The 43,650-nt window shown below is 42.5% G+C and carries 34 protein-coding genes, 2 tRNA genes and 1 rRNA gene; 8 read left to right on the top strand and 29 right to left on the bottom strand.

From position 1 onward, the window contains the following. Window positions 1-479, bottom strand: a 23S ribosomal RNA gene (locus tag D0T57_RS11480); the annotation flags it as partial. A gap of 636 nt (window positions 480-1,115) precedes the next feature. On the opposite strand from D0T57_RS11480, the gene D0T57_RS11475 reads away from it, so the two are divergent. From D0T57_RS11475 to D0T57_RS11465, 3 genes are all read left to right on the top strand, one after another. After that, on the top strand, window positions 1,116-1,673 hold the full coding sequence (locus D0T57_RS11475) for a hypothetical protein (RefSeq protein WP_163273634.1): 558 nt from the start codon (window positions 1,116-1,118) through the stop codon (window positions 1,671-1,673). 126 nt (window positions 1,674-1,799) lie between these two features. After that, the gene (gene queG, locus D0T57_RS11470) at window positions 1,800-2,762 is read left to right on the top strand and encodes a tRNA epoxyqueuosine(34) reductase QueG (RefSeq protein WP_163273633.1); all 963 of its coding nucleotides are present in this window, start codon (window positions 1,800-1,802) and stop codon (window positions 2,760-2,762) included. Window positions 2,763-2,766: 4 nt separating this feature from the next. Then, entirely contained in the window at window positions 2,767-3,300 is a 534-nt protein-coding gene (locus D0T57_RS11465; RefSeq protein ID WP_163273632.1) for a hypothetical protein, read from the top strand. Between the two features lie 377 nt (window positions 3,301-3,677). On the opposite strand, the gene D0T57_RS11460 is transcribed toward D0T57_RS11465, so the two are convergent. The 4 genes from D0T57_RS11460 to D0T57_RS11445 form a co-directional block, all read right to left on the bottom strand. After that, on the bottom strand, window positions 3,678-5,723 hold the full coding sequence (locus D0T57_RS11460) for a hypothetical protein (RefSeq protein WP_163273631.1): 2,046 nt from the start codon (window positions 5,721-5,723) through the stop codon (window positions 3,678-3,680). A gap of 181 nt (window positions 5,724-5,904) precedes the next feature. Further along, a complete protein-coding gene (locus D0T57_RS11455) occupies window positions 5,905-6,897 on the bottom strand; it encodes a leucine-rich repeat domain-containing protein (RefSeq protein WP_163273630.1) in 993 nt (330 codons plus the stop codon). A 345-nt stretch (window positions 6,898-7,242) separates the two neighbouring features. Continuing rightward, a complete protein-coding gene (locus D0T57_RS11450; protein ID WP_163273629.1) occupies window positions 7,243-8,766 on the bottom strand; it encodes a leucine-rich repeat domain-containing protein in 1,524 nt (507 codons plus the stop codon). An 826-nt stretch (window positions 8,767-9,592) separates the two neighbouring features. Continuing rightward, window positions 9,593-10,123 carry an amidohydrolase family protein gene (locus D0T57_RS11445; protein WP_255490580.1) on the bottom strand — a complete coding sequence of 177 codons (531 nt, stop codon included), beginning with the start codon at window positions 10,121-10,123 and terminating at the stop codon, window positions 9,593-9,595. A 407-nt stretch (window positions 10,124-10,530) separates the two neighbouring features. On the opposite strand from D0T57_RS11445, the gene D0T57_RS11440 reads away from it, so the two are divergent. Next, window positions 10,531-10,603 (top strand) — tRNA-Gly (locus D0T57_RS11440). 136 nt (window positions 10,604-10,739) lie between these two features. On the opposite strand, the gene D0T57_RS11435 is transcribed toward D0T57_RS11440, so the two are convergent. The 9 genes from D0T57_RS11435 to pyrH all read right to left on the bottom strand — a co-directional run bounded on the left by D0T57_RS11435 (window position 10,740) and on the right by pyrH (window position 19,829). Further along, a complete protein-coding gene (locus D0T57_RS11435; protein ID WP_163273628.1) occupies window positions 10,740-11,897 on the bottom strand; it encodes an OmpA family protein in 1,158 nt (385 codons plus the stop codon). Between the two features lie 39 nt (window positions 11,898-11,936). Then, window positions 11,937-13,034, bottom strand: a complete 1,098-nt coding sequence (locus D0T57_RS11430) for a GDP-L-fucose synthase family protein (RefSeq protein WP_368666924.1) — start codon at window positions 13,032-13,034, stop codon at window positions 11,937-11,939. Between the two features lie 21 nt (window positions 13,035-13,055). Continuing rightward, window positions 13,056-14,210 carry a GDP-mannose 4,6-dehydratase gene (gmd, locus tag D0T57_RS11425; RefSeq protein ID WP_163273626.1) on the bottom strand — a complete coding sequence of 385 codons (1,155 nt, stop codon included), beginning with the start codon at window positions 14,208-14,210 and terminating at the stop codon, window positions 13,056-13,058. A 159-nt stretch (window positions 14,211-14,369) separates the two neighbouring features. Next, the gene (locus tag D0T57_RS11420; RefSeq protein WP_163273625.1) at window positions 14,370-15,566 is read right to left on the bottom strand and encodes a peroxiredoxin; all 1,197 of its coding nucleotides are present in this window, start codon (window positions 15,564-15,566) and stop codon (window positions 14,370-14,372) included. Window positions 15,567-15,587: 21 nt separating this feature from the next. Further along, window positions 15,588-17,012, bottom strand: coding sequence for a cardiolipin synthase (gene cls / locus D0T57_RS11415; protein WP_163273624.1), 1,425 nt, complete (start codon window positions 17,010-17,012; stop codon window positions 15,588-15,590). Window positions 17,013-17,129: 117 nt separating this feature from the next. After that, a complete protein-coding gene (locus tag D0T57_RS11410) occupies window positions 17,130-17,525 on the bottom strand; it encodes a DUF2809 domain-containing protein (protein WP_163273623.1) in 396 nt (131 codons plus the stop codon). Beyond that, complete coding sequence (rsgA, locus tag D0T57_RS11405) at window positions 17,506-18,432, bottom strand: ribosome small subunit-dependent GTPase A (protein ID WP_163273622.1); 927 nt, start codon at window positions 18,430-18,432, stop codon at window positions 17,506-17,508. The genes D0T57_RS11410 and rsgA overlap by 20 nt, the downstream gene beginning before the upstream one ends. 85 nt (window positions 18,433-18,517) lie before the next feature. Beyond that, entirely contained in the window at window positions 18,518-19,081 is a 564-nt protein-coding gene (gene frr, locus D0T57_RS11400) for a ribosome recycling factor (RefSeq protein ID WP_163273621.1), read from the bottom strand. Between the two features lie 40 nt (window positions 19,082-19,121). Continuing rightward, a complete protein-coding gene (pyrH, locus tag D0T57_RS11395; RefSeq protein ID WP_163273620.1) occupies window positions 19,122-19,829 on the bottom strand; it encodes a UMP kinase in 708 nt (235 codons plus the stop codon). Window positions 19,830-20,080: 251 nt separating this feature from the next. Here pyrH and D0T57_RS11390 point away from each other — a divergent pair, with 251 nt between their 5' ends. Then, the gene (locus tag D0T57_RS11390; RefSeq protein WP_163273636.1) at window positions 20,081-21,925 is read left to right on the top strand and encodes an SLC13 family permease; all 1,845 of its coding nucleotides are present in this window, start codon (window positions 20,081-20,083) and stop codon (window positions 21,923-21,925) included. Window positions 21,926-22,027: 102 nt separating this feature from the next. Here D0T57_RS11390 and D0T57_RS11385 read toward each other — a convergent pair whose 3' ends face one another. The 13 genes from D0T57_RS11385 to D0T57_RS11325 all read right to left on the bottom strand — a co-directional run bounded on the left by D0T57_RS11385 (window position 22,028) and on the right by D0T57_RS11325 (window position 36,900). Beyond that, window positions 22,028-22,282, bottom strand: coding sequence for a DUF4834 family protein (locus D0T57_RS11385; RefSeq protein WP_163273619.1), 255 nt, complete (start codon window positions 22,280-22,282; stop codon window positions 22,028-22,030). Window positions 22,283-22,398: 116 nt separating this feature from the next. Then, window positions 22,399-22,980, bottom strand: a complete 582-nt coding sequence (locus tag D0T57_RS11380; protein ID WP_163273618.1) for a manganese efflux pump MntP family protein — start codon at window positions 22,978-22,980, stop codon at window positions 22,399-22,401. Further along, the gene (locus D0T57_RS11375; RefSeq protein WP_163273617.1) at window positions 22,971-23,489 is read right to left on the bottom strand and encodes a nitroreductase family protein; all 519 of its coding nucleotides are present in this window, start codon (window positions 23,487-23,489) and stop codon (window positions 22,971-22,973) included. Before D0T57_RS11375 ends, D0T57_RS11380 begins: the two co-directional genes overlap by 10 nt. A 56-nt stretch (window positions 23,490-23,545) precedes the next feature. After that, the gene (locus D0T57_RS11370; RefSeq protein ID WP_163273616.1) at window positions 23,546-24,493 is read right to left on the bottom strand and encodes a glycosyltransferase family 2 protein; all 948 of its coding nucleotides are present in this window, start codon (window positions 24,491-24,493) and stop codon (window positions 23,546-23,548) included. 15 nt (window positions 24,494-24,508) lie between these two features. Next, window positions 24,509-25,063, bottom strand: a complete 555-nt coding sequence (locus tag D0T57_RS11365) for a DUF4199 domain-containing protein (RefSeq protein ID WP_163273615.1) — start codon at window positions 25,061-25,063, stop codon at window positions 24,509-24,511. Window positions 25,064-25,243: 180 nt separating this feature from the next. After that, on the bottom strand, window positions 25,244-27,520 hold the full coding sequence (locus D0T57_RS11360; protein WP_163273614.1) for an NADP-dependent malic enzyme: 2,277 nt from the start codon (window positions 27,518-27,520) through the stop codon (window positions 25,244-25,246). A 373-nt stretch (window positions 27,521-27,893) separates the two neighbouring features. Then, the gene (locus D0T57_RS11355; RefSeq protein WP_163273613.1) at window positions 27,894-28,793 is read right to left on the bottom strand and encodes a hypothetical protein; all 900 of its coding nucleotides are present in this window, start codon (window positions 28,791-28,793) and stop codon (window positions 27,894-27,896) included. Between the two features lie 106 nt (window positions 28,794-28,899). Continuing rightward, window positions 28,900-30,120 carry a hypothetical protein gene (locus D0T57_RS11350; protein WP_185154673.1) on the bottom strand — a complete coding sequence of 407 codons (1,221 nt, stop codon included), beginning with the start codon at window positions 30,118-30,120 and terminating at the stop codon, window positions 28,900-28,902. Between the two features lie 28 nt (window positions 30,121-30,148). Further along, a complete protein-coding gene (locus D0T57_RS11345) occupies window positions 30,149-31,663 on the bottom strand; it encodes a M14 family zinc carboxypeptidase (protein ID WP_163273612.1) in 1,515 nt (504 codons plus the stop codon). Between the two features lie 12 nt (window positions 31,664-31,675). After that, window positions 31,676-32,977, bottom strand: a complete 1,302-nt coding sequence (locus D0T57_RS11340; RefSeq protein WP_163273611.1) for a porin — start codon at window positions 32,975-32,977, stop codon at window positions 31,676-31,678. A gap of 13 nt (window positions 32,978-32,990) precedes the next feature. Continuing rightward, window positions 32,991-34,136, bottom strand: a complete 1,146-nt coding sequence (gene iadA / locus D0T57_RS11335) for a beta-aspartyl-peptidase (RefSeq protein ID WP_163273610.1) — start codon at window positions 34,134-34,136, stop codon at window positions 32,991-32,993. Between the two features lie 131 nt (window positions 34,137-34,267). Next, window positions 34,268-35,638, bottom strand: coding sequence for a C4-dicarboxylate transporter DcuC (gene dcuC, locus D0T57_RS11330; RefSeq protein ID WP_163273609.1), 1,371 nt, complete (start codon window positions 35,636-35,638; stop codon window positions 34,268-34,270). A 17-nt stretch (window positions 35,639-35,655) separates the two neighbouring features. Beyond that, window positions 35,656-36,900 carry a hypothetical protein gene (locus D0T57_RS11325; RefSeq protein WP_163273608.1) on the bottom strand — a complete coding sequence of 415 codons (1,245 nt, stop codon included), beginning with the start codon at window positions 36,898-36,900 and terminating at the stop codon, window positions 35,656-35,658. A 189-nt stretch (window positions 36,901-37,089) separates the two neighbouring features. Here D0T57_RS11325 and D0T57_RS11320 point away from each other — a divergent pair, with 189 nt between their 5' ends. Continuing rightward, complete coding sequence (locus D0T57_RS11320) at window positions 37,090-38,592, top strand: hypothetical protein (protein WP_163273607.1); 1,503 nt, start codon at window positions 37,090-37,092, stop codon at window positions 38,590-38,592. 8 nt (window positions 38,593-38,600) lie between these two features. On the opposite strand, the gene D0T57_RS11315 is transcribed toward D0T57_RS11320, so the two are convergent. Together D0T57_RS11315 and lon are read right to left on the bottom strand one after the other, a co-directional pair. Continuing rightward, complete coding sequence (locus D0T57_RS11315; protein ID WP_163273606.1) at window positions 38,601-39,788, bottom strand: MFS transporter; 1,188 nt, start codon at window positions 39,786-39,788, stop codon at window positions 38,601-38,603. A 92-nt stretch (window positions 39,789-39,880) separates the two neighbouring features. Beyond that, complete coding sequence (lon, locus tag D0T57_RS11310; protein ID WP_163273635.1) at window positions 39,881-42,346, bottom strand: endopeptidase La; 2,466 nt, start codon at window positions 42,344-42,346, stop codon at window positions 39,881-39,883. Between the two features lie 160 nt (window positions 42,347-42,506). Here lon and D0T57_RS11305 point away from each other — a divergent pair, with 160 nt between their 5' ends. Then, entirely contained in the window at window positions 42,507-43,220 is a 714-nt protein-coding gene (locus D0T57_RS11305) for a tRNA1(Val) (adenine(37)-N6)-methyltransferase (protein ID WP_163273605.1), read from the top strand. A gap of 101 nt (window positions 43,221-43,321) precedes the next feature. After that, window positions 43,322-43,395, top strand: a tRNA-Arg gene (locus D0T57_RS11300). Window positions 43,396-43,650 lie beyond the last annotated feature (255 nt).

The following is a 43,650-nucleotide window of genomic DNA, read 5'->3' as shown; positions in this document are numbered from 1 at the left end:
CTATCGGTCTCTCAGGAGTATTTAGCCTTACGGGATGGTCCCCGTGGATTCAAACAGGATTTCTCGTGTCCCGCTCTACTCAGGAGTCTGCTAGGCTTCTATAAAGAGTCGTATACGGGATTATCACCCTCTCTGATTGTTTGTTCCAAAACATTCTACTTCCTTATCTTCTTGCCACAACGCAGTCCTACAACCCCAGCATTGCCTAAACAATGATGGTTTGGGCTAGTCCCGGTTCGCTCGCCACTACTTCGGGAATCACTTTTGTTTTCTTTTCCTCAGGGTACTTAGATGTTTCAGTTCCCCTGGTTAGCTTCATGCATTGCATGATGATAGAATCTTCTTCTACCGGGTTGCCCCATTCGGAGATTTAGGGATCAAGGGATATTTGCTCCTCCCCCTAACTTTTCGCAGCTTATCACGTCCTTCATAGCCTCTGAGAGCCTAGGCATCCCCCATGTGCCCTTATTTACTTTCTTTTTTCTTTCATAGCGTTTTGCGACAGTTTACACCATCAAACGCTAGTGGGTTTGAAAAGTTTTTACCTTTTCTTTACTTGCTCTTTTGTTTACATCATGTCAAAGATCTTTTGTAAATGAAAAATTAAAAATGAAAAATTAAAAATGCTTTTATTGTTCGTTTTTAATCTCTTTTTTACTTTTGTGGAGAATAACGGATTCGAACCGTTTTTGATAACACCAGGTATTAAAAAAACCTCTGTTGCTCCTTTAATATTTTCTTTATAAATCACCGAATCTCTTTTCGAATGCGGATGCAAAGGTAACGCTTTTTATTTATTCTCCAAATTTTCCCCCACGATATTTTGAACTTATTTCGTACTTAATTGTTTTATAGAGTTTTAAAAATATCAATTATTACACAAATAGAGGGCAGTAGGCCGAAACAAGAACTTAATATAGCGATCTTCGATACCAACTTCTACTATTTCTTTACTCCATTATTTCGGGATAAACATAATTTTCATTAGTCTGCCTATCCCATTTCTCGACCACATACTTTCGCTTTTTCATAAAAGCCTACCTTAAATTTGAATAAATCAAATCCATTAAAGACTTTTTTCAGAATTTAGATGTTATTTTTGTGGAAATCATCATATGAAGAAAAAGATCTGTATAGCAATAATATTACTTTTTATTGCAGGCTTTGTTTTCAGGGCTGGCTTATACTATAATATAGTCGAGTATAAAGACATGGCCGACCGGAAATCTTATGTTATAACTAACGGAAAACTAACCGGCCACATCGAGGACTTCATAGCCAAAGAAAATCTGACAAGCCCGGATGCCGACGACATTATAAATCTATCGCTCGACATTACATCTGGTTGTTTAGAATTTTCGACAAAGCACAAAGACTACGAGCCATATAGTGTATTTGAAAATGGAGGAACTAACTGTATTGGGTATGCAGCTTTCAACGCGGCCGTGGCAAATTATTTGTTTAAGAAATACAAACTCGACGATAAGTGGATAGCCAAACCGAAGAAAGGCCAATTATATATATTAGGACACAATATACATACCTACATAGAAAACGGCTGGCTAAAAGACCACGACTTTGTAGCCTACAGGAACAAGGAGACAGGGCTAGAGGTTTATGCCGATCCTTCCGTTTACGACTATATAGGAACAAAGAGAGTAAAACAATATTAAAGAGCTTGCTTAAATTTTAATGGAATTTTTTTCTTATTGGCTCTAAGCAGTTTTTTTATGCTCATTTTTGCGCCTTATCTTATATAAAAGTGGCTGCTATAAAAATTTAGACAGACTATAAAAAGTATGCAGACAGATATAATTACATCAGCACAGATAAAAAAACTGGCTCTGGAAACGGGTTTTGATGTTTGCGGCATCGGCAAAGCAGAAACTGTAGACGAAACAAACAGTAGACGCTATACCGAATGGCTTGCCAACTCGTATCATGCAGACATGGATTATATGGCACGCAACGAAGAAAAACGCCTCGCCCCTACCCTGCTGGTGGATGGTTGTCGGTCGGTAGTTTGCGTTGCCCTTAATTATTACCCTAAAATAAAACAGGATAGCAACCATCCTCAATTTGCATATTATGCTTACGGTAAAGACTACCACGATGTAATGAATGAGATGCTGTATTCATTACTCAACAAACTGAAATCTATTGATGGTACGATTGAAGGCCGCGCTTTTGTAGATACAGCCCCACTGCTGGAGCGATATTGGGCAAAGAAGTCGGGCATTGGCTTTATAGGAAAAAACTCTATGCTGATAATACCGAAAAGAGGCTCATTCTACTTTCTTGGCGAATTGCTTATAAACAAAGAACTGGAATACGATTCTCCTATAAGATTGTCGTGCGGCAATTGTACGCGCTGTATAGACAGATGCCCAACAAGGGCAATCGTTTCGCCCGGAGTAATAGACGCTAATAGATGTATATCGTATCAAACAATAGAAAACAAAGGGGTAATAGATGAAAAGGTTGCCGGGAAATTAGTCAATTGTGTATATGGGTGCGATATATGCCAATTGGCTTGCCCATGGAATAGATATGCACGCCCTAACAGCACCGAAGCTTTTACGCCTGCTACTCCCTTCTTCGATTTATCGTTGGAGAGGATGGAGGAAATGACGGAAGACGAATATAGAGCAATCTTTAAAGGTTCGGCCGTAAAAAGAGCGAAATATAGTGGATTGAAAAGGAATTTGGAAACTTTAAAACAGTACAGAAATAATAATACTGGCAATAACAACGTTCTATAATATTATGAAAAGATCTCTCAAATATATAATAGCGGCTGCTATATTACTGGTATCGTGTGGCAAAGAGGAGTCTAAACACAATATCCCCGACGCTCCTGTCAACTTTATTATCAACCCTGCAACCGGTCTTGATACTCACCTCAATTCGGGAGGGAATATAGGTATATATATCAAATCGAAAGATAAGGAAGCATATGATAAACTAATAAGAGGAGTAACCGTTGCGAAGTCATACATTGCCGAACGTACAGCTTCTTCGCTCGTTGGTTATTCGGGTTTATTGGTTGTAAATATAGGTATATTAGGGGATAAGCCTTTTGCAGCATTCGACCTGTGTTGCCCCAACGAAGCCCGCCAAAACATCAGGATAGTGCCAACGAACGAAGTATCGGGGCGTTGTCCGGAATGTGGTTCTACCTTTTCGCTGCTCGACGGCACGGGAAGGCCTTTGAGCGGCCCTGCGGAAAAAGATGCGAAATTCTTGAAACCATATTATGTAGAGAGGCTGAATGAAAACGAATATCGCATATTTTATTAGTAAAAGCTACTAAGTTGAGCAAACCTCTGAGCGTTGTTCAGACCACCTTTCCATTTTACGTTTTGCTTTGACCGCGAGGGTTGTTTCTTTTTGCCAGGTCTGGGGGGGAGATATTTTTTAAGCATCTTCTTCTATTGTCGTATCTAACATCCAGTCTACAAAGGCGCGGAGAAAGTTGCCCTTGCCGAACTGGAGTATTTTAACGGGTAGATTTTTTTTCTCTACAGAACTTACATACGGTTTTCCCAAACGGTAGTGCAAATCATAAAACAAACAGTGATAAACAGCACTTTGTCCTCTTTTTTAACAAAAAACAAAGAGAGAGTTGACCCACAGGCCAACCCTCTCCCCTATATATAACCAATCTTATTCTTCGTTTAAGGGCATATATAATCACCCCACCTTATTGTAATCGTTTCGGAGGCTTCAGCTAGACCCTCGTCATTTATTACTCTGAGGGTGATTGTAGAAGATCCCATCCTGTTCTTTCCGGTAAACTCAGGTGCTTTGCCACTTATGGTTACACTGGTTGTACCATCACCAGCCACAGTTATACTTTTGAAGTTAGCTCCTGTTATACCATCTTCGTGCCAATTCTCTCTTTCTACCGCTATCTTATACTTGGTAGAAGTGAGCGTTACCGGAACCATCGAAGCCCCCGGACAGAGCTCCTGAGTTTTGGCACCTCCTGTGGTCTCTATATTATCAAAAACATGGACAATGAAATCTATAGGTCTTGCGCACTCCTCGCATACAGAGGTAAAATGGAAGCGCGCTTTCCCCGGCTGGGTAGGTATAAAACCGGGGAAATATAATGCACCTTCTTTAGGCGATACCGGCATATTGCCAAGATCGTCGCCACTGACTGTCCATATCCAGCTTCTATCTATATTGACAAGGCTGATATCAGTCAATTCAATACCAATCGAGGGCTCATCCTGAGGGTAGTATTTACGAGTCGATTGATTAACTCTTCCGACTGAAGATTTAGTATAAATTGGCTGTTTGTCATGCGGTATTTTAAGATGCGTTAACTCAAATTTCACCCTGCCGGCACTACTACATCCTGAGGAGGAGGTTACCGGCTCTGCATAGAAAGTAGTGACTCTACCGTTCTCAACCACAGTACTAATCAGATTATTATCATCTGTGAAAGAGCTCTCGCGTGTAAAAAAGAGTTTCCGGCTACTTTTGTTGGTCTCCGAATTGTATCCACTTAGATCTCCGACAGTACAGTTCTTTGGTACGGGGGTACCATCGGCATAAAACCAATTTAGCACCTTGCCGTCCAGATCCGTATCCGGAAGATAATAATATGGATTAAAGAACTCAACATAAGTTCCCAGAGGCGCTATATGACAATCGCGCAGAATAATACGGGGCGCATAACCTTGATCCACATCCACCGACACTCTATTCGATTCGGTTACATTACAAGCCCTCTTATCCTCCAGCCGGACAAAGTATTTGGCCGAGGTAGCCACCACCGAGGCTAGGTCTGTTTCCCAGCCTTTCATCTCGCTTGTCCAGCGGGTTATCTCATCTCCGGTTTTGCTGAATGTTGTTACATCGGGGATGAACTCTTCCGGGGCGTTGCCGGCTATCTGCCTGTACCAAATGAGGCTATAGTTATTGTCAGTATCAGCGGCAAGATCGGGTAAGACCCCGGTAACCGTGAATGTTACCACTTCTCCATTCCTGCAGATTTTACTTTTATCGGCGGTCACTGTAATAGCATCGTACGGATTGTTGCGGTAGGCATGGATATAAACCGGCTGGCGAAGCGATTCGCAGCCTTCTGTTTCGCTGTATGCCGATACGTAAAGGATCAGGTCGTCTGTTATTTCCTGACCAGCGTTGTAAGTAAAACGACTGACATAGCCTTTTGTAGTATGGAGCGGGGTATCGCTGTATTCGTTTTCGTACCAGTAGATATAGTCTGCACCCAGCGTTGTTGCCGTCATAGATACCTCTGTGGCTCCACAGATGGAAGGGGGAGCTGTGACATTGAGTATGGTAGCCGGACAGACATATTCGCAAGGCTCCTGCAAGCGCAGCCACGATCCCTTGGTCCAGGTATATACGCCACCGCAAAGATTTTTTGCAGGGTTTTCGGTTATGTTGAATACTGTGAAGCCGTTGTGTGCCTCGCCACTGCCGGTCGAAAACATCTCCTGAGAACTGTTATCACCCGCGCCGGCAATATAGACTTCTGAAGTAGCCCGCGATACCAGCCTCACACGCGGAAGAAGTAGCCCGCGGTAGGCATTCGATCCTTCGCTTTCGTTCTCCTTCAGTTGTAGCAGGGCGCCGGATAAAGGCCGGGCACCACTGCCTATGGTTACCTGTGCCTGTAGGGCGTCACTGCCGAAGAGGGCAATGAGTATAAGGCCAAGGATATAGGTTAGTTGTTTGTGGTTCATTATTGTTGTTGTTTAGTTACGAGTAAGTTAGTTATGCTCATTGCAGGGGATTTGTAATCTCCTGCGGTTTCCTATAAGGATTTAGCTACACTGCGTTTCGCTGACCGTCGGTTGTAATCCGTTTTTTTCGGATTGAAAAATCCTTATAAGATTTTCTTCGGGATTACAAAACACAAAGAACTCAGGGTGTACAAGTTGGCTTACTGGTACCACCTCCTATATTCTGAGGGATCAGCACGAAACTGGCACTGGCATAAGCGCCACAGCGATTCTGCGCTTTCACATCGTCTCTTATTCTGTCGAGCGCATCCTGACTCAGGTTGTTATTCGAAACATCAAAGCTTGTCAACAGGTCGTTTTTCGATATATTTATCGATTTCAACTTGTTAGTATTCAGGTTTAGTGTAGTTAGCTTTGTATTGTTCATCAGATAGATGCTGCCGATCTGGTTGCCGCTCAGGTTTAGCTTCTCCAAGGCTTTCAGTCGCTCTGTTTTCACTTCCGTAAGCCAGTTGTTACTCAGGTCGATTTCTTTCAGGCTGGTCAGCTTATCAAGCCCGGCAAAAGAAGTAATGTCTTTGCCGGAAAGAACTATTTTTACCAGACGCTTCACTTTCGTACCTGCAAAACAGGGGTCATCTTCCTCTTCCCACCATTCGTCGAGGATTTCGTTCTCTGCCAGCATCTTATTGGCGGCTAAAAACTCTTTTATGGCTGTTTTGTCGTCGTTTTCGGCTCCATCGTATGCCTCAGGCTTCAGAGGAAACCATTCGGTCCCCGTCCATACATATACCGGCGCTATGGTATTGGCATCGCCTCTTACACAGTCGCCGGCATCGCCGGTATTTTTTAGCTCCGTAGCATTCAGGTTGTAGACCATCAGGCCGATGTACTGGTCTTTGTTCCAGACATCGGAGCCGGAGGTGCCATCGATGGTTGTTGCCAGATTGTTACTTGCGCCCTGGATAGTCATAGATTTTATACTCACACGGGGCAGCCCCAATGCTCCGCGGGCTGTTTCGCCATTGCTATATGCGTCGCCGTCTTTGAGCTGGAGCAATGCGCCTTGCTCGGGTGGCAGGTCGCTACCTATCGTCACCTGCCCTTGCAGGCCAACCGACAGGGATATGCCTGCAAGAAACAATAAGACGCCTTTGGTTATTTTGTTGTTCATATGCTTAATTATTTAATTACTATCTAGTTATACATATTAAGGATTGTCAAAAGTAATTCTCACTTTCTTTTTGTCATCCCGAACGGAGTGAAGGATCTCTTTTAGGGAGAGTCGAGATCCTTCGTTACACTCAGGATGACAAAGAGGGTAATATATTGATAGTGCTTTTGACTTATGACACACCCTCGATATTAGTTTTTACTTTCGGGCGAATCTCTATTCGCCTCTACGGCAGACAAAATTGCTCATATCTTTGATGCGTTTGCCCTAATTGGTAATCCGTTTATCTTTTTCGGAGTGAAGATCCTTATAAGATTTTCTTCGGGATTACAAAACACAAAGAACTCAGGGTGTACAAGTTGGCTTACTGAGGGTGCTGCCATTTTGCTTAATTATGTTGTTTGTGGTAAACCCATTCCAACGATCACACTGACCAGCATCTTTAAACTCCTTACACAGGTTATTTATCACAATCTGTGTAAGTTTGTTATAGTTTATATTCAGATCTGTTATAGTTTGAGCCTGCGCTCCAAGAGACAGTGTAGAAAGGTTACAATACGACGCAGTGAATGTTTTAATGGAAGGTATTGTTGAAACTGTTATACTTGTTAGAGAAGCATTGTCCCTACAAATAAGAGAACTCAACTTTGGGCAACCTGATACATCTATCGAAGATAACGACTGTCTTGATAGATCAAGATCTTTCAACTCAGGGTTATTGCTCAAAGGAAAAACAAATCCTGTAAACGGCCCCACAGAAGTAGAAGAAGTATAATTCATATTCAAAATTTCTAATTTAGTATTTTTTGAGAGATCCAAGTGGGCAATAGGTTGATTGATTAAAGTTAATGTAGCCAAGGCTGGACAACCCGATACATCTATTGTAGACAGCTCTCCTTTTGCAAGTATATTTTGATATGTCCCCTGATATACAACCTGGGCTGGGTCGCCAGCGTGATCAATATCAACAGGATCGAAACCATAATCTTTTTCACCGTTACCACTTATTCTTATAGTTTCCAACTTCGGAAGATTTCCCAAAGTAAGGGTTTTCAACTTATAGCATCCGTAGAGGTTGATAGATTCTAAATCTTTAAGGGTTGAAACATCCAGATCCGTAAGTGGGTTAGCAGGTAGAGCTAACACTTGTAATGCATACATGTTTTTTATCTGGCTTGTTTTTGTAATCAGCTTGTGGCTAACCCTCAGCCCTGTCAATCGCCACTCGCCACATATCACTGTCCATTTTTCTTCAATTGTTATAAGCTCCGGCATACTACCACTACCGGCATAAGTAGAATATCGTGTCCGGCTTCTTCTTTCACCCTCTTTTCCGTCGGCCTCCCATTCGGCCTGCGAGACAGGTTTGGTACCTCTTTTCACTTCGTATAATGATGGCGTTGAGTTATTATTAGTTGTCCAATTTGGCCATATACTTCCAAGTTCACTATTATCTGCTATAAACTGGTCAAGGGCAGCCTTGTCTGACGCATAGCTTCCGTTTGTGCCACCATACTTGGAAGAGGGCACACCTTCCCATCGGTCGCCCATCCATACATATACTCCCTGAGAGTAACAAAGGGGTGGCTCCATGCAGTATACCATCAGTCCTTTGTGTGCATCCAGATCCCAGGGGTCGCCGGGGATGGCATTGGCATCGTCTACGGTCTCTCGCAGGTCGCCGCCGGTGGCTGTGATCTTTAATATTTTTACACGGGGCAGCATCATACCTTTGGTATTGGAGGTATGCTGTAGTTGCAACAGGGCGCCTTCTTCGGGCTTGCTGTCCGATCCTATTGTTGTCTGCGCCTGCATTGAGGCAACAGATAAAAGGATGAATGTGAGTATGAAAGTAAGTTTTAGTTTCATCTTATTTATATTTTGTAAGTTTATGCCAAATCAATAATTAATCATCTTTCTTGCAACGCACAGAAAAAAGAGTAAAAACATATCCCTGATCGCCCCCTGATTAGCAAGGCCAGTAAGGGAGACAGATTCCATTTACTTCGTTTTGTGTAGGTTGATTTCATCAGATTGTGTTATTTGAGTTGTTTTAAAATTATATTATATATGCTGAATAGAGTATATTTCTCAATGAATAATGGCTTATCGGTCTTAAAAAAGGCCTGTACACAGATACAAAACCTACATACAGTTTTCCCAAACGGTAGTGTAAATCATAAAACAAACAGTAGTTATACAGAGGTGTAGCAGGCCAATAAGACAATGAGATAAGCCAATAAATATAAATGAGTTGTTTAGTTATAAAAAGCCGCGCAAAGGCGGGAAGTTTTGTCGTTTTGGTAGTTGAGATATGCAGACACAAAAAAACACTATATAAATATTTAGCCAAAATATTTATATAGTGCTTGTTTTTATAAACAGTTTTTCTTAAATTAAGGGTATTTCTGTAACAAGAAGAGGCAATGCCTATGCTATGGAAAAGTAAGTTTATCCGATACTCATCTCTCTCTAGCAAATTAGCGTTAACCATCAAATTATTAGACACATAAAGCAGAGATTCTCCACATAAAACATGTGAAAAATCAACGTTGAAGCGACTATAATTATTTATGATTGGCATTTCCGATCCTGATTCTATTATACATATATGTGTGCAAAGATAAAAACTTTGCGGAGATAAACAGCACTTTGTCTTCTTTTTTAACAATATGGGTATAGGAATGAGAAGATGCTACCTGTCAAATTCCAACATTTCGCCTCCGACATCGTTCACTATACCGTTTTCGAAAGCTATCTTTCCGTAGAGGAAAGTCTTCCCTATTGTAGTCGACATGGTTTCGCCCTCCAATGGCGACCATTTACATTTGTAGAGAATATTATCGTGTGAAATAGTATATGGCTTATTTGGGTTTACCAATACAAGGTCGGCAAAATACCCTTTGCGGATATAGCCGCGTTTATGCACATCAAACAGGCTGGCCGGGGCATGGCACATCTTGGCTACTATCGGTTCTTTTGTTATCTCTCCCCTGCAAGCGAGTTCGAGCATCATAAGCATATCCACCTCGGCAAATATGGCTTGCAGCACTTTCTTATCGTCTACCAGCATATTTCCTGTAGACGAACCCATAAAGACTTTTACACCGGGTATTTGCTTTGGGTCGGCTTTCCTTAGTTCGGCAATATTGTCGTTGGTAGCACCCAGATAGAAGGAGTAGTTGGCAAATGATTTTTCTGTCCCCAGTTCAATTTTTTGATGCAACAGGTCTAATGTGGTGGTCTGCGGATTGGTGTTCGGGTGTTCCTTTTTTCGAAATAAGAACTCAAAAAAAGAATCCCAATAAAACTTAAACAGTTACTAATATTACCAATAAGAATGCACCTCTTATCAATATATTGGTTGACTCTCAATGGTCTGATTCGCATCATTAGCCTCAAACTTAATTTGCCCATTAGTCACTTTTGACGCCTATTAATTCCTTTACTTTAACACAACAAAAGTAAGAATTTAATATTGCTAGTATTTCTTTTCACAAACTAAGGGGTTGCCCTGTAAATAATATCGATTCTTTTGTGAAAACAAAAAAAGATTTATTACATTTGCACTCGATAAAGGAGAACGGACGTTAATAGAGTTAATATTAGAGGTTCTTCGAGTAATACAAGAATGCGAAAGTAGCTCAGTTGGTAGAGCACGACCTTGCCAAGGTCGGGGTCGCGGGTTCGAATCCCGTCTTTCGCTCTGGTTTAAAAAAACAAAGGACAAAGCCTTTCAAACAATAGTTTGGAAGGCTTTTTATATTTCAAACCCAATTGATTAAAACAAAAAGAGAGGATGAATGCTCACCCTCTCTTCTCTTATTCTGTTACTTTCGATATTATTCAGTAAAGAAAATAGCAACACGGTTCCATGCGTTTTCTGCATATGGTTGCTCAGTATCACCTTTCCATTCTACAGTTACGCGGTTGCTATTGATGTTGTATTTGTTGATCAACGCATTAGCAACATTTTTAGCACGTTTTTCAGAAAGTTTCATGTTGATAGTAGGATTTCCTGTTTTTCTGTCTGCAAAACCTACGATCTTAACTTTAGCGTCAGGATTGTCTTGTAGATATTTAGCAGTATTGAAGATGCTAACTTCTTGGTTTTTGTCGATGTTAGCGCTTCCAAGACGGAAGAATACTACGTTAGAAACAAAAGAACCACCTTCTTTAACGATTTCTTTAACAATCTTGGTTTCTTGCTTACACTCTGGGCAGCTTTCCGGACGTTGAGCCAATCTTGCGTTTTCTTGACGAAGTTTGTTGATTTGGCTGTTCAAGTCGTCGATAAGACCTTGATCCATCAACAATGCTTCAGAGAAATCAGTTTTGCTACCTAGGTTGAAGATCAAACTGGCAGAAGCGTTACCGATCAGGTCGTAAGAACGTCCGTGAGCTTCTTTTTCGAAATGAGTTCTTGCTGTAGTTGCAGAAAATTCGATAGCCAATGCTACTCTGTTAGAGAATCTGAATCTATTGATGATACCAGCATTCAATGTCAAAGTTTTGATATCTTTCGGATGATCTATTTCCAAAGCATTTTCATAATCCCAACCATAAAGCATACCCAAACCTACATAAGGAATAAAGCTATATACACGCTTAGAGTTGTATTTCAATAGGTAGTCAGAAACATTCCACATGAAATCAAATTCACCACCTGCATATTTTTGGTGAGTCATTACCTCAGCATCTTGGCTGAATGAGTGAAGAGAACCTCCTGAGAATTTGAAACGACCTCCCAAATATGGGTTGAACCATTTACCGAATTGAAGCATCGGAGCTACAGTCGGACGGCTCATGAATTTAGCATCATTATCGTTTTCTCCGAAATAAATATTTGCACCGGCACCGGCACCGATAAACCAGTTATCCCAAAAACCATTTCTTGCAAAAGTTGCTTTACGGCCTGCTTTTGAGCTGAATCCGCTCTCTTGAGCAGACATAGTAATAGCCGCAAAAACTAAAACTAAAAGTAAACTTACTTTTTTCATAATCAATCTTTTTAATTATAATTAAACACTATTTATTATTTATTCTATCCTGTATTTTTTGTACCAAGCATACATCCTGCTTAAGCCTTCATCTATTTCAACCTGATGTTTCCAGCCTAAAGAATGTAATTTTGTTACATCTGACAATTTACGCATGGTTCCGTCAGGTTTCTGGGTATTAAACCATAATTCTCCTGAAAAACCAACATTGGTTCTAATCAAATTCGCTACCTCTTTTATAGATATTTCAACTCCTGTACCTATATTTATGTGAGTATTTCGCTTTTCTTTACTTTCTATAACATTAATAAGGTCGAAAAAGTTTACCGATTCCATTATAAATACAGTGGCATCGCCCATTTCCTCGCTCCAGAGAAACTCTCTCATAGGCTTACCCGAACCCCATAATTCGACCTGAACAGCTCCGTCTTTCCTCCTTATTCCGTATTTGCCTATTATGTCAAGAATCTCTTTTTCTGTATTTTTGCCAGAGACACCCTCAATAGGTCTGAAATCCAAATCTTTGCATATAGTGTCCCAGTCTCCGTCTTCAAGGCATTTGCCTAAGTGTATTTTACGGATCATCGCCGGCAAAACATGCGATGTTTCCAGATTGAAATTATCATTCGGCCCGTACAAATTAGTCGGCATTACCGCTATAAAATTTGTACCATACTGGAGATTATAGCTTTCGCACATTTTCAGCCCTGCTATTTTTGCAATGGCATATGGTTCGTTTGTGTATTCTAAAGGCCCTGTAAGCAAAGCGTTTTCAGCCATTGGCTGCGGGGCTTCTTTAGGATAAATACAAGAACTCCCCAAAAATACTAATTTCTTAACGTTATTTACAAACGATTGATGAATAACATTGTTTTGTATCATCAAATTTTCGTAAATAAATTGCCCCCTATACGTATTATTTGCTACGATACCCCCAACCTTGGCGGCGGCAAGAAATACATATTCAGGCTTTTCTTGTGCAAAAAAGTCAGCAACGGCACTCTGGTTAGTAAGATCTAGTTCGGCGTGCGTCTTCAAAATAAAGTTTGTATATCCTTTACTTTTCAGATTTTTCAAAATAGCCGAACCTACTAATCCCTTGTGACCTGCTATATATATTTTTGCATTCTTATCTATCATGGAATATATCCTTCCCCTCTATTCAAAATAGTTCATTATACGATATCCCCCATTTTTGAGAAATTCCTCTCTTTTCATAACCTCAATGTCATGCAGCACCATGTCTTGACAAAGAGCTTTTAGGTCGTATGTCGGTTCCCATCCCAGTTTGGTACGGGCTTTTGTGTTGTCGCCTATCAGTATGTCTACTTCTGTAGGACGGAAGTAAGCCGGATCTACACCTACTACAACATTTCCAATCCTTTTTTTGAAAGCCGGAAGATGTGCTTCCCCTACTGTTTTTGCAAACACTTCATCGTTTACACTCACTATATAGCCTTCTTCTTTTTCGTCGGAACCTCTGAATTCTACTTCGACGCCAACTTCAGAAAACGACATTTTAATGAAATCGCGTATTGTTGTAGTTACTCCTGTGGAAATAACATAATCGTCAGGTTCGTCTTGCTGAAGGATAAGGTACATAGCCTTTATATAGTCTTTTGCGTGCCCCCAGTCTCTCTTACTGGAAAGGTTGCCCATATATACTTTTTCCTGCAAGTTGAGCGCAATACGTGCTACGGCACGGGTCACCTTTCTCGTCACAAAAGTTTCGCCTCTTAACGGAGATTCGTGATTGAACAGTATTCCATTGCTAGCATGCATCCCATACGCTTCCCTGTAATTGACTGTTATCCAATAGGCATATAGCTTAGCTACAGCATATGGGCTTCTTGGATAAAAGGGTGTTGTTTCCTTTTGTGGTATTTCCTGTACGAGCCCGTAAAGTTCTGATGTGGAAGCTTGGTATATCCGTGTTTTTTGAGTAAGGTTTAGCAGGCGTACGGCTTCGAGTACCCTAAGAGTCCCTATCCCGTCGGCATTGGCAGTATATTCTGGTGTATCAAAACTCACTTTCACATGGCTCATTGCCGCAAGATTGTAAATCTCGTCGGGCTGAACGTCACCTATAATACGGGTAAGGTTCATACTATCGGTCATATCGCCATAATGAAGAATCATATTCCGATTTTCATCGTGCGGATCTTGATACAGATGGTCTATCCTGTCTGTGTTAAATAATGACGATCTTCTTTTCAGACCATGCACTATATAACCTTTTTTTATTAAATACTCAGCCAGATATGCTCCATCTTGACCAGTAACACCTGTAATGAGTGCAACCTTTTTACTCATATAAAATTAAATAATTTGTCTATCTCAGCTCTTGCTTCTATATATACCCTTACTAGCTTTTGTTATTAAACCCGGTTTCCAAAACAGAATATTATAAACTGCAAAGATATGTTTTTTTTAACTAAATCAAACGACTTTACCTTTAAAATAGGGATTTTTCTATTCAACACTACTTACATCCCCGGTGAAATCTATACTGGAAAATAAAGCATAGCGTTTTATCATTTTTCCATCTTCATCTAACAAAAAGAAAGTTGGAGTCCCCATTATGCCATAGTTCACAAAATTCGCACCTGCAAACCCCTCAAAATCACACAGCTTATCGTTTTCGGCCCACGGAAACCCGGCTTTAGCTATTTCATAGTCCTCTTCATTGAGATCCGATGATATTGAGACTACACGAATACCCATTTGGTTTAATTTATCGTAATTTTTTATTAATTCTCCTAATTGTACATGGCAGTTATAGCAATCGGAACTATTGAATATAAGGAGCGTCTTGTTTGCTTTCGATTCTGTTAATGACGGTTTTAGTCCTTCTAACGGAGGTACGGGCTGTCCTTTTTTTACCTTTGCCTGAGCAAATGCTATATACATCTGTCCTTGCGGATGCTGTATCCTTCCCGATTCCTGAAGATAGGAGATGATGACATCGAATGCATCATCCCAACCGAATTGGTCGGTTATTAGAACAAGATTATTCGCCAAATGTTCAAATACTTCCTGCGATTTTACTCTTTTAAGCACTTTCACCATCAAATCGCCTGTTTGCTCCTGGTCTGCACTCAATCTCATCAACCCATCTATAATATAATACCATATTCCGCTGGTATATAGGCGGTCTACATCGAGTCTGTTTATTGCATAGGTACGTACACTGGCTTTCTGCATCAGTGTTCCTCCTTGATAAACAGTCTTGTTCAAATCCTGAATATAACGTATAAATTCGACAAAGTGTGCAGCATAAAGCGTGGAGTCTTGAGGAGGAGCTGTTCCTGATTGCATAATCGAATACAGAGACTCGTTTTCTTTCGAATTATCGAATTGATATTTTTTGTCATCTCCTATTTTCATACTAAAATCCTCATGGTTTACGATGAGGTTTATTGCCGATCTGTCTTTTATTTGCAGAGAGCCCATGCCTACATAACCTTTTTCCTTTTCAGGGATTTGTATAGTAATGTTTCCGGCGAAGGGGATATGTCCTTTTTGTATGGTGTCTTGGTCTATTCCCTTATTCAGAATGAAAACGTATTCCCGGTTTGCCTCGTCCGGCAGGTAGATATTTATTGTTTGCGCCTTTGCGAAAACAGTTGCAGCACTTAACAATGCTATCAATAGCAATATTTTTTTCATTATTTATACTTATGTTTTACATTATAACAACGGGGAAAACAGCCTCGTTACAGACTCCTTGAATTTTTCTATATGCGAGCGTTTCTCCCATTCCTCAATGGTTAGTTGTGTAGATTGGTTCATGTCTCCGAAAAATATTTCTTTAGCTCGCCTGCAAGTCTCTGCATTGTAAATGAAAGCGTCTATTTCGAAATTGTGTTCGAAACTACGCACATCCATATTTGCCGAGCCGGTAATAGTCAGCGAATTATCTATCACCATCAATTTGGAATGCAGGAAACCGGCTTCGAAAAAGTAAACGCTAACTTTTACATCAAGTATTTCTTTGAGAAACGACATGGAGGCTATATGTACAAATGTGGTATCGGAATGACGGGGAATCATCAACCTGACATCTACCCCACGCATCGATGCCATTTGTATGGCGAGCATCAGCGAATCGGTTGGTATAAAATACGGAGTTTGTATATAAATACATTCCTTGGCGTTGGATATGGCATGTAGTATTCCCAGATGTATGTCTTTGAATTGCCCGACCGGGCCGCTGGTTACTATCTGCATCAGATTGTCGCCTTTGCTTTCGAGTGGCGGATAATATGAATCGGATGCCAGAAATTCCCTCCGCGACGAATACCAGTCTATAAGGAATGCTGTTTGCAATCCTGCTACAGCTTTTCCTTCTACTTTGATATGGCTATCGCGCCATATGCCGTGCTTGATACCATATATATACCTGTCGGCTATATTCATTCCTCCTACGAATCCTACCTTTCCGTCTATAACCACCACTTTCCTGTGGTTGCGGTAATTCACCCGGCTGGTCAGTATCTTAAACGCAACTTTGAGAAACGGCTGCACCAAAATGCCATGTTTTTCCATATCCTCAAAAAATTTCCGCTTGGCTTTCCACGACCCCACATCGTCGTATATAAAACGTACCTCCAGTCCCTCTGCCGCTTTTCTTACAAGGATATCCCTTATCCGGTGACCGGTTTCATCGGACAGAAATATATAGTATTGTATGTGGATATGTTTTTGTGCTTTTTCGAGTTCTTCGCATAAAGCGTCGAATTTGCTTGCACCATCGGAATAAAACGTAACCTTGCTGCCTCCGTACAATGGGGAAGCCTTCATCCGGTTCAGCAGGTTTACCAATCCTTTGTATTCGGGGGGAGGGCTGAGAGTCTCCAACAATTCTTTCCGGGCTATGGAATGCCGGTTGAGCCTTTTGTGCATTTTGTGCGATATCAGGCGTTGTTTGCGGCCATCTTCGCCGAAGAAGTAATAGATGATAAGCCCCACGAGTGGTAATAGCAACAGCACGAGTACCCATGAAATAGTTTTCAGGGGATTCCTGTTTTCAGATATGATGACAATCATTGTTCCCAATGCTGTTGCTACATATAATATCTGAAAAATAAGGATGACATTGCTGGCTGTTTCCATTATTTTTATCTATTGATATAAACGCCTGTAAACAATACAGGTTCAAAGATAGTAAATAAATTTATATAGGTTGAAATTTGGCTTGTGCCGCTGATAAAAGTGTCAAGGTTTATTTTTTTATGATCTCTTTCTGTCGATAAGATAACAGATGATACCGCCTATTGTATAACATAGCATATCGCCCCAGCTAAATGAGGAGCCTATTATCGTACTCATCACCCGGTTGTCTTGCAGATTGAGCATCTCCACCAAATTGAAATATTGACCTACTTCTACCAGGTAGGCAAATACAGTGACGGCTATTGCCAGATAAAGTGGTTTAATATCAACAAATGACTTGAAAAAGCAATACATCAGCATTACCACCAACACATCACCGCCGTAGGGACGTATGATGCTGTCTTTTACAAATAGGGCTATAAGAATTTCTATGCCCAGTATGAATAAAAAGATAAAGAATGATGCTTTGTGAAACCGGAGAAATGTTGTTGTGCTATTTTCTGTATTTTTCATCTGTTTCCTCTTCCATCATGCTAAGGTACGATTTGTAGCGGCTTTCGCTTATATAATGCTTCTCTACAGCTTCTATAACGGCACATCCCGGCTCGTTGAGATGCAGGCAGTTGTTGAAACGGCACTCTTCTGAGAATTTAAAAATATCGGGGAAGTAATGATAGATCTCCTCCTTTTCCATTGCCACAGTCCCAAAACCTTTGATGCCCGGCGTATCGATGATAAATCCCCCTTGTGGCAGTTCTATCATTTCCGAGAAGGTTGTCGTGTGCATTCCCTTTCCATGATAACCGGAAATAGCCCCTGTTTTGAGGCTTGCTTCGGGAATCAGGGTATTGATAAGAGTCGACTTGCCTACTCCCGAATGTCCTGAGAAAAGCGTTATTTTGCCTTTTATCTTTTCTTGCAGGGTATGTATCCCTTGGTTTTGCAGGGCTGATATTTTTATAGACGGGTAACCTATATATTCGTACATATCGGCAAGGGCATCCATATATTCCGTTTCGTCGGGGGTGTATATATCCGTCTTGTTGAATATCAGGTTTACAGGTACGCGGTATGCTTCGGCAGCAGCCAAAAAGCGGTCGATAAAGACTGTCGATGTCACCGGATGGTTTATGGTGACAATGAGGAAACACAAGTCGATATTAGCGGCAAGTATATGCGACTGTTTCGACAAGTTGGGCGACCGGCGTATAATGTAATTCCTCCGGTCTTCTATTTCTGTAATAAGGGCTGTTCCTTCCTGGTTTTCGACAATAACAACCTTGTCGCCAACCGCGATAGGATTGGTGCTCCGTATGCCCTTGAGCCGGAAGTTCCCTTTTATCTTACATTCTATATCGCGCCCGTCATTGGTACGTACGAGATACCAGCTACCGGTGTTTTTTATTACAAGACCGTTCATATATCAATTAGCAGATTAGCGAATGTATAAATTAGCGAATGATTAAACAATTTGCTAATCTGCTAATTATCATATTAATTAATTGTTATACTGTCAATATTTCTTTTTCTTTTATTGCAAATACTTCGTCTATTTTTTTGATATACTTGTCATGAAGTTTTTGCATATCGTTTTCGGCATCTTTGGCTACATCCTCAGCAACGCCTTCTTTTACCGATTTTTTGATGGTATCTATCGCATCGCGGCGTGCGTTACGGATACTTACTTTGGCTTCTTCGGCTTCCTGTTTAGCCTGTTTAACCAGTTGCTTACGCCTTTCTTCGGTCAAAGGAGGGATGGTAAGGCGGATAACCTCGCCATTGTTGTCGGGAGTGATACCGACATCCGAATTGAGTATAGCCTTCTCGATATCTTTCAACATTTGCTTTTCCCAAGGCTGAACAATGATTGTCCTTGCATCGGGCGTATTGATAGAAGCTACTCCGCTAAGGGGTGTAATCGAGCCGTAATAGTCGAGTTTGATACCGTCTAATATACGGGGATTTGCTTTCCCTGCACGGATGTGCGCCAATGTTTCGTCTAAAAATTCAACGGAAGACTGCATTTTCTGTTCCGCTTTCTGTTCGATCTGTTTCAGGTCTACTGCCATGTTTATATATTTTTAGTTATTAATTTTCTATTCAGAAGTTTTAGGCATGCACATAAGTACCGATATTCTCACCTTTCATTACCTTCTCCAGGTTGCCATATGTATCCATGTCGAATACCACTATCGGTAGGTTGTTTTCCTTACACATTATAGTAGCTGTCATATCCATCACCTTCAACCCGCGGCTATATACTTCATCGTATGATATGGTATCGAACTTGGTCGCTGTTGGGTCTTTCTCCGGATCGGCAGTGTAAACACCGTCAACACGCGTCCCCTTGAGCATCACATCGGCTTCTATCTCTATCCCGCGAAGCGATGAGCCTGTATCGGTGGTAAAAAACGGGTTGCCTGTACCGCACGACAATATGGCGACTTCACCGTTTTCCATAGCTTCTATTGCTTTCCATTTACTGTATATTTCACCTATAGGCTCCATACGGATGGCGGTAAGCACCCGCGATTTTTGCCCTACGGCATTGAGTGCCGAACTAAGGGCAAGGCTATTGATCACAGTTGCCAGCATTCCCATCTGGTCGCCTTTTACCCGATCGTATCCTTTCGATGCTCCGCTCAGTCCGCGGAATATGTTTCCGCCACCTATTACGATGCTTATTTGTATGCCCATATCGGCTACAGCTTTTATCTGTGTAGCATAATCGTTCAGGCGGTTTACATCTATACTATTCCCGTCTCCCATAAGGGATTCTCCACTAAGCTTGAGGAGTATTCTGTTATATTTTGCCATATCTCTTTTTATAATATGCAAATCTAGCATAATTTATGAAATTATGAAAGACGGGCATCATTACTTTTCCCGCACCGATTGACCAAAGCAGTTCCTCAAAAGTAAAATAATGTAAACGAATGTTATCTTATTTATAAATCGACTGCCATCTTGTCCACTTTCTGCTGTAGGTTTGTTTATCTTTGTAAAGATTGAGTAATAAACTACAAAAACTCTTTATTGACATGGAATTATCGACTTTGTTGTCACCTATGAACCTTACATTAATCATTCTGGTTATTGCTTCCATTTTCTTTATGCGGGGCAAAGTCAGATCCGATTTGGTGGCTATATGTGCTTTATTGGCTCTTGCCCTTTGCGGGATACTTAGTCCTGCCGAGGCATTAGCCGGGTTTTCCAATTCGGTAGTCATCATGATGATAGGCCTGTTTGTGGTAGGTGCGGGAATCTTCCGTACGGGGCTTGCCAAGATGATAAGCAGTAAAATATTGCAGACTGCCGGAAGCAATGAGAATCTGCTCTTTGTGCTCGTGATGCTCGTTACGGCTTCCATTGGTGCATTTGTAAGTAATACGGGCACTGTGGCTGTTATGATGCCCATTATTGTAAGTATGGCTGCCAGTGCCAATATCAGTTCGCGACGCTACCTAATGCCATTGGCCTTTGCCAGTAGTATGGGGATGTTTACGCTTATCAGTACACCGCCCAACCTTGTTATACAAAATGCGCTGGTAGAAGCGGGGTACGAAGCCTTGTCGTTCTTCTCTTTTGCTCCGATTGGCTTTGTGGCATTGTCGGTAGGGGTTGTTGTATTGTTTTTCTTAAGCAAATTATTGGTATCGAAAGATGATTCGAAAGCAACCAAAAAGAATAAAGGTAAAACCCTGAAAGAACTTGCCGAAGAGTATAACCTGTCGCACCAATCGTATAAAGTGGAAGCTGATAAAGACTCGCCGATATTCAACAAGACATTGGCCGAACTCAAAATAGCTACCTTTTACGATGTCAGTATCAGTAAGATAATAAGGGTGACCGGCAACTCCCGGTTCAGAAAGAAATATATAGAGGAAGTAGCAGGCCCTAAGTCCGTTATCCAGAAAGGCGACATATTGTATTGCCATGGCGAGAAGGAAAATGTAGAACGGTTTGCCAAAGAGAACAAGCTACACTTCAGGGAAGAAAACCGAGCAGAATCATTCTCCAATTTTCAGGAGTCGGGTATTGCAGAGGTTTTCATTATGCCAAACTCTAAATTGATAAACCGTACCATATCCGAAATCAGGTTCAGGGAAGAATATAATGTCAACGTATTAGGTATCCAACGGCAGAAAGAATATCAGATGCACGACATAAAAGACACGAAGCTGCATTCGGGCGATGCCCTCCTGATACAAGGTACATGGAAAGACCTGGCTAATCTGGACGACCGACAGGACGACCTCGTATTGGTGGGTCAACCATTGAAAGAGGCTTCTAAGGTGACACTCGACCAGAAGGCTCCGGTTGCTGCCGGCATTATGTTGCTGATGGTCTTGGCTATGGTATTCGAGATAGTGCCTTCTGTTATAGCAATTATGATAGCTGCCGTGCTGATGGTGGTTACCGGTTGCCTGCGCAATATGGAAGAGGCTTATGGCAGTATCAACTGGGAAAGCGTGGTGCTTATAGGGGCGATGTTGCCTATGGCCACTGCATTCCAGAATACGGGAGTAGATACACTGATTTCGGGTGGATTGGTCGATTTTCTCGGAGGCGACAGGTTCGGCTCTTTGGCTCCTTACGCTTTGCTGGCCGGTATATATTTCTGTACCTCGCTGCTTACCATGTTTATAAGCAATACGGCTACAGCGGTACTGTTTACCCCTATCGCCCTCAAGGCTGCCATAGGGATGGGAGTAAGTCCTTACCCGTTCTTGTTTGCTGTGGCTGTGGCTGCAAGTATGTGTTTTGCCTCACCGTTTTCTACACCACCTAATGCCCTGGTAATGACTGCGGGAAGGTATAGCTTTATGGATTATATAAAAGTGGGGCTTCCTTTGCAGGTGATAATGGGTATAATAATGATATTGGTATTGCCGTTCTTATTCCCGTTCTAATCCGGAAGATAGCCCTCATGCGGAAAGAAACAAAGGTGTCCCAAAAGTAAGGAAGGACACCTTTTTGTGTTTATGCAGTGAAGTGTTCGAAAAGTGATTACCTCACTCCTTTATCTCCTCATAAGAGACATATTCGCCTTCTTCTTTCGAAAACACCTTTGCAGGCTTTTCCGATGATTGAGAAGAATCACTATAGCTACTACTTGTATTCTGTTTTCTACTGCCATTATTGCCTGAGGACGTATTATATGCCGTTTGTTTTCCGAAAATGAAGGATGAAACTCCCCGCACGATCGATAACAACATTATAATACCGAAGGCAAATACCGAAAATAATATGAAGAAAAGAAATGTCATACGCTCTCAATTATTAGTTACTAACCGCAATTCCTATTTCAAATATAACACCAAACACGAATTTCGAGCCCGTTTTTTCTCATATTTAACAATCGTTCATTATTTCTAAACAATTTTCAAAGAGCTGCTATACCGGCTTTGACAATACCTGTATGCTCGATAAGGATACTGCAAGCTATGAGGATAAGAATAATGCCTCCTAATACATTTATACGCAGGTTGTAACGCTGCCCTGCCTTGCTGCCGAATATCACACCGAGAGACGATATTATAAAAGTAACCAGGCCGACAACCAATGCCGGGTAGATAATGTCCTCTCCTACTAGCGACAACGACAGGCCAACGGCTGTGGCATCTATACTGGTAGCTACAGCCAAACCCAGCATAACCTTAAAACACAAGGGATTGAACGGCGCACATTCTTCTCCGCGGATGGCAGATATAATGACCTTCGCTCCCAAAAAGAAAAGGATGCCGAAAGCTATCCAATGATCGAATGAACTGATGTGATGCGCGAATGTAGATCCTACATACCAACCAAACACAGTAAGGTTCATCTGCACAAATGCCAGCATGCCGGCAATCCGAAGAACATTCTTCGGTTTATGGTTGGCAAGGATTATTCCACTGGCGAGGGCGATTATGAGGCTATCCATCGACAGTCCTATTGCCAATACTATTATTTGGGCTATATCCATTCGGTAATTTCGGATAGCGGTTTACGTAATTTTTCTGCCGGCCTACTCTTTTCCTCATCAATATAGCCAATAGGGAAAATAGCTACAGGAACGATATGCGCGGGTAGATTCAATGCTCCTGACAAAATTTCAGGATCGAAATTACATATCCAGCAAGTGCCTAGCCCTATTTCAGCCGTAGAAAGGCATATATGCTCGGCAGCGATAGCGGCATCTATGTCTGCGTGGTCTTTTCCGTCCGAACCTGCTCTCTTCCACGACGCGGAGGTGTCTTCGCATACTATAATATTGGTTGGTGCTGCCTTAAACCAATCTCTATCGTACGACTTGTGTATCTTTGCCAGCAGCCCTTTATCCTGCACTACGTAAAACTTCCACGGCTGCTTGTTGCAAGCCGATGGCGACAATCTGGCACATTCGAGAATATATTCTATTTTTTCTTTCTCTACCGGTAATGACATAAATGCCCTGACCGAATAGCGGGTTTCGATAAGTTCTTTCAGTTTCATCGTTGATCTTTACTTATAGATAAAAAAGCCTGCAAATAATACAGGCACAGTTCTCTTTATATTTCTTCTTCTATCTTATAGTCATTCCTTCCCGTTGAAGTCCGGGACACCAGCTCGCCTACAAACCCGGCAAGGAATAACTGGGTTCCCAATATCATCAGTGTGAGCGATATATAGAAATATGGGGAATTGGTAACAAGCGGATGTGCAATTCCCTGATGGATGGCATATAGCTTATTTGCCCCAACAATAATAGCAGCTACAAGTCCGAGGAAGAACATAAGCGAGCCCAGTAGTCCGAAAAAATGCATGGGCTTGCGACCAAACATTGATAAAAACCACAGCGTCATCAAATCCAGATAGCCATTTACAAAACGGTTTAACCCGAATTTCGTCTTTCCATATTTACGCGCCCGGTGTTGTACCACCTTCTCCCCTATCCTATTGAATCCTGCTATTTTAGCAAGGTATGGTATATAGCGGTGCATATCGTTGTACACCTCTATATTCTTTACTACGTCTTTACGGTACGATTTCAGTCCGCAATTGAAATCATGGAGTTTCACCCCCGATACTTTCCGTGCCGTAGCATTGAACAGCCGGGTAGGAATAGTCTTCGATAGCGGATCGTAGCGTTTCTTTTTCCAGCCCGATACCAGGTCGAACCCACCTTCTTTTATCATACGGTAGAGTTCGGGTATTTCATCGGGACTATCCTGCAAATCTGCATCCATTGTGATCACAACATCGCCCTGCACCCGGCTAAACGCACTATGCAACGCCGGAGATTTCCCATAATTACGGCGAAAACGTACAGCTTTCACCTCCGGAAAAGATTTTGCCAAACCGCATATAATCTCCCACGAACGATCTGTACTCCCATCGTCGACAAAGATTATTTCGTACGAATAGCTATTCTCATCCATCACACGTTTTATCCAGGCATGGAGTTCGGAAAGAGATTCTTCTTCGTTCAGCAACGGTATTACTACAGATATATCCATATTCGTTTTATATAGTCAGTTCTTTTTGGTTGCGATTATCAGGCTGAGAACAATGCCCATAAACAGGCCTAAAAAGAGATTTTTCAGAAATTCGACAATGATGTAAAAGATCTTGCTGGAGTATATTGCAATTAGTTGATCCTTAATCTGAAGATATTGTTCTTCGGTCACAAGCCCTGTTTTGCCATAGGTTTCTACACTATTCAGCACATTGGATACCATGTTGGCAAAATAAGGCGGATCTATAAACTTATAATGTGCATACATCATAGCTCCTTCGAGAAAAGATGCATAAAAGCACATCAACAGCATAAATAAAATAGAATACACAAGCTTGTGCTGCCCCACCTGTCCCGAAAACCGATACCTGGTATAAAATACATATATAAGCAAGAATGTACCTATATTCATCAGGTAATACAGGAACAAAAACCTGTCGGAAACACCAGCTCCCGCTATTATCAGAAATATATACCTGAATACCCAAAACGCACCCAACAGTAAACCATAATACATTGCATATCTGTTAAGTGCAGCTAAACCACTTTCTATTTTCCGGTCATTTTCCATATTCGCTACAAATGTACTAATTTGTTTATAAGTATGGATGCAAAAAGAGTGCCGATTCAGGATGAATGCACGAAAAATAATATTACTGCCAGGGCAGATGATGTTATTAAACAGAACTTCTGCAAACCGAACGGATGCAGAAGTTCCAAGAATAAAAAACACCTAAAACAGGCAAGAGCCTTATTTCTTTGTATTTGTAATAGCTTCTACTACAGCTACAGTAGTTATATTTATAATATCCCTCACCGGGCTTTCCACGTCCATAAAGTGAACCGGCTTGCGCAACCCCATTTGTATCGGCCCTATGCTTTCGCCGCCTATACCCAGTTCTATCAACAATTTACTCGCAATATTAGACGAGCTGAGATTGGGGAAGATAAGCGTATTTACATCTTTGCCCTTTATCTTGTTGAATGGAAATTTCTCGTCGCGTAGTTCCTTGTTCATTGCGAAGTTTAGCTGCATTTCGCCGTCGATGTCATATTCGGGATAATTCTCGTGGAAGTATCTTATAACATCCGAAACCATCTTTGGCGTGCCGTCATCCTCTGTCCCGAAGTTGGAGAAAGAAAGCATTGCCATCACAGGATCGGTAGTAAAATACCTGACGGAATCGTGGGTAAGCCTTACAATATCTTTCAGCGCATCGGCATCCGGCCAACGGTTTATCAGCGTATCAGCAAGGAAATAAGGGCCGCGCCGTGTTTGTACAATGTGCATGGCCGCAAAATGGTTGTATCCGGGTTTCAGTCCTATCACTTCGAGCGATGTACGGGCAAAATCCCTGTACTGACTGTATATGCCTGTAATCACGGCATCGGCATCGCCTGTTTCTACCATCATCATACCGAAGTAATTGCGGTCGTTCATCTTCTCAAAAGCCTCCTGATAGAAGATACCCTCGCGCGATTTGCGTTCGCTCAGTATTTTAGCGTAGCGTGCCCGCCGTATGTCCTCGTCGATACTTCGGTGGTCTATCACCTCTATTCCGGTCAGGTCGAGCCCGTTTTCATTGGCAAGGTTATATATCCTCTCCTTGCTGCCCAACAGTATCGGGCTGCATATCTCGCTCTTCAGGGAGAATACGGCAGCCTTAATCATATTGATATGATTGCCCTCGCAATAGACAACCTTTTTAGTAGCACTTTTTGCAAGATTCGTAAGCCTGTGAATCAGCTTATTGCTATAGCCTAGCATATCCGAAAGGCTGTTTTCGTAAGCCTCCCAGTCGGTGATCTCGCGTTGTGCCACCCCGGTATCCATTGCTGCTTTGGCTACGGCCGATGATACAACCGTCAGCAGCCTCGGATCCATCGGCTTAGGTATTATATATTCCCTGCCGAAGCTTACACGTTTCAGTTCGTAGGCAGTATTGATAACATCCGGCACAGGCTCTTTAGCTAGCTGGGCTATTGCCCTTGCTGCTGCCAGTTCCATCGGTTCGTTTATCGTTGTGGCGCGTACATCAAGCGCTCCCCTGAAAATGTATGGGAAGCCCAATACATTGTTTACCTGGTTGGGATAATCGGAGCGTCCTGTGGCGAAAATGATATCTTCGCGCGAGGACATTGCGTCTTCATACGAAATCTCAGGGTCGGGGTTTGCCAATGCAAAAACGATCGGGTTGGCGTTCATTGTTCGTACCATCTCTTTTGTCAATACATTGCCAACCGACAAACCGACAAATACATCTGCCCCCTTTATTGCTTCTGCCAGTGTGTCGAACGGAGTATCTACAGCAAAATACGCTTTCGATTTGTCCAGATCGGTACGCCGGGTATTCAATACGCCGTGGCGGTCGCACATTATGATGTTCTCTTTGCGCAACCCGAATTTCATGTACAGCTTGGTACATGCTACAGCCGAAGCTCCTGCTCCGTTTATTATTATGCGTATCTTCGAAATATCCCTGTTCGTCAGGTCGAGAGCATTGAGAAGCGCGGCAGCCGATATGATAGCTGTGCCGTGCTGGTCGTCGTGCATAACGGGGATATTCAGTTCTTCCTTGAGCCGCCGTTCTATTTCGAAGCATTCGGGAGATTTGATGTCCTCCAGATTGATACCGCCAAAGGTAGGGGCTATTGCCTTTACTGTTTGTATAAACTTATCAGGATCAGTTTCGTCTACCTCAATATCGAAGACGTCGATACCTGCAAATATTTTGAACAACAAGCCTTTGCCTTCCATCACAGGCTTCCCTGCCAATGCTCCTATATTGCCCAATCCCAGTACAGCCGTTCCGTTCGATATTACGGCTACCAGGTTCCCTTTTGCCGTGTAGTCGTATGCGGTGCGCGGGTCTTTTTCTATTTCGAGGCAAGGCTCGGCCACTCCGGGCGAATATGCCAGCGACAGGTCGGTCTGGGTGCTGTGAGGTTTAGTAGGTATTACTTCAATCTTTCCGGGTTTACCTGATGCATGATACTTCAATGCTGCATCTCGCGTTACTTTAGGCATAAAAAAAAGGTTTTTGTTGATAAAACGGGTAAATGAATCTTTCACCCCGTCCGGTTTAGATTTAGCCGGACAGGGGAAATTTTATTGAAACAAAATATTTTAACCACGGTGATCTCAAATGTACCGGGTCATTTTTCACCGCTATTAAAGGGGCAAAAAGTAACACATGTAACACATTTTACTCGTTTTTTATCTGTTACTTTTTTAGACAATAATTATCCGGCTTTTAGGGCTATTAGCTAAGAAAAAAAGTAACAAAAGTAACACATATCCGCTATTTTTTCATTGTTACTTTTCACTCGGATAATACGCTTATTACCTACATAATACAGATAAAGTTCTTGAGATAAAATTGCATTATGTGTTTCTTTTCTTAGTCGAAAAAGATATGAACGGCATCTTTCGCCATTGCCGCCTGATCGTGTGCTACATTGGGTACTTTACGCATTGTCCAGTTAAACTGGAAGCTGCTGCTGGTAGCCATAGTCTTGCTATTGTTGTAGAAATATAGCCCTCGTGCATAGCGGTGTTCTCCCTGCAACATTGCCTCCGGCGTTTTGCGTAGCGAAGGGTCGTTGGGATTATTGTCGCTTTCGCCGAGATGGACAGTCATATCTACCTTGCAGGCCGAAGCTACATCCGTGCGCGATAGCTGTGTGTTTTTCAATCCATATGGAAAATCTACATTGAACAGCGGCATGGTGTACCAGCCGGCATTTGCAGCCACGGCTTTATCTATCTTGGCATTGGGGTTGAACAGTACATAGCGGTGTACAAACTGCGATCCGGCTGAATGACCGAAGAGGCTGTAGCGGATACTTTTGTTGCCGGTTTCTGCTTTTATATATTCAAATAGCGGTTCGATGATGGAGAATGTCCATTTTTCTCTATCTACAAACCGTCCCGAATTGTCTATCACATTTCCGGTTATGTATTCGTCGCCCGAATAATATTTTTCGGGAAATTCTATCGAAAACACCATGCAACGGTGTGTCTTTACAATATCCATCCACGGGCGGATATAATTATCGGCATCCCTGTTGGTTCCCGGAAAGACAAATATTACCGGCATTGTAGACATATCGCCTTGGCTTATCGCATAATATACGTTCACGGGCTTGTCTTTCAACGGGGTGTACCGGTTGTATTCAAACTTTCCGCTACCATTCGTTATTCCTCCTGTAGGGTTCGTATCATCGCCGCCATCGCTGTCGCCACACGAAAACAGCAACAGGAAGGAGAGTAATGATATGATTTGAAATGATTTTTTCATTTTATAATTTTCTGATGTGATTTTTTCAACACAGAGTAAAAGGAGTTAAACGAGTTCTTTTACGATAATACCCCTGATACTCTTTTTACTCTGTGTTTTAATATACTTAAAAAATTATCTGCATCAATAATTCTGCCTGAATATGGTTTCGTATGCTATTGCTCTTATAGTCGAGATACGAAAATCCTCCCTGTATTTTGAGGCGGTTATCCACAAAATATTTTGAAAGAGTAGCATCGTATGCGCTCATATCCTGCAACAAAGAATTACTCTCTTTAAATTCCGGCTTTACCTTCGTATAGCGCAGGTCTAAAGCAAACCCGTTGCGAAGGGCATAACCCATTTGGATATTATAGCTGTCTCCCAGATTAAGATACGAACTTATTTCGCCGGGAACCAATTGCCCGGTCTGGTTCGATGCCGTATAAAGTCCTGCAAGACGAGCCGCAGAGGTATTTCCGTATTCGCCCAGAAGGGAGAAGCCCTGATATTTGAACATGATGTCGGCATATAGCTTGCGGTAATCAGGCAGTTTTTCTTTTCCTTCTTTTGTATATAGTGCAAAATCGCCATGCCCTTCGCCTATGTTGTTGCTCACACCCGAGTTGTAACTTCCGGCTACCCCCACTTTTATTTTAGGCGTTGTTTCGTGCGCAAGGTCTGCGCCTACCTTATCGTTTCCGGCTGCAAACAGTCCCAAAGGACATACGTCGAGTCGCCCTCCATATTTCAACCCGCCTTTATCTACATCTATAGAGCTGGAGCCAAAAGAGTTGCGCCCGTCGCCGGTAGTTACAGCCACCTGCGGCATAAAGCCTACATTTCCGAGTAAAAATTCACTTTCGAGGAACAATCCCAGTTCGCGCCCTTTGTTCGACAAGTTGCGGCTCAATATGCTGCGGTCTACCATCGACAGCCTGTTTTCGAGGAATGTCATTTCGCGGTTGTTGGTAAATGTCTGTTTTTGTCCTGCGCTTATTTTCAGAAACTTTATGGGCTGGTATGCAATCCATGCGTCCATCAATGGTTTGCTATCAGCAAAATCGAGTTGCAACAGGAAGCTTACTTTTTCTTTCTTGGCATTGCCTGCCAGCGAAAGGAAGCCGTATTTTATATCGAAACGGTTTTCGGCTTTGCTGCCCTCATCTTTCTGGTATTGCGCACCGGCTTGGATAAATCCGCCGAGATTGAACGAATAGTCGCCATCGTTGAGTTGTATATCAAGGCCGTTTCCCAACCTGAAATCTGTTTTTCCATGCGATTTCCCCTGAGCGAAAAGTCCTCCTGATATCAGGATCGAAACACATATGATAAATATTCTTTTCATAATTATATTGTTTTGTTTTTTCACGTTATTAGTAGTTGTTTATTATCCGGTAAACAGGAAGTTCTTCGCCCAGCTTTACAGGCAAAACATGGTAGCGTACAAATCCGTTTTCGGCTTCGGGTTCTAAAACTACAGCCGCCAGATTGCTGTTGCGCTGATCCATTTTTACGATGAATGAACCTTTGGGCAGGTTTACTTTTTTAGAAGCCACCTCAGTTTTCACTATTTGCTCATAGAAGCCTTCGAATTTTTCTTCACTTTCCCTGTAATCGCTTATTGTGTAGGCTTCGGCATCCATGTTTCTGTCTTTGTCCAATGTTTCTACCAATATGCCTAAGTCCCGGAGTTTATCAGCCAACACAGTTTGATTTGGTAACAGGGCATAAGCAAAAGGCCGTTTCCTTACTATGCCGTCTTTGCGTTGTGCGGCGTCGCGTACAGGAATCTCAACATCTATCAACCCGTTTTTCTGTATGTCGATAAAAGGTATCTTGCGAAGCTCTTCCGTGCGACGTTGCGTAACGACTATATCTGCTTTCGATTCTGTAGACTGGCGGATTGCCTCCTTGATTTCAGCCGACTTTTCATCTGCCATTTTCAGGGTATTGAGTGCTATGAGGTAACCTGTATAAACCCTGCGCTTGAAATTGGCTTTACCTATATTCGTCCCCCTTATTTCTATCAGTAGCGATACGGTATTAGCCAACCCGAAGGCTGTGGCGGACGAACGCGGGCTGCCTCCACCCATATTCAACTGCACCTCGCCGTTCACCTGTGTAGAAGTGAAATACTTGCAATAGGTTAGCCTGTCCCTGTTCAAAGCGTCTTCTAATAGCGGGAGATATGTGTTGCTTACGAAATTGCGCAATGGCGTCTGATAATTCGGGTTTTCGCTGTACAGAAACATTACATCGGCATAACCCGAGACGCCAAAACTGCCGAATTTCAGATAGTCGATACGAAAAGGATTGTATTCGTGCAGGTCGAGTTCTACATCGGGGGCAAATTCGTTGAAGAACTTGCGCAAAGCCTGATTTTCGGGTGTAGCCAGCTTGCTCATATCGCGGTTGAGGTCGAGCCCGTTGGCTGTCTGCCGCTTCAGCTTATCACCGCCGTCGATATTTACCATTGGCAGGATGGCTATTTCCAGGTTTTCTACCAGCGAGGCAAACGTAGGGTCGTTAACAAGCTTATCTATCACAAGCAGAAGTGCTTCCGTACTTCCCGGCTCGTCGCCATGTACACGGCCTGTGAGCATTACTTTCGATTTCGGATTGTTTGATTTACCGAAAACAACTGCCGGTATTTGCTTGCCTTTCTGTGTGTTGCCTATATATTGCAAGGAGATATAATCTTTTCCGGCAATAGTTTTCTCTATGTATTTGATAAGTTCATCATATTTCACATAGCCTTTTTTATGAAACGATGGTGTCACATAAAGAGGGTCGGGAAAGAACTTTTCAGCCATTTTCTTCGGTTGCTGAGCCATAGCGATTGATACTATGCACAACAGCGTAAATAATATTTTTAGTCTCATCATCATAGTATTCGTTTTTTAAAATGAGACCTGTAAAAGAGTCTGGAACATCATCTCGTTCTTATTTTCCATATCTCTATTCAGCAAGTTGCGGCTACCATCGCGCGCGTCTACATAGATGAAGGATGCCTGCACCTTTATCGCATGCGAACGGGTAAGGTATTTGGCGGCCGATATTTCGTAGAAGTTGCGGCGGTTGTTGTACAATGTATTGTGCATATACGAGTTTTTATCGGGCCTGAGGTGTGTATATCTTGCTCCTACCAGATACAATGCAGGAAAGAGGTAGGAAGCTTCGATATTGTATCCCGAACCTAACATCATACGTCCTTTCACATAGTCTTCTACTCCTCCCTCGAAGGTTGTGGCATACGTACCGTCGTTCCTTACACGGTAATGTATATCGTCGGGAACACCTGCCCATGTTTTGGCAAATTCGCCCAATACCGACAAGCCTTTGTATTTGAACAGGAAGTCGGCTACTAATTTGCTGTAGGAAGGCAGAGCCGGCTGTTCGTCTATATCCAGATACATGATAGAACCGGTAGTGCGTCCGCCACGGCGGTCGCTGGTCGCATTGTTGTAGCTGAATGCTGCTCCTACCGATAGTTTAGGCGTAAGCTCGCGTACTAAATCAGCACCCCGAAATTCGCCAAACTCGCGGAAACGCCCGAAAGGAAGGTAATTGATACGTCCTCCGTATTTAAGTCCTCCTGTGCGTTTGCCTGTAGTGAAGCTGCCATCGCCATCGGTGATAATAAGCGATGGGCGCAGGAATGAATTGTTACCTACCCTCACTGTTCCTTCTACAAACAGCCCTACTTCGCGAATGGTGCTGAACGCCGACGAAACCTTGCTCCTGTCGACAAACGCGAGTGAGTTGGAGCCGATAAGCATCTCGCGGCTGTCTGTTCCCAACGACCGCTGCCCGAAGGTAACACTCCAGTTCGACGTAGGGTTGTATCTGATATAAGCATCTTTGAGTATGCTGTTGGCTTCTTCTTCTCCTGCCAGCGATTCGGAAAAATCGGCAGATAAGACATATGACACTTTTTTGCGGAATGCATCGCCCGACAAACGCAAACGTGCCCGGCGTATGCGGAAACGGCTGAGTGAATTGTCGTCGCCACCTTCGTAGAAACGTGTGTCGGATTGTGTTTGCACAAATCCCCGGAGGTTTAGGCTATAGCTATCACTATTCGACTTCATGGTAACACCTTCGCCAAGCGTATATTTTTCGAAAGTGACCCCGTCCTGTGCGAATAATCCCGCAGGCAGAAGCAATAATGACAGGTATAATAGTTTTGTTATATTTTTCATAAATACTGATTTATTATTTTTCATATGTACCTTTCCTTAAGATAACTTTGTCTTGCATCATCAGTTCTCCTTTTGCAACAACATCGTATAGCGTATAGTCGTTGTCGAGGAAACAGAAGTCAGCATCACCACCCACGGCAATCGTGCCCTTATGAGGCAACGACAGGTTTTTGGCAGGACTGCTGGTGATGAGTTTGAAAGCTTCGGACGGGTCTACTCCCCCCTCATTTATTAGCTTTACCACTTGCTTGAAGTTGAGGTCGATAGGTGCTTTGCGGTAGCCTACTATTTCGCCGTCGTCGTTTTTAATCATCACTCCTGCATTGCCATCGCTGCTGAGGGTCATGTTGTCCATAGACACCCCCTGGTCTAATGCCAGCAATACTTGCTTGTACGGCTCGTCGAATTTTGTTCCCCCGGTCGAGATATCTATCATACCGCCCAGTTTGGCAAAGCGGATGGCTTCGTCGAACAAGGGGTGGGTGCGCCCTACATGGGTAGGCGATATGCGGCGTATGGGGGCCTGGTATTTTTCTACAAGGTCGAGCAGCAATGCCATACCCGAGCGTTGTCCGCCGAGGTGTACGTGGAGTATGCCTTTCTTTTGCGATAGTAAGCCGGCAACCTGTATGTCGCCCAGCAAACGCAATAGTTCTTTAGCATCGGGATGAGAGGCACGCTCATCGCTGATGGCGATCTTACAGCCGATAACTTTGTCGATAAACATTATATCCTGACGTACATCGCCCGTAATGGTGACCGGAGGATATGCAAAGTAGCTGGTCAGCATATAGGCGGATATCCCTTCCTGCTCCAATCCCTGTATTTTAGCATACAGGTTTTGCAGGCTCTTGGTTGTTCCGTCGGTGCCCAATAACCCCATCACTGTGGTCGTTCCGCAGGCTATAAGTTCGCCCAACTCGATAGGGGGCGTCATAGAGGCATAGCCGGTTTGCCCTCCTGCTCCCGTGACGTGGATATGCTGGTCGATGAAACCGGGGAATACCAGCTTGCCTTGTGCATCGATGGTTTCGATGCCGGGCAGGGCAATATCAATCTTATCCTCAATCTGCAATATCTTGCCTGCACCTACCAGTATATCTTTGTGTCCGAGATAATGAGGGGCGTATATTTTTGCATTCTTTATTATTTTCATCATAAAATTTATTTTAAATGAGATACAAGTGAACAAGATACTAGTATTTCTTTTGTTTCTTTGTTGACACAATCTGTAGTGAAAACTCGTCTACTTGTGTCTTGTTTACTTGTCAACTATTATAAACCTCCATGTCAGATAGAAATAGAATGATAGACAAGAATGAATATCAGCCCAATAATCAAAGGAATGAGGTTTCTTTTCGCCAGGTCGAATGCCGATACTCCTGCTATTTCCGATATTGCTACTATTATCCCTGCAATGGGTGAAGTGGCACGCCCCATGCTCGATGCCAATTGCATAGGGAGAATCATGTCGGCTGCTTTTACGCCAAGTTTTGTAGCTATATCCGGCACAAGAGGCCCGAAGGAGAAGAACGAAGCATTGCCGCTACCCATAAGCATGGAGGCAAGGAAGATGATGACGGCAATAAGGATGCCGATGCCTATTGCTCCCAACCCGAGGTGAGTAGATACATCTACCAGCCCGTCGATAAATCCCAGGCTGATAAGCCCTGTAGAGAATATTTCGGCGGCAACGATCAGCGTGATCACGGTAGCAAATACTTTCCCCATCCCTTCCCAGAATATCTTGAGCGAGGCGAATACTTCTTGCGCCTTGCGTCTGCGTATCAGTTCGAAAACAAAGGCAACCGTTACTGAGATGAATATTGCTGTAGTGGTATCCAGTATTATCGGATTGTCGGGAAACAGTTCGATGAAGCGGGAAAATATAATCAGCAGTATCAACGGTAATATAGGTAGTATGGCGTAGATAAGCGGTGCGCTGAGTTTGAAATCTTCTTTCTTTACCTCCTCTTTTTCCGCCTTATCTTTTTTGTCGAAATACTTGTTGCTGAAATAGTATATTATCATCAGCACTATAGTGGCCGGAATAGTGATTGGCAGCTGGTCTTCGATAAAGTAGGCTACATTACTTTTGCCTATCAGTTCGGCCGCCCGTGCCGTATTTGCCGATGCAGGCCCCATATCGAATATGGTGCATGCCGAAATAACCGAAACGGCTGAGAGACGGCTTACGCCCAATCCTACAAGAACAGGATAGATAGATGCCACCAAAAGCAGCCCCAAACCTGTAGCCGACGGGGTGCAGATGAAAAGCAGCTGCCCGATAGGTATGACGAGGATGGATGCCAGATAAGGGTATTTCTTCATCACCGACAATGGTTGCATCGAGATATACACCAATGCTTCGCTTGCCCCGATATGTTTCATATAGGCGACAAACCCGCCTATTGCCATAATCATAAGCCCTACGCCCGACAAGCGTCCGACCATAGATTCCTGAATACGGCGGAAGAGGTCGAAGAAAGACGAGCCTGTACTTTCGCTGAGTTCGGGTACCGAGAAGTTCATCAGCATACCTATACCTACCATCATCAGCCCACAGATCATCAGTACAGCCTGCGGATGATATTTTTTGAACAACAGGTATGCTGCTATTATTATAAATTGTAAGGATACTATAATTCCTATTATTGTCATAATCAATCCTTTTTTATTTATTGAGAAACTACCCCTTTGGCTGTAGTGAGATTGTTGAATATAGCAGCCGGAATAGGAAATGGCGCATTTGCATGCTTAGATAAGTCTACAGACTTCAGTTTGGTGTTTTTAGACAAATCTATCGACTGTAATATCTGGCTGCCTGTGACCTTGCTACTGGCCGTGTACGACAAAGTGGTCAACTCTGTATTCTTAGTCAGGTCGAGCGACCCTATAAAATTATTGTTCAGGTTGAGTGTCTCCAATTGAGTTAAAGCAGTCAGGTCGATACTTTCCACTTCGTTGGATGTAAGGGTCAGTCCTGTGGCATTTATGAAATATTGCAGCCCATCCACATTCTTTATTTTCGAGGAAGCTGTCCTTACTCCTGCATTGGTCAGTGTTGTGATAGAACCCGACGACTTGCTCAAATTCAAAACTCCTGTATATGCTTTAGCCTCTTCGGTGTCGATATAGTATGAATAGGTAGTCGTACCCGATGTATTTTCTATTTTTTCCGTTACCCCTGCCACATTCAGGAATAGAAGATATTCGCCAAATGCTTCATCCGCAATTTTATATCCTTCTGTCTCGCCGCTGCCATCGTCAGCTTTCACACCTTTAGCAGTCGTCAACTGGTTAAAGATTTCGAGAGGAATAGGGAATGGCTCATCCCTGTGCTTAGAAAGGTCTACAGAAGTAAGCTTTGTGTTGTGCGACAAGTCTATTGTCTTTAGCTTCTGGTCAGCAGTAGCTTTCGAGCTAGCTGTGTAAGTGAGTGTTTTAAGCTCCGTATTTTTGCTTAAATCTAATGATCCTATCAGATTGTTGTTGAGTGTGAGCGATTCCAGTTTGGTCAAATTAGAGAGGTCGATACTTTCTATCTCGTTGGATGTAAGCGTAAGTTCGGTCACATTTGCAAAGAACTGCAATTCATCTACATCTTTAATTTTGATGGCTGCTGTTTCCAGCCCGGCTTCTTCCAGTTTGCTTATATTATTCGACGATTTGCTCAAGTTGAGCGCGGCTGTTTGCTTAAGGGCAACCTCGGTATCGACATAATATTTCTTCACGCCCTCTTCATCTGCCATGCTTACTCCGGCGGCTTTCAGGTAAAGCAAGTATTCTCCCAATGCCTGGTCTTTTATTTCAACATTGTTGTCCGTCAGTTCCGGCATGCTGACATCGTTGGTCGAACACGACGAAATAAGAAAACTGATCAAAGCCATCAATAAGAGACAGCAGGTAAAAATTCTTTTCATGGTATCGCTAGTTTAAATTTCTGGTTACAAATATAAAACTGATACTAAACAGGGCTATTAATAAATCGTGAACAAGGCTATTAATACAAAACTTTAAGAGATAATTTCCGTATAAATATTAAAATATAGCGTTATAATCAAATTTTTGTATTAATATTGTTTAGCCATAAGATTATAGTTGCAATAGTAATGATATTTAAGAAATATATATTTTGCTTATTTATTTTTTTATTCTTTTTTACACCAGCCCTGCACATTTTTGCACAAGATGAGCCGGAGCAAAAGTCCACCAATTACATATCCGGCACAGCATTAAACAAAAATCGTTTTTTCAGGTTCAATAACGATATAAAATTAGCATTCGATGCCTCCCTGCAAAAAGGATACGAGCAGTATCTCGAATACCTGCTCCGCATTACCGACATCAATAAGCAGGAAATAAATGTTATACTCAGCATACAGAACGATTCTTCGGGCGAACTATTAATTATATCGAAAGATAAGCTGTCGAGGCGGTCGCTAGGTATCTTAAAAGAAGATTTCCAGAAGGAATCACTACCATTCAGTTTCCTTGTAGATCTTAAATCAGACCAGATGACAATAGAGGTTAAAGATACAGTGTTGATCGAGAACCGTTTGGGATTAAGACCTCATGCAGACTATAAAATCGTATTGGGAGCCTTCGACAACAAGAGCAGGGCAAACCAGCATGCCGCCTCGGCTCTCAGGTTGTCGAACATATCGTCTGACCCCGATATCCTGGAACAAAAAGAAATAGAAGAAGGGGAAAACTCAACTCTACTTTGGATTATAGTAATCGTCGTTCTCGACATTTTCATTTTTGCCTATATTATAATAAGGAAAAGAAAACAAAAGAAATTGCGACAGATAGAAAATGCGGGAGAAGAAGATGTAGATGAGGACATTGTATTTCATCCCGAAGCAGATATAGACGCGATAGCAGAAGTGGACAAGAGCGCCGTTTTCCTGTTCAAGCAATTCGAGGTATTGGACAAGGATTCGAATGATATATCTTCACGCTTCACGCCTTTGCTCAAAGAACTGTTCTTGCTTTTACTCCTGTATTCGCAAAAAGACAGCAAGGGTATTACTACAGGGTTGCTCAAAGAGATTTTGTGGTTCGACAAAGAGCAGCAAAGTGCTAATAACAACCGTGCTGTAAACATCGGCAAGCTGAAAGGCATACTCGATACCGTGGGCGGATACGAAATAGTTACTAATCCTCATAATATCAGGATTGAAATAAAAGACGATATATATTGCGACTATGTCAGGATATTATTCCTCTTAAGGAACGAGAGCCTCAACAAGCCGCAGATAATGGAACTGGTGTCTGTCGTACGCCGCGGATCATTCCTGCCGGAATGCAGCTACGAATGGCTCGACCCGTTCAAAGCCGAAATATCGGACAAATTGATAGACAATCTGCTGAATTTGTCAGAACTACCCAATATAAAAGAAGACGACAGGCTACTTGTGCAGATTGCCGATACTATATTCAACCTCGATTCGCTGAACGAGAGTGCATTGGCTATGAAATGCATCGCCCTGACCAATATGGGAAAACGATCTATAGCCAACAGCAGCTATAGCAGGTTTGCCAAAGATTATGAAAATATGTATGGAACGCCATTTCCGGCATCGTTTTCGGAAATAATGAAAGTCCCTTAACCGCCTTGTCAGCGCAGTTTATTCTTCTGGAAATAAGGAGCCGACATGACGGCAAAATAGATAACTCCCAGTACAAGTATCGCAGAACTGATGGCATACAGCCAACTGAAATTCAGCTTTGAGATAACTATTCCCCCAATGACTGTTCCCAATCCTATACCGAGATCCCAGAACGTGAAATAAGTGGCGTTCGCCGTTCCCCGCTGATTGTGCTCTGCCAGATTGATAAGCATGGCCTGAAATGCCGGGTTGATGTAGCCGTATCCTATTCCGAGCAGGAAGGCTGTGACGTAGAGCATTATAGTATTATTGCATAAGGCAAGCAAGCTGAAGGAAAGGATAAGGAAAACACTACCTATTTTTATCAGAAGAGCGATTTTCCCTTTATTAATCGTTTTAGCCGAAAGGAGGCGTGCCAGAAGTATCCCCATAGCCAAAACCACAAAGAAGATACCGGCACTATTCTCATAACCTGCCATTTCGCTATACAGCCCCATGTAGTTCAATACCGAGCCATAACCTAGCCCTGCTATGAAAAGAAGCCCGACACAGGGTATTGCTTTCAGAAGAATAAACCTGTCGAGAGACATGGGTTGCTTGCTTCCCGGCATGGCCGGTTCCTTATTTACCGGCTTGATAAGGACGATAGTGAAGAATCCTATAAGGCTGGAGAAAAAGGCTGCAAGAAACAATGCGTCGTACGAGTAGTTCTGATGTATCCAAAGACCGGCAACAGGGCCTATAGCCATAGCTATATTTGCCGCCATACCGAAATAACCGATACCTTCGCCCCGGCGTTCGGATGTCATTTTGTCTATTGCAACCGTGCTTCCGCTTACGGTACTCATGCCAAAGGCCAGTCCGTGAAATATACGCAGGATCGTGAACAGTACCAGCGTTGTACCTACCACGTATCCGGCAAAGGTAATGCAAAAAGCTCCGTAGCAAATGAGGTATAACGGCTTGCGGCTGAACATATCTACCAAAAAGCCCGAAAAGGGACGGATACATAGTGCCGAAATAGTATATAAAGCCAGTACGATACCCGCCAGCGAACCACTTGTATCCATTTCTTCGATCAGGTAAAGCGGCAACACCGGAATAAGCATGTAAAAAGAGAAAAATAGAAGCAAGTTGGATACAAAGACAAGGATAAAATCCTTTGTCCACAGGGCTGGGAGTTTGTTAGTGTTCATATTATGTTATTGTCATTTTTCGTAAAGCCTGTTTAAATTTTCGATAAAATTTAAACAGGCTCTACAAAACTGCACTTATTATAAGTGTGCTATTATACTGTTATTGTCAAGTCTAACGGATATTTTACTTTTTCTTTTAGCAGGGCGATATCTATTACTTGTTTGATATCAGTCACATAGTGAAAACTAAGCCCTTTAAGGTAAAGCGGTTTTATTTCGTTTATATCTTTCTCGTTTTCCTTGCAAAGAATTATTTCTTTTATCCCGGCACGTTTGGCTGCAAGTATTTTTTCACGGATACCGCCTACGGGCAGCACTTTTCCACGTAAAGTAATTTCGCCAGTCATTGCCAGATTCGGTTTCACCTTGCGTTGGGTAAATGCGGAGGCAAGCGAGGTTATCATCGTTATACCTGCCGACGGCCCGTCTTTGGGGATAGCCCCTTCCGGCACATGGACATGGACGTTCCAGTTTTCAAAAACCTTATCATCGATATTAAGGTAACTGGCGTGGGAACGTATGTATTCCAGAGCCAGCACGGCCGATTCTTTCATCACATCGCCCAGATTTCCGGTAAGGGTAAATTTTCCTCCTTTACCTTTGCTTAGCGATGTTTCTATAAACAGGATTTCGCCTCCTACCGATGTCCACGCAAGACCCGTAACCACACCGGCATAATCGTTGCCCTGATATTGGTCTCTTGTATATTCTACAGCGCCAAGGTATTCGTGCAGGTCGGCAATATCCAGAGTCTTTTTGTATTCTTCGTCAGAAGCGACCTTGCGCGCGACCTTGCGCATTATTTTGGCTATCTTTTTGTCAAGCTCACGCACACCCGATTCACGGGTATAGTTTTCTACTATCTTTTCCAGTGTCTTCTTTGGGATGTCTATCACACCTTTCTCCAAACCGTGATTTTCCATTTGTTTGGGAATCAGGTGCCGGCGGGCAATCTCTACTTTTTCTTCGATGATATATCCACCTACGTTTATCAGTTCCATACGGTCGAGAAGCGGTTGGGATACCGTCGATAGGTTGTTCGCGGTAGCGATAAACATTACTTTCGACAAGTCGTAGTCTACGTTCAGGTAGTTGTCGTGAAAAGCAAAGTTTTGTTCCGGATCTAGCACTTCGAGCAGGGCTGAGGAAGGATCGCCCTTGAAGTCGTTGCCTATTTTATCAATTTCGTCCAATACAAATACAGGGTTGGAAGAACCGGCTTTCTGTATGTTCTGGATAATGCGTCCCGGCATAGCTCCGATGTATGTACGACGATGCCCGCGGATTTCCGATTCGTCGTGCAATCCGCCGAAAGATACCCTTACATATTTCCGGTTCAGTGCTTTCGCTATAGATTTCCCAAGCGATGTCTTCCCTACTCCCGGAGGGCCATACAGGCATATAATCGGCGATTTGAGATCGCCTTTCAGTTTCAATACTGCCAGATGTTCTATGATGCGCTCTTTTACCCGTTCTAGTCCGAAATGGTCTTGGTCGAGCACTTTCTGAGCATGCTTCAGATTGAAATTATCTTTTGTATATTCATTCCACGGCAACTCAAGCATTGTTTCCAGATATGTAAACTGGGTGGAATAGTCGGGAGATTGTGGATGTAGGCGTTCGAGCTTATGTATCTCTTTTTCGAAGGCCTTGGCTACATCTGCACTCCATTTTTTAGTTTCTGCCCGTTTCCACAATTCGTCTATATCGGCTTGCTGAGGGTTGCCACCCAATTCGTCCTGAATGGTTCTTATCTGTTGTTGCAGAAAATACTCTTTTTGTTGTTGGTTAAGCTCTTCACGCGTTTTCATCTGGATGTTGAGCTTCATCTCCATCATTTGGGTTTCCCGATTCAATAAAACGAGTAGGCGGTATGCACGATCCTTGTCATCGTCAACTTCCAACAATGCTTGTTTCTCTGCTCCGGATACAGGAAGGTTTGCACAGCAATAGTGGACTAGCATAGATGAAACTGCCTCGGATTTAAGCCGTTGGATAAGTTCCTTGGGCGGATCGCCATAGAGTCTCAACATTTGTATCATCAAGTCGCGGATAGAATCGAGCAGGGCTTTATATTCTGTATCTGTTTTAGATACAGGCACAGATTCTTTTATTATATATTTTCCTTTCAGGTATGGCTCCGATTGTGTAAGTTCAGTCAGCAGGAAACGTTTTTTTCCCTGAAAAAGCACTGTCACATTTTCATCGTCGGGCAATTCTATTACACGGAGAATTTCTCCTATAACTCCCACGGAATACAAATCGGCTAATTCGGGATCTTCGCTATCTGCGTCTCTTTGGCAGACGAGTCCGACATATTTTCCTTTTTTGCGGTTTAGTGCTCTGACCAGTTTCAATGATTTTTCGCGGGCAACAACTATCGGCATGCTCGACCCCGGAAATAAAACCGTATTGCGCAAAGGCAGAATAGGCAGCTCGTCGGTCAGCAAGTCTTCGTCTATATGGCAATCCCCATTGTCGAAATCGTTCGTAATGATCGAAATAACAGGCTCATTACTATCTTCGGCACTGAGTAAGTCTTTTTTCTTGTAAAACATCATGTTGCGTCTTTTTTATAAAATATTCCCTTACCATTCATTATGGCTCTGTAAAAGTACAGAATATTAATTAACTTTGCCTTGTTAGCAGCAAATTTCGTGCCATGGGGTTTAACTATAATTTTCTGCCATTTATTTTTATTTTAGAACTTTACTCATTATGCCAAATCCATATTTCCGGTTTAAACAGTTTACGGTATATCACGATCGGTGTGCAATGAAGGTTGGTACCGATGGTGTGCTGCTCGGCGCATGGGCTGATATTTCCCAGAGCCATAAGGTGCTGGATATCGGAACAGGAACCGGGCTGATTTCTTTGATGGTAGCCCAACGCAATCCTTTACTGTCTATAGAAGCGATTGATATGGATATGGATGCCGTGGAACAGGCTAGGGATAATATTGGGAATTCGCCATTTGGAGACCGGATAAGGTGTTACAACTGTTCGTTACAACAATATTATAGGGAGACAAGCCTGCTGTTTGACCATATAATTTGTAACCCTCCATTTTTCTCTCAATCATTGAAATCGCCGGATAAGAAACGGTCTATAGCACGCCATACGGATAGCTTGACAGCAGAAGATTTGATTAGTATCTCCTCGAAAATGTTAACGGAAGCCGGTAAAATTTCTATCATTTACCCTTTTGCATATAAGGAGCAACTGGTGCTGTTGGCTAAAAATAATGGTTTATGCATTTCGCGGATGATGAGTGTAAGGCCTACTGCGACATCGGATTACAAACGGATTGTGATAGAAATGTCGAAAGTAGTATTGCCTATATCCGAAACAGATATGATTATAGAAAAAGAACGGCATAAGTATTCGGATGAGTTTATAGGATTGGTAAAAGATTTCTATTTGAAGCTATAATCTTTTTGGTATAAGACAGTAAGGGAAAAACTTTCTTTTATTTTATTTGTGAAAAGATTAAAATCTATTATCTTTGCACTCGCTTTTTAGCATAAAGGTGAGGTCCGGTAGCTCAGCTGGATAGAGCAACAGCCTTCTAAGCTGTGGGTCGTGGGTTCGAATCCCGCTCGGATCACTAACTGAATATTAGATAATTAAGAGATTTGCAGCGATTTGCAAATCTCTTTTTTTGTTTATGTCGCCGAACTTTCCGAACTTTATTTGCCGTATTTCGGTGTTTTGTTTCACAAAAGTTTCACAACAACATGGCAACATTTAAAGCAACAGTTCAGCACAGTACATGACAAAAATAGGATAAAAAGGGAAATAATTGACTGATAATAAGCCTGTTATTATTTTGAAAAGACCTTGATTTTTAGTATCTTAGAAA

This window comes from Dysgonomonas sp. 511, from assembly GCF_010501105.1.
In the GTDB taxonomy this organism is placed as follows: domain Bacteria; phylum Bacteroidota; class Bacteroidia; order Bacteroidales; family Dysgonomonadaceae; genus Dysgonomonas.
The sequence above is the reverse complement of the archived record's forward strand: the minus strand, read 5'-3'. Positions and strand labels throughout refer to the sequence as shown.

Coding starts and splice junctions, on each gene's coding strand:
- D0T57_RS11355 (WP_163273613.1), bottom strand. CDS start 28,793: ATGAAAAAATCATTTCAAATCATATCATTACTCTCCTTCCTGTTGCTG.
- D0T57_RS11435 (WP_163273628.1), bottom strand. CDS start 11,897: ATGAAAAAAGTAAGTTTACTTTTAGTTTTAGTTTTTGCGGCTATTACT.
- frr (WP_163273621.1), bottom strand. CDS start 19,081: ATGGCAGTAGACCTGAAACAGATCGAACAGAAAGCGGAACAGAAAATG.
- D0T57_RS11350 (WP_185154673.1), bottom strand. CDS start 30,120: ATGAAAAGAATATTTATCATATGTGTTTCGATCCTGATATCAGGAGGA.
- D0T57_RS11420 (WP_163273625.1), bottom strand. CDS start 15,566: ATGAAAAAAATATTGCTATTGATAGCATTGTTAAGTGCTGCAACTGTT.
- D0T57_RS11460 (WP_163273631.1), bottom strand. CDS start 5,723: ATGAACCACAAACAACTAACCTATATCCTTGGCCTTATACTCATTGCC.
- D0T57_RS11315 (WP_163273606.1), bottom strand. CDS start 39,788: ATGAACACTAACAAACTCCCAGCCCTGTGGACAAAGGATTTTATCCTT.
- D0T57_RS11410 (WP_163273623.1), bottom strand. CDS start 17,525: ATGAAAAATACAGAAAATAGCACAACAACATTTCTCCGGTTTCACAAA.
- D0T57_RS11305 (WP_163273605.1), top strand. CDS start 42,507: ATGCCAAATCCATATTTCCGGTTTAAACAGTTTACGGTATATCACGAT.
- dcuC (WP_163273609.1), bottom strand. CDS start 35,638: ATGACAATAATAGGAATTATAGTATCCTTACAATTTATAATAATAGCA.
- D0T57_RS11320 (WP_163273607.1), top strand. CDS start 37,090: ATGATATTTAAGAAATATATATTTTGCTTATTTATTTTTTTATTCTTT.
- D0T57_RS11365 (WP_163273615.1), bottom strand. CDS start 25,063: ATGGAAAATGACCGGAAAATAGAAAGTGGTTTAGCTGCACTTAACAGA.
- D0T57_RS11475 (WP_163273634.1), top strand. CDS start 1,116: ATGAAGAAAAAGATCTGTATAGCAATAATATTACTTTTTATTGCAGGC.
- D0T57_RS11380 (WP_163273618.1), bottom strand. CDS start 22,980: ATGGATATAGCCCAAATAATAGTATTGGCAATAGGACTGTCGATGGAT.
- D0T57_RS11455 (WP_163273630.1), bottom strand. CDS start 6,897: ATGAACAACAAAATAACCAAAGGCGTCTTATTGTTTCTTGCAGGCATA.
- D0T57_RS11465 (WP_163273632.1), top strand. CDS start 2,767: ATGAAAAGATCTCTCAAATATATAATAGCGGCTGCTATATTACTGGTA.
- D0T57_RS11370 (WP_163273616.1), bottom strand. CDS start 24,493: ATGGATATATCTGTAGTAATACCGTTGCTGAACGAAGAAGAATCTCTT.
- rsgA (WP_163273622.1), bottom strand. CDS start 18,432: ATGAACGGTCTTGTAATAAAAAACACCGGTAGCTGGTATCTCGTACGT.
- D0T57_RS11390 (WP_163273636.1), top strand. CDS start 20,081: ATGAACCTTACATTAATCATTCTGGTTATTGCTTCCATTTTCTTTATG.
- cls (WP_163273624.1), bottom strand. CDS start 17,012: ATGGAAACAGCCAGCAATGTCATCCTTATTTTTCAGATATTATATGTA.
- queG (WP_163273633.1), top strand. CDS start 1,800: ATGCAGACAGATATAATTACATCAGCACAGATAAAAAAACTGGCTCTG.
- D0T57_RS11385 (WP_163273619.1), bottom strand. CDS start 22,282: ATGACATTTCTTTTCTTCATATTATTTTCGGTATTTGCCTTCGGTATT.
- D0T57_RS11375 (WP_163273617.1), bottom strand. CDS start 23,489: ATGAAACTGAAAGAACTTATCGAAACCCGCTATTCGGTCAGGGCATTT.
- D0T57_RS11345 (WP_163273612.1), bottom strand. CDS start 31,663: ATGATGATGAGACTAAAAATATTATTTACGCTGTTGTGCATAGTATCA.
- D0T57_RS11450 (WP_163273629.1), bottom strand. CDS start 8,766: ATGAAACTAAAACTTACTTTCATACTCACATTCATCCTTTTATCTGTT.
- iadA (WP_163273610.1), bottom strand. CDS start 34,136: ATGATGAAAATAATAAAGAATGCAAAAATATACGCCCCTCATTATCTC.
- D0T57_RS11325 (WP_163273608.1), bottom strand. CDS start 36,900: ATGAAAAGAATTTTTACCTGCTGTCTCTTATTGATGGCTTTGATCAGT.
- pyrH (WP_163273620.1), bottom strand. CDS start 19,829: ATGGCAAAATATAACAGAATACTCCTCAAGCTTAGTGGAGAATCCCTT.
- gmd (WP_163273626.1), bottom strand. CDS start 14,210: ATGAGTAAAAAGGTTGCACTCATTACAGGTGTTACTGGTCAAGATGGA.
- lon (WP_163273635.1), bottom strand. CDS start 42,346: ATGTTTTACAAGAAAAAAGACTTACTCAGTGCCGAAGATAGTAATGAG.
- D0T57_RS11360 (WP_163273614.1), bottom strand. CDS start 27,520: ATGCCTAAAGTAACGCGAGATGCAGCATTGAAGTATCATGCATCAGGT.
- D0T57_RS11340 (WP_163273611.1), bottom strand. CDS start 32,977: ATGAAAAATATAACAAAACTATTATACCTGTCATTATTGCTTCTGCCT.